This window comes from Streptomyces sp. NPDC048461 (assembly GCF_055587105.1).
In genome coordinates this window covers 57,477-115,147 of sequence record NZ_JBVJGW010000025.1, presented here as the reverse complement: position 1 = coordinate 115,147, position 57,671 = coordinate 57,477, and the positions used below count along the sequence as shown (strand labels likewise).

General features: G+C 75.3%; 45 protein-coding genes and 1 tRNA gene (2 of these 46 cut by a window edge). 32 read left to right on the top strand and 14 right to left on the bottom strand.

Features of this window, described 5'->3' with window-relative positions:
• On the bottom strand, positions 1-328 hold the start of the coding sequence (locus ACZ6S8_RS32000) for a phytase (RefSeq protein WP_469460932.1). It extends 1,013 nt beyond the left edge of the window; 328 of the gene's 1,341 nt are visible here — the first part of the coding sequence; the start codon lies at positions 326-328; its stop codon lies off the left edge, out of view.
• A 666-nt stretch (positions 329-994) separates the two neighbouring features.
• On the opposite strand from ACZ6S8_RS32000, the gene ACZ6S8_RS31995 reads away from it, so the two are divergent.
• From ACZ6S8_RS31995 to ACZ6S8_RS31950, 10 genes are all read left to right on the top strand, one after another.
• Entirely contained in the window at positions 995-2,773 is a 1,779-nt protein-coding gene (locus ACZ6S8_RS31995) for an AfsR/SARP family transcriptional regulator (protein ID WP_469460931.1), read from the top strand.
• A gap of 160 nt (positions 2,774-2,933) precedes the next feature.
• The gene (locus ACZ6S8_RS31990) at positions 2,934-5,213 is read left to right on the top strand and encodes a TOMM precursor leader peptide-binding protein (RefSeq protein WP_469460930.1); all 2,280 of its coding nucleotides are present in this window, start codon (positions 2,934-2,936) and stop codon (positions 5,211-5,213) included.
• The gene (locus tag ACZ6S8_RS31985) at positions 5,203-7,296 is read left to right on the top strand and encodes a TOMM precursor leader peptide-binding protein (RefSeq protein WP_469460929.1); all 2,094 of its coding nucleotides are present in this window, start codon (positions 5,203-5,205) and stop codon (positions 7,294-7,296) included. The genes ACZ6S8_RS31990 and ACZ6S8_RS31985 overlap by 11 nt, the downstream gene beginning before the upstream one ends.
• 46 nt (positions 7,297-7,342) lie before the next feature.
• Positions 7,343-8,980 (top strand): SagB family peptide dehydrogenase, encoded by a 1,638-nt coding sequence (locus ACZ6S8_RS31980; RefSeq protein ID WP_469460928.1) that lies wholly within the window; start codon positions 7,343-7,345, stop codon positions 8,978-8,980.
• A gap of 14 nt (positions 8,981-8,994) precedes the next feature.
• Complete coding sequence (locus tag ACZ6S8_RS31975) at positions 8,995-11,814, top strand: lantibiotic dehydratase (protein ID WP_469460927.1); 2,820 nt, start codon at positions 8,995-8,997, stop codon at positions 11,812-11,814.
• Positions 11,802-12,878 (top strand): lantibiotic dehydratase C-terminal domain-containing protein, encoded by a 1,077-nt coding sequence (locus ACZ6S8_RS31970; protein ID WP_469460926.1) that lies wholly within the window; start codon positions 11,802-11,804, stop codon positions 12,876-12,878. The genes ACZ6S8_RS31975 and ACZ6S8_RS31970 overlap by 13 nt, the downstream gene beginning before the upstream one ends.
• Positions 12,875-14,011, top strand: coding sequence for a peptidase M50 (locus tag ACZ6S8_RS31965; protein WP_469460925.1), 1,137 nt, complete (start codon positions 12,875-12,877; stop codon positions 14,009-14,011). The genes ACZ6S8_RS31970 and ACZ6S8_RS31965 overlap by 4 nt, the downstream gene beginning before the upstream one ends.
• Before the next feature lie 94 nt (positions 14,012-14,105).
• Complete coding sequence (locus ACZ6S8_RS31960) at positions 14,106-15,074, top strand: ABC transporter ATP-binding protein (protein ID WP_469460924.1); 969 nt, start codon at positions 14,106-14,108, stop codon at positions 15,072-15,074.
• Positions 15,071-15,826, top strand: coding sequence for an ABC transporter permease (locus tag ACZ6S8_RS31955; protein WP_469460923.1), 756 nt, complete (start codon positions 15,071-15,073; stop codon positions 15,824-15,826). Before ACZ6S8_RS31960 ends, ACZ6S8_RS31955 begins: the two co-directional genes overlap by 4 nt.
• Positions 15,823-17,829 (top strand): TOMM precursor leader peptide-binding protein, encoded by a 2,007-nt coding sequence (locus ACZ6S8_RS31950; protein WP_469460922.1) that lies wholly within the window; start codon positions 15,823-15,825, stop codon positions 17,827-17,829. The genes ACZ6S8_RS31955 and ACZ6S8_RS31950 overlap by 4 nt, the downstream gene beginning before the upstream one ends.
• A gap of 92 nt (positions 17,830-17,921) precedes the next feature.
• Here ACZ6S8_RS31950 and ACZ6S8_RS31945 read toward each other — a convergent pair whose 3' ends face one another.
• On the bottom strand, positions 17,922-18,095 hold the full coding sequence (locus tag ACZ6S8_RS31945) for a thiazolylpeptide-type bacteriocin (protein WP_007268044.1): 174 nt from the start codon (positions 18,093-18,095) through the stop codon (positions 17,922-17,924).
• Positions 18,096-18,280: 185 nt separating this feature from the next.
• Between ACZ6S8_RS31945 and ACZ6S8_RS31940 the strand changes: the two genes are divergently transcribed.
• From ACZ6S8_RS31940 to ACZ6S8_RS31930, 3 genes are all read left to right on the top strand, one after another.
• Complete coding sequence (locus ACZ6S8_RS31940) at positions 18,281-19,636, top strand: M20/M25/M40 family metallo-hydrolase (protein WP_469460921.1); 1,356 nt, start codon at positions 18,281-18,283, stop codon at positions 19,634-19,636.
• A 161-nt stretch (positions 19,637-19,797) separates the two neighbouring features.
• Positions 19,798-20,931: a sensor histidine kinase gene (locus ACZ6S8_RS31935; protein ID WP_469460920.1), complete on the top strand. Its 1,134-nt coding sequence runs from the start codon at positions 19,798-19,800 to the stop codon at positions 20,929-20,931.
• Positions 20,919-21,563 carry a response regulator gene (locus ACZ6S8_RS31930; protein WP_469460919.1) on the top strand — a complete coding sequence of 215 codons (645 nt, stop codon included), beginning with the start codon at positions 20,919-20,921 and terminating at the stop codon, positions 21,561-21,563. Before ACZ6S8_RS31935 ends, ACZ6S8_RS31930 begins: the two co-directional genes overlap by 13 nt.
• Positions 21,564-21,918: 355 nt before the next feature.
• On the opposite strand, the gene ACZ6S8_RS31925 is transcribed toward ACZ6S8_RS31930, so the two are convergent.
• The gene (locus ACZ6S8_RS31925; RefSeq protein ID WP_469460918.1) at positions 21,919-22,839 is read right to left on the bottom strand and encodes a response regulator transcription factor; all 921 of its coding nucleotides are present in this window, start codon (positions 22,837-22,839) and stop codon (positions 21,919-21,921) included.
• 333 nt (positions 22,840-23,172) lie between these two features.
• Between ACZ6S8_RS31925 and ACZ6S8_RS31920 the strand changes: the two genes are divergently transcribed.
• The 5 genes from ACZ6S8_RS31920 (at position 23,173) to ACZ6S8_RS31900 (ending at position 27,615) form a co-directional block, all read left to right on the top strand.
• Positions 23,173-24,285 (top strand): saccharopine dehydrogenase family protein, encoded by a 1,113-nt coding sequence (locus ACZ6S8_RS31920; RefSeq protein WP_469460917.1) that lies wholly within the window; start codon positions 23,173-23,175, stop codon positions 24,283-24,285.
• Positions 24,282-24,893 carry a TetR family transcriptional regulator C-terminal domain-containing protein gene (locus ACZ6S8_RS31915; RefSeq protein ID WP_469460916.1) on the top strand — a complete coding sequence of 204 codons (612 nt, stop codon included), beginning with the start codon at positions 24,282-24,284 and terminating at the stop codon, positions 24,891-24,893. The genes ACZ6S8_RS31920 and ACZ6S8_RS31915 overlap by 4 nt, the downstream gene beginning before the upstream one ends.
• A 225-nt stretch (positions 24,894-25,118) precedes the next feature.
• On the top strand, positions 25,119-25,745 hold the full coding sequence (locus tag ACZ6S8_RS31910) for a TetR/AcrR family transcriptional regulator (RefSeq protein ID WP_469460915.1): 627 nt from the start codon (positions 25,119-25,121) through the stop codon (positions 25,743-25,745).
• Positions 25,746-25,816: 71 nt separating this feature from the next.
• A complete protein-coding gene (locus ACZ6S8_RS31905; protein ID WP_469460914.1) occupies positions 25,817-26,596 on the top strand; it encodes an LmeA family phospholipid-binding protein in 780 nt (259 codons plus the stop codon).
• Between the two features lie 143 nt (positions 26,597-26,739).
• Complete coding sequence (locus ACZ6S8_RS31900) at positions 26,740-27,615, top strand: DUF4394 domain-containing protein (RefSeq protein ID WP_469460913.1); 876 nt, start codon at positions 26,740-26,742, stop codon at positions 27,613-27,615.
• A gap of 122 nt (positions 27,616-27,737) precedes the next feature.
• Here the strand turns inward: ACZ6S8_RS31900 and ACZ6S8_RS31895 are convergent, their stop codons facing one another.
• Positions 27,738-29,327, bottom strand: a complete 1,590-nt coding sequence (locus ACZ6S8_RS31895; RefSeq protein WP_469460912.1) for a molybdopterin-dependent oxidoreductase — start codon at positions 29,325-29,327, stop codon at positions 27,738-27,740.
• 423 nt (positions 29,328-29,750) lie between these two features.
• Between ACZ6S8_RS31895 and ACZ6S8_RS31890 the strand changes: the two genes are divergently transcribed.
• A complete protein-coding gene (locus ACZ6S8_RS31890) occupies positions 29,751-30,494 on the top strand; it encodes an anti-sigma factor (protein ID WP_469460911.1) in 744 nt (247 codons plus the stop codon).
• Here ACZ6S8_RS31890 and ACZ6S8_RS31885 read toward each other — a convergent pair.
• Positions 30,478-31,212, bottom strand: a complete 735-nt coding sequence (locus ACZ6S8_RS31885) for an adenosylcobinamide amidohydrolase (RefSeq protein WP_469460910.1) — start codon at positions 31,210-31,212, stop codon at positions 30,478-30,480. The genes ACZ6S8_RS31890 and ACZ6S8_RS31885 overlap by 17 nt on opposite strands.
• Positions 31,213-31,312: 100 nt before the next feature.
• Between ACZ6S8_RS31885 and ACZ6S8_RS31880 the strand changes: the two genes are divergently transcribed.
• Positions 31,313-33,421: an MMPL family transporter gene (locus ACZ6S8_RS31880; RefSeq protein WP_469460909.1), complete on the top strand. Its 2,109-nt coding sequence runs from the start codon at positions 31,313-31,315 to the stop codon at positions 33,419-33,421.
• An 81-nt stretch (positions 33,422-33,502) separates the two neighbouring features.
• Here the strand turns inward: ACZ6S8_RS31880 and ACZ6S8_RS31875 are convergent, their stop codons facing one another.
• Positions 33,503-34,015 carry a MarR family winged helix-turn-helix transcriptional regulator gene (locus ACZ6S8_RS31875; protein ID WP_469460908.1) on the bottom strand — a complete coding sequence of 171 codons (513 nt, stop codon included), beginning with the start codon at positions 34,013-34,015 and terminating at the stop codon, positions 33,503-33,505.
• Between the two features lie 179 nt (positions 34,016-34,194).
• On the opposite strand from ACZ6S8_RS31875, the gene ACZ6S8_RS31870 reads away from it, so the two are divergent.
• The 5 genes from ACZ6S8_RS31870 to ACZ6S8_RS31850 all read left to right on the top strand — a co-directional run bounded on the left by ACZ6S8_RS31870 (position 34,195) and on the right by ACZ6S8_RS31850 (position 39,322).
• Positions 34,195-34,695, top strand: a complete 501-nt coding sequence (locus ACZ6S8_RS31870; protein ID WP_469460907.1) for a hypothetical protein — start codon at positions 34,195-34,197, stop codon at positions 34,693-34,695.
• A gap of 462 nt (positions 34,696-35,157) precedes the next feature.
• On the top strand, positions 35,158-35,838 hold the full coding sequence (locus tag ACZ6S8_RS31865) for an AMP-binding protein (RefSeq protein WP_469460906.1): 681 nt from the start codon (positions 35,158-35,160) through the stop codon (positions 35,836-35,838).
• A 25-nt stretch (positions 35,839-35,863) separates the two neighbouring features.
• Positions 35,864-36,559, top strand: a complete 696-nt coding sequence (locus tag ACZ6S8_RS31860; RefSeq protein WP_469460905.1) for an AMP-binding protein — start codon at positions 35,864-35,866, stop codon at positions 36,557-36,559.
• 236 nt (positions 36,560-36,795) lie between these two features.
• Positions 36,796-37,245 carry a DUF7144 family membrane protein gene (locus tag ACZ6S8_RS31855; protein ID WP_469460904.1) on the top strand — a complete coding sequence of 150 codons (450 nt, stop codon included), beginning with the start codon at positions 36,796-36,798 and terminating at the stop codon, positions 37,243-37,245.
• Positions 37,246-37,408: 163 nt separating this feature from the next.
• A complete protein-coding gene (locus ACZ6S8_RS31850) occupies positions 37,409-39,322 on the top strand; it encodes a glycoside hydrolase family 15 protein (protein ID WP_469460903.1) in 1,914 nt (637 codons plus the stop codon).
• 228 nt (positions 39,323-39,550) lie between these two features.
• Here ACZ6S8_RS31850 and ACZ6S8_RS31845 read toward each other — a convergent pair whose 3' ends face one another.
• A complete protein-coding gene (locus tag ACZ6S8_RS31845) occupies positions 39,551-40,606 on the bottom strand; it encodes an AI-2E family transporter (protein ID WP_469460902.1) in 1,056 nt (351 codons plus the stop codon).
• A gap of 115 nt (positions 40,607-40,721) precedes the next feature.
• Between ACZ6S8_RS31845 and ACZ6S8_RS31840 the strand changes: the two genes are divergently transcribed.
• The 3 genes from ACZ6S8_RS31840 to cpt all read left to right on the top strand — a co-directional run bounded on the left by ACZ6S8_RS31840 (position 40,722) and on the right by cpt (position 42,806).
• The gene (locus ACZ6S8_RS31840) at positions 40,722-42,026 is read left to right on the top strand and encodes an MFS transporter (RefSeq protein ID WP_469460901.1); all 1,305 of its coding nucleotides are present in this window, start codon (positions 40,722-40,724) and stop codon (positions 42,024-42,026) included.
• Positions 42,027-42,079: 53 nt separating this feature from the next.
• Positions 42,080-42,153 (top strand) — tRNA-Met (locus tag ACZ6S8_RS31835).
• Between the two features lie 116 nt (positions 42,154-42,269).
• Complete coding sequence (gene cpt, locus ACZ6S8_RS31830) at positions 42,270-42,806, top strand: chloramphenicol phosphotransferase CPT (RefSeq protein WP_469460900.1); 537 nt, start codon at positions 42,270-42,272, stop codon at positions 42,804-42,806.
• Positions 42,807-42,857: 51 nt separating this feature from the next.
• Here cpt and ACZ6S8_RS31825 read toward each other — a convergent pair whose 3' ends face one another.
• Complete coding sequence (locus ACZ6S8_RS31825; protein ID WP_469460899.1) at positions 42,858-43,664, bottom strand: polysaccharide deacetylase family protein; 807 nt, start codon at positions 43,662-43,664, stop codon at positions 42,858-42,860.
• A 359-nt stretch (positions 43,665-44,023) separates the two neighbouring features.
• Between ACZ6S8_RS31825 and ACZ6S8_RS31820 the strand changes: the two genes are divergently transcribed.
• From ACZ6S8_RS31820 to ACZ6S8_RS31810, 3 genes are all read left to right on the top strand, one after another.
• Entirely contained in the window at positions 44,024-44,908 is an 885-nt protein-coding gene (locus ACZ6S8_RS31820; protein ID WP_469460898.1) for a SigB/SigF/SigG family RNA polymerase sigma factor, read from the top strand.
• 92 nt (positions 44,909-45,000) lie between these two features.
• On the top strand, positions 45,001-45,417 hold the full coding sequence (locus ACZ6S8_RS31815) for an ATP-binding protein (RefSeq protein WP_469460897.1): 417 nt from the start codon (positions 45,001-45,003) through the stop codon (positions 45,415-45,417).
• A gap of 326 nt (positions 45,418-45,743) precedes the next feature.
• Positions 45,744-45,980, top strand: a complete 237-nt coding sequence (locus tag ACZ6S8_RS31810; protein ID WP_469460896.1) for a hypothetical protein — start codon at positions 45,744-45,746, stop codon at positions 45,978-45,980.
• An 88-nt stretch (positions 45,981-46,068) separates the two neighbouring features.
• Here the strand turns inward: ACZ6S8_RS31810 and ACZ6S8_RS31805 are convergent, their stop codons facing one another.
• Both ACZ6S8_RS31805 and ACZ6S8_RS31800 read right to left on the bottom strand, forming a co-directional pair.
• Positions 46,069-46,581 (bottom strand): hypothetical protein, encoded by a 513-nt coding sequence (locus tag ACZ6S8_RS31805; RefSeq protein WP_469460895.1) that lies wholly within the window; start codon positions 46,579-46,581, stop codon positions 46,069-46,071.
• A 219-nt stretch (positions 46,582-46,800) separates the two neighbouring features.
• Positions 46,801-47,859 (bottom strand): helix-turn-helix transcriptional regulator, encoded by a 1,059-nt coding sequence (locus ACZ6S8_RS31800; RefSeq protein WP_469460894.1) that lies wholly within the window; start codon positions 47,857-47,859, stop codon positions 46,801-46,803.
• Positions 47,860-48,094: 235 nt separating this feature from the next.
• On the opposite strand from ACZ6S8_RS31800, the gene ACZ6S8_RS31795 reads away from it, so the two are divergent.
• Positions 48,095-48,322 (top strand): response regulator transcription factor, encoded by a 228-nt coding sequence (locus ACZ6S8_RS31795; protein ID WP_469460893.1) that lies wholly within the window; start codon positions 48,095-48,097, stop codon positions 48,320-48,322.
• A 6-nt stretch (positions 48,323-48,328) separates the two neighbouring features.
• On the opposite strand, the gene ACZ6S8_RS31790 is transcribed toward ACZ6S8_RS31795, so the two are convergent.
• From ACZ6S8_RS31790 to ACZ6S8_RS31775, 4 genes are all read right to left on the bottom strand, one after another.
• Positions 48,329-49,648: an MFS transporter gene (locus tag ACZ6S8_RS31790; protein ID WP_469460892.1), complete on the bottom strand. Its 1,320-nt coding sequence runs from the start codon at positions 49,646-49,648 to the stop codon at positions 48,329-48,331.
• 47 nt (positions 49,649-49,695) lie between these two features.
• A complete protein-coding gene (locus ACZ6S8_RS31785; protein WP_469460891.1) occupies positions 49,696-51,255 on the bottom strand; it encodes an amino acid adenylation domain-containing protein in 1,560 nt (519 codons plus the stop codon).
• Positions 51,256-51,322: 67 nt separating this feature from the next.
• Positions 51,323-54,547, bottom strand: coding sequence for a non-ribosomal peptide synthetase (locus ACZ6S8_RS31780; protein WP_469460890.1), 3,225 nt, complete (start codon positions 54,545-54,547; stop codon positions 51,323-51,325).
• Positions 54,548-54,585: 38 nt separating this feature from the next.
• On the bottom strand, positions 54,586-57,671 hold the 3' portion of the coding sequence (locus ACZ6S8_RS31775) for a non-ribosomal peptide synthetase (RefSeq protein WP_469460889.1). 124 nt of this gene lie beyond the right edge of the window; only the last 3,086 of its 3,210 coding nucleotides appear in the window; the start codon falls outside the window, past its right edge; the stop codon is at positions 54,586-54,588.

The following is a 57,671-nucleotide window of genomic DNA, read 5'->3' as shown; positions in this document are numbered from 1 at the left end:
CCTCCCGCGGCGGTGGCGGCGCGGGCAGGGACTGCACCTGGCGGCCGTCGAGGTCGTACACGCGCAGGCCGCCCTCCTTGGCGGTGGCGATCACCAGGCTGCGGTCGGGGTCGTGCGCGTTGCGCCAGATCGCCGGGTCGTCCGCGTTCGCGTTGCCTCCCTCCTCGTCGTCGAAGAGGGAGGGCGTCTCGACGGTGGCGGACACCTCGGGCGTCGACGGTGCGTCGCCGCGGTCCGTACGGGCGTACGCGGGACCGGCGATCGCGGTGAGGGCCGCGGCCACCGCCACGGCGGTGATCGCCGTCTTCCTGCCCGGGGTCACGCTCATGTTGCCTCCTGCTCGTGGAACGGGCTCAGGGGCCGGCCGCGCGCGTCGGGACGGGAACGCGGCCGCACCTCCAAGGATCGCAACCACCCTGGGCTACCTGCGGGTAGCCGCCACGACGCAGACATGACGCGAGCATGACCGCGGGATGAACCGCACCCCGCCGCCCGCGGAGGCGCGACCGCCCGTTCGCACGGCGGAAGGGCAACGGGAAATCCCGGCCATTCCTTCCGGTCGCCTTTAGGACAGAATTCAACTTGCCCCTCCATTCGGGAGATCGATCTCCCGAGTGGGGTTCAATTCGTTTACGCGTGAACATTTTTGACGAACCGGCAGTCACCATGCGGAACGCCCGAGTTACGGAGAAGTGAGAAAGGCGCGGCAGAACCGCAATCTGCGTCCCGCGGCTCGACTTCCGCAAGATCCGTTATGTATGGTTCCTTTCATTCACCGCCCAACGGGGGACGGGGAGCGGTTGCGGGCCGGGCGCGCATTCATGGCGCGTCCACGCCCGCACGACCGGCCGATCGATGCCCCCGCCACCCTCCCCATTGGGGGAAAGACATGCAGCGACTCGGGGGATCCGCCGTCCGGTTCCGTCTTTTGGGGCCGTTAAGCATTGCGCACGGCCCGGAAACAGCAGTTCTCAAACCGTCCAAGCCCACCAGTTTGCTGGCCGCGCTCCTGCTGCACCCCGACGCCGTCGTATCGACTTCCTATCTGATGCGGGCCGTATGGGACGAGGAGCCGCCCGCAACCGCCCGTGCCGCCTTGCAGACCTGCGTGCTGAGACTGCGCCGGCTGTTCGCCGAGTACGGGATATCAGCGACCACCATCGAATCCGTTCCGGGTGGTTACCGGATGCACAACACGACCGGAACGCTCGATCTCCTGCTGTTCCGGAGCCTGGTCTCCGAAGCGGCCTCCTCGCGCGAACCGGGCGAGGAGCTGTACCGGCTGCGCGAGGCGCTGTCCTTGTGGAACGGGCAACCGCTGGCCAACGTCGCCTCGCGGATGCTCCAGCTGCACGCCGTGGCGGCGCTGGAACAGGAGCGGCTGCGGGTCCTGGAGCGGGTCTGCGACCTCGAACTCGCCGCCGGGAACTGCCATCAGGTCCTGGTCGACCTGTACGAGAGCGCACGCCGGCATCCGGTGCGCGAGCGGTTCACCGAGCAGTTCATCGAAGCGCTCTACCGCACCGGACGGCAGACCGAGGCGCTCTCCGAATACCGCACGGTCCGTGACCGGCTCCGCGACGAGCTGGGCATCGACCCGGGTCCCGGCCTGCGCCGGCTGGAGCTCTCGATCCTGCGCGCCGAAGAACTCGGGCCCCCGCAGCAGCCGGCCGCGGGCGACCCGGTCCTCGGGGCGGGACCGGGGTCCTCCCCGGCCGGGCCCGCCCCCGCGGCGGCGGTTCCGGCGGTTCCGGCCGTGGCTCCGGCAGCCCGTGCTGGCACCGCGGCCGTCGCCGTGACCGCGGTCCCCGCCGCCGACCGGCGCGCGCTCGCGCCGGGCCGCGCCGAGGACGCACCCCGGCTGCCGGCCGTACCCGGTTTCGCGGGGCGGGACGCCGACCGTGCGGCGATCACCCGGCAGCTCACCGCGGCCTCCGGGCCGCGCCTGGTGGTCATCTCCGGCGCGCCCGGCATCGGAAAGTCGGCGCTGGCCCGCCAGTGCGCGCACGAGGCACAGGAGGCCTTCCCCGGCGGGGTGTTCGCGCTCCCCCTCACCGCGCCCGACGGCGCGCCCGTGCCCGTGGCGGACGCGGTGGAGCAGTTGCCCGCGGCCGGCCCCGGCCGGCGGCTGCTCGTCCTGGACGACGCGGCCGGCGCCTGGCAGGTGCTGCCGCTGCTTCCCGCCGCGGGGGACGCCCGGGTCGTCGTCACCAGCCGGCGCGGACTGGCCGCGGTGGTCGCCACGCACGGCGGTGCGGTGCACCGTCTCGGCACCCTGCGGGCGGCAGAGGCGTACGCCCTGCTCAGCGGGCTCGTCGGCGCCGAACGGCTCGCGGCGGAGGAAGCAGCGGCGGGGCGACTCGCCGACGTCTGCGGGTACTTCCCGCTGGCGTTGCGGATCGCGGCGGGCCGGCTGCTGACCCGCCCCGGGCTGGCGGTGGCCGACTGCGCGAACTGGCTCGCGGAGGACCCGCCGGGCCGGCTGGCCCTCGCGGAGGACGCCCGGCTGTCGGTGCCCGAGGTGTTCGGCCGGGCGCTGGACACCCTGGCGCCCGACGCCCGCGCCGCCTTCCTCCGGCTCGGCGGGCTCGACGAGGGCGCCGACCTGTCGGCCGCCGCCTGCGAGTCCGTACTCGAACAGCTGGTGGAGGCCGGACTGCTGGAGGACGGCCCACCCGGCCGCCCGTACCGGCTGCACGACTTCCTTCGTGTCTACGCGCGTTGGCACGTGCGGTCCGACGACGTGGCCGGCGCGGTCGCGCCCTCCCACTGACCCCGCATGCCCCCGGGGACCCCAGTCGCCGGCCGGGGGCCGGGGGCCGTCCCCTCCGCCGCAGTGCCCCGGTTTCCGCCGCAGTCCCCCGGTTCCTCCCGTCCGGCTCTCTCCCGCAGTCCCCTCCTCCGTCCGCCCAGACCGCACCCAGGGGTGTCCCATGGCCCACGCCGGCTATCAGGCCGTTTCCGCGACCCGTCCCAGGATCCGCCGGGACGTGCTCTTCACCCGGACGCCGGACGGCGTCCTGTTCCACAACGCCGACGGCGGATTCCGCCTCACGGCGAAGTCCGCGTACAGGTTCGCGACGCTGATCGTCCCCCACCTGACCGGCGAGCACACCGTCGCCGACCTGTGTCAGGGCCTCGGCGAGGCCCAGCAGGCGATGGTCGGCGAGCTCGTCCGGACCCTGTACGAGCGCGACTTCGCCCGGCCCGTCGAGGCTCCCGCCGCACGCCCCGGGCAGGACGGCCGGGAGGGGCGGGCCGCGCCCGACGGCCCGGCCGCCGACGTCGCCCGGCGCTTCGCCCCGCAGATCGCGTACGTCGACCACTACTCCGACGACGCCGAGGCCCGCTTCCTGCGGTTCCGCACCACCCGGGTCGCCGTGCTCGGCGAGGACGAGGTGGCGCGCTGGTGCGCCGCGGCCCTGATACGCAACGGCTGCGCGGCCGTCGGCGTGACACCGGGCCTGGACACCGCCCTGGCCGAAGCCGACGCGGCCGAGGCCGCCGCCGACGGTTGTCCCGTCGACCTGCACACGATTCCCGGGGGCGGCCCGGCGCAACCACCGCTCGACTGGGACGGGTTGGACGGCTACGACGTGGTCGTGGTGACCGGCGGACCGGCCGCGCCGGCCCGGCTGCTGCCGCTGCTGCGCGCCGGGGTACCCCGGGGACGCACCCTGCTGCCCGCCTGGACCTACGGCTCGGACGCCGTCGTCGGGCCGCTGATGACCCACGCCGCGCCGGGCTGCTGGGCCTGCGCGGCCCTGCGCCTGGGATCGGCCGCCGGTCGCGATCCGGGGGTCGCCGCCGACCTCTGGAGCGCGCTGGCCCTGCCGGACGGCGGCCACGGCGCCCGCGCCGACACCGCCGGTACGGGCCGCCCGCTGTCGGCGATGATCGGCAACCTGCTCGGGTACGAGGTCTTCCGCGTCACCTCGGGCGCCCTGCCCCCCGAGACGGCGGACCGGCTGCTCGTCCAGGACACGGCCTCGCTGGACGTCACCGGCGAACCGCTCCTGCCGCACCCCCGCTGCCCGTTCTGCGCCCGGCACACCGCCGAGGAGCCGGCGGGGAGCGCCGGACGTCCCGTGGACCTCACGGCCGCCGGCCGGTCCGGGGCGCCCGCCCTGCCGACGCCGGAGACCGCCCGCGACGCCGACGCGCTCGTCGAGGAGCTGAACCGGCGCTCCGCCCTGGTCCGCCCGTACGCCGGGGTCTTCACCCGGTACGCCGACGAGCCGCTGACGCAGATCCCGCTCAAACTGAGCGTGGTCGAACTGGGCCTCGGGCACGCGGAGCGGCGGGCGATCGCCGCGTTCGACGTCCACCACGTGGCGGGAGCCCGGATGCGGGCGCTGGACAGCGCCGCGATCGAGTACGCCGAGCGCGTCGTCCCTCCCCGTCTGACCGCGGCCGAGGCGGAGGACGCGGTCCCCGTCGCGGCGCTGACCACCGCCTCGGGGCTGCCGGGCGGGAGCGACGCGTACGAGCAGGCCGTCTCGCTGCTCACCGGGGAGCCCGTACCGGTCCCGGCCGGGGCCGTGCGCCCGTTCGGACCGCACAACGCCGGCCGGCTCTTCGAGCGGACCCGGGCCGGTGCGGGCGCCGGACCGTCCCCGGCCGACGCCGCCGCGGCCGGGCTGCTCTCGGCGCTCGCGTACGACGCCCTGCTGCGCGCGGTGCACGGCGCTGCGGCCGCCCCCGTGCCGCTGCCCGATCCGGCGGGGACGGACGGGGACGCCGACGCCGAACTGACCTTCCTCGTGCGCTCCGCGGAGCGCCTGGGCCTCGCCGTCGAGCTGCTGGACCTCGGGGAGGGCGAGCGCTCGGGCGTGTCCGTGCTCCTCGCGCGGGCGGGGCGCCGCTGGGCGATCGGCAGCGACCTCGACCGGCGCGCGGCCGCCGTGGCGGCGCTGCGGGACCTGCTGGGCGCGGCGCAGTACGAAGCCGACGACGCGGTCGGCGGCGCCGCGGCCGACACCGGGGCGCCGCTGCTGCGCGACCTCGACGCCCGCGCCCTGGCGACGGCCCCCGGGACGACGCCCGGCGCCGAAGCGCCGGCCGCCGCCTGGCCGCAGGTGCTGGAGCGGCTGCGCGCGGCGGGCCGTGACGCGTACGCCGTCCCCACCGGCTCGCCGGACCTGGCCTCGGCGGGGATCCACACCGCGCGGGTGCTGCTCGGCGCGGAGCGGGAGCCGGCCGATGCGCTCTGACGCCCGCGGAGCGGTGGAGGCGCAGGCGGGCGCGCAGGCGCGTGCGGGCGGCCGCACCGTCGCGGCCCGGACCGCGGCGCCGGGCGCCCCGGCCGTCCCCCGGCGGCGCCTGGTCTCCGCCGGGGCGGAGGTCGCGGCCGCGCTCGGGGCGGACAACGCGGCGCGCTTCGCGGCGGAACTCGAACGGGCCCTGCACCGGCTGGGCGGACCCCGGGTGGCCCTGTCCGCGCTGGGGCTGCGCGACGCCTTCGCCGCCGACGGGCCGTCCGGCGCGGCCAGCACGGACGGCACGGACGGCACCGGCGGCCCGGCCCGTGCGGCCGGTCCCGGCGGAGTGGCCGTTCACCTGTACGGGCACCAGGCCGCCGTAGGTCCGCCCGGCGGGTGTGCCCGCTGCCTGGAGCGGCGCTGGCAGGCCGTCCGGTCCGTCTCGCTGCGCGACGCCCTGGAGCTGGGCGGCGGGACCCGCCCCGCGGGCGCGTGGCCGTACGCCCACCCCTTCGCGGCCGGGGCGGTCGCCGCACTGGCGGCGCTCGTCGCGGCGGCGCGGCCTGCCGGCGCGGCCGCCGCACCGGGCCCGTTCCCCCACGTACGGCTGCTGGACCTGCGGACCGGTGCCGTGCGCCGTCATCCGCTGGTCCCCGACCCCGAGTGCCCGGCGTGCGCGGCCCCGCGGGAGGACACCGCGGCGGGAGCGGTCCTGGAGCTGCCGCCCGCGCCCAAGTACCGGCCCGGGGTGTTCCGTACCCGGCCGGTGGAGTCGTACGGCATCGACGTGGCGGCGTTCGCGAACCCGCTGTGCGGGGCCCTGGGCCCCTCCGTCGTACAGGACGTCTCCTCGACCTCCACCTCGGCGACCATCGGCTGCTTCTCGATGCGGTCCGGGGAGTACCTGCGCGAGACCTTCTGGGGCGGGCACACCGACTCGTTCCGCCAAAGCGCGCAGGTCGGCGTCCTGGAGGGTCTGGAGCGGTACGCGGGGATGCGGGCGCGCTCGCGCACCACGAGCGTGCGGGGAACGCTGCGGCAGTTCGGCGACGACGCGGTCGACCCGCGCCGGGTCGGCCTGTACGCCGACGCGTTCCACGAGGCCAACCCCCGGGTCCGGCCCTTCGATCCGGACCGGGAGATCCCCTGGGTGTGGGGCTGGTCGCTGCGCGACAGCGTGCCCCGCCTGGTGCCCGAGATCCTGACGTACTACCACGCGCCGGGCCTGGAGAACCGGTTCGTGCAGGAGAGCTCCAACGGCTGCGCGTCCGGCGGCAGCGCCGCCGAGGCCGTGTACTTCGGGCTGATGGAGGTCGTCGAGCGGGACGCGTTCCTGCTCGCCTGGTACGGGCGTCAGCCGCTGCCCGAGATCGACCCGGCGACCAGTTCCCGGCCCGGCACCCGCGCCATGGTGGACCGGCTGGCCCTGTACGGCTACCGGGCCCGCTTCTTCGACACCCGGATCACGTTCCCGGTCCCCGTCGTCACCGCCGTCGCCGAACGGTTCGACGGCGGCCCGGGCCGGATGTGCTTCGGGGCGGGAGCCGGGCTCGACCCGGAGTCGGCGCTGCACTCCGCGCTGTGCGAGATCGCCACCGACGCCGTCAACCTGCCGGGCCGGACCGTACGGGACGAGGCCCGGCTGCGGGCGATGGCCGCCGACTTCGACCTGGTCACCGCCCTGCACGACCATCCCCTGGTGTACGGCGTCCCCGAGATGGGGCGGCACGCCGACTTCCTGCTCCGGGCGCCCGCGGCCGGCCCGCCGCGCGCCGTCGCCGAGCTGCTCTGGCCCACCGCCGCAGGCACCGCCGCGTCCCACGACGTGCGGACCGACCTGGCGCGGTGCGTCGCGGCGGTCGCCGCCGGGGGGTTCGACGTGGTGGTGGTCGACCAGACCCTGCCCGAGCAGCGGTCCCTCGGGCTCCACACGGTGAGCGTGCTGGTGCCCGGACTCCTGCCGATCGACTTCGGCTGGTCCCGGCAACGGGCGCTCGGCATGCCGCGGATGCGCACGGCCCTGCGGGAGGCGGGGCTGCGCCCGCGCGACCTGGAGCCCGCCGACCTGAACCCGGCCCCCCACCCCTTCCCCTGACCCGCACGCCGCCGCTGCCGGCGGCCCACCGAACGTAGGAGGACCCGTGGGCTACGCCCATGACTACGCCGACGAGATCATGCACCGCGGCCGGATACCCATGGAACCCGTCGACTTCGTGCCGGACTGGGCCGACCGGCCGCGCAAGGCGAAGTTCTACCCGGACGCGGAGACCCTGCCGCTCCCCTCCCCCGCGCCGGAGCCCGCGCGACGGCCCACCGGACCGGCGGGGTTCACGCTGCCGCTGCTGTCCGGCATGCTGCGGTACTCGTACGGACTGACCGGGCGGCGGCTCGCCGTCCAGGCCAACACCGACCTGGCGGCCCTGCCGCACCACACGCACGCGAACTGGTCGCGGGGCACCGCGTCCGGGGGCGGTCTCTACCCCGCCGGCATCTACTGGGCGGCGGGCGCGGACGGCCCGCTCACCCCCGGGCTGTACCACTACGGGCCGCACGCGCACGGCCTGAGGCGCATCCTCGCTGGCGACGTGACGGGCGTGGTCCGCGAGGCGCTGGGGCCGGGCGCGGGCCCGGCGGGCGCCGCCACGCAGTACCTGGTCCTCAGCGTCAAGTACTGGCAGAACGCGTTCAAGTACAACAGCTTCTCCTTCCACGCCGTGAGCATGGACGTGGGCGCGCTCGTCCAGACCTGGCGGCTGTGGGCGCGGCCGTACGGGCTCCGGATCGACCCGGTCCTGTGGTTCGACGAGGAGCGGCTGGCCGCCCTGCTCGGGGTGGAGGCACGGCAGGAGGGCGTCTTCGCGGTCGTCCCGCTGACCTGGGAGGACCGGCCCGGCGGCCGCGGCCCGGGAGAAGCGCTCGCCCCCTCCGGCAGCGCCCGCGCCGCCGGTGTCCCGTCCCGGGTCGCGGGCGCCGACGCGGGCCGCGATCCGCGGGTCACCGCGCACCGGGACAGCGAACGCTCCCGCCGGGTCCTGGAGTTCGAGACCCTGCTGCGGATCCACACGGCCACCCTCGGCCGCGCCGCCGACCGTCCCGCGCCGGACGCGCTGGACGCGGCCGCCGCCGTTGCCCCGCGCGGCACCGACCCCCGCCCGCTGCCCGCGCCCGCGCCCGCCCCCTCTCCGCTGTCCCCGGCCGCGGTGCTGCGCGCCCGGCGCAGCAGCTTCGGCCGGTTCGACGGCTCGCGCCCGGTGGCCGCCGAGCAGCTGGCGGCCGTCCTCGCCGACTGCGCGGCCACCGCGTACGGCACGGAGGCCGAGCGCCCGGACGGGCCGCCGCTGACGGCCCTGTACGTCTTCGTCAACCACGTCGAGGGCGTCCCGCCCGGCGGGTACGCCTACGACCCGGCGGCCCGCACGCTGCGCCCGGTCGTGCCCGGCCCGCCCGGCGACTTCCTCCAGCGCACGTACTTCCTGTCCAACTACAACCTGGAGCAGGCCGGGGCGGTGGTCGTCCCCACCCTGCGCACCACCGCCGTCCTCGACGCCGTCGGAGACCGCGGCTACCGCCTGGTGAACGGGACCGTGGGCGCCGTCGCGCAGACCTTCTACACCAGCGCCGCCGCGTTCGGCCTCGGCGCGGGCGTGGCCCTCGGCTTCGACAACATCGCGTACGCCGAACGGCTGGGCCTCACCGGCTCCGGCGAGGCGCCGCTGCTCATCATGCTGCTCGGTCACGAGCGGCCGCGGCCCGCCGACTTCCGCCACGAGATCGCCTGAAGGGGGCCACGACGATGCACACCACCGAATGGCGCGCGGGCGACCGGTTCATGCTGCGGGTGGCCGGGCTGCCCCTGTCCGCGGTCGACGGGCTGCGCTGCCCGCGGACCCACCGCTGGGCGCGGGAGGTACTGGCGGCCGAGGCGGAGCTCTGCGCGGGCGCGGAGCACCTGGGCGAACTCCTGCACCGGGCGGTCGGCGCCACCGATCCGGCCCCCGACGGCGCGGGCGCCGCGCAGCGCCGCGCCCTGCTGGGGCTGCGGCGGCGGATCCACAACAGCCGGCTGCCCACCGGTCCCGACCCGGCGCTCGACGCGGCCGCGGCCCACGCCCTGGAGGCCCTCGCCTCCGGCGCCGGCCCGAAAGCGGCCGACGGGTCCGGCGCCGGGGACGCCGGCGCGCTGCTGCAGGGCTGGCTGCGCCGCCGGCGGCGGCTGGGCGAGCTCGTCGCCGAGGGCGGGCCGCTGCTCGCCGCGGAACTGGCCGGCAACCGCTCCGCGCTGCGGGGCCTGCTGGCCGACGAACGGCTGCGCGCGGGGCTGCTGTTGGCCTCGCCCGTGCTGGAGGGGCAGCTCGACGGGTACCTGCGGACCGTGGGCGTACCGGGCGGGCGGGCCCGCAAGGCCGAGCGGTCGGCCCTGTCGTACCTCTACCGCACCGCGTGCAAGACCAGCCCGTTCAGCACCTTCACCGCGGTGGCCACCGGCCGTTTCGACTCCGCCCGGCCGCCCGGGCCCCTGGCGCTCGCGGACGCCTGGACGGGGCACGTCCGGCTCAACGTCGTCGTCCTCGCCCGGCTCGCCGAACTGATCCTGGCCGACCCGGTCCGGCGCCGCGACCTGCCGCTGCGTCCGGCCTCCGGCTGGGGACGCGACGACGACCGCATCCGCTACGTGCGCCGCTCGGTGACCGCGGGCGACGACTCGGCCGCGGTCACCTTCGACGCGGTCGAGGACCGGCTGTTCTTCCTGCGCCGCAGCGGGACGCTGGAGCGCCTGCTGGCGCTGTTCGCCGAGCGGGGCGAGCTGCGGCACCACGAGCTGGCCGCGTGGCTGGCCGCCGAGCGCGGCGCCGGTCCCGAGGACTGCGAGGCGTACGTGGCCGCCCTGCTCCAGCTCGGCATGGTCCACGTGCCCCTGCTGGACACCGGGGTGCACAGCGGGGACCCGCTGCGGTCCTTCCAGCGCTCCCTCACCGCGCTGGAGCGGCCCTGGGCGGACCGGCTCGCCGCCCTCCTCGACGCGCCCGCCGACGCCCTGGCCCGCTACCCGCACGCGGACCGCACCGGGCGCTCGGAGCTGCTGCGCGGGCTGCGGGCGGGGCTGCGCCGGGCCCAGGAGGAGCTCGGCGCACCGGACGCGGCCCTGCCGAAGACGCTGCTGTACGAGGACGTGAGCGCGGGCCGGGACGTGCGCTGCGCCCCGCCGAAGTGGGACGGGCTGCGCTCGGTCGAACGCATCCTGCCCGCCTTCGACCTCACCCTCGCCCAGCGGATCACCTTCGAGGGCTTCTTCGCCGCCCGGTACGGCTCCGGCGGCCGCTGCGAGGACCTGCTGGGCCTGGTCCACGACTTCCACGAGGACTTCTTCGACCAGTACCTGTCGTTCAGCGCGCGCCGCACCCCCTTCGACGAGCACGGCGCCTACGTGCCGGAGGAGAACTGGCTGGGCCTGCCGGGCATCCGCGCCCTCGACTCGGCCCGGTGTGCCTTCGTGGACCGGATGCGGGCGGCCTGGGCGGCGTACGGGGACGTGCACGGGGACACGCGCGGTGACGTGCGCGCTCCCTCGGCCGTCGGAGGGGAGGCGGCCACGCGGGCGCCCGAACTGCGCCTCGAAGACTCCGACCTGGAGTTGGTGGCCCGTGAACTCGACGGCCTGACAACCGGGTTCACGCCCCGCTGCCACCACGTCCAGTGGGCCCGCGATCCGGACTCCGGCGCCTCGCTGACGGTGCTGAACCGGAGCTACGGCGGCCTGTCCTTCCCGTTCAGCCGCTTCACCCACGTGTACGACGACGGGGAGGCCCGCCTGTCGCGGGAGCTGCGGGCGGCGGCCGCCGCGGTGACCCCGGAGGGCGCCGTCTTCGCGGAGGTCACCGGCGGTCCGGTCACCACCAACCTCAACCTGCACGGGCGGCTCACCACGTACGAGATCGTCTGCCCCGGTGAGACCGGCAGCCTCCCGGAGGACCGCCGGCTGGAGCTGGACGACCTGTACGCGCAACAGGTGCCGGAGACCGGGCGGGTGGAGCTGCGTTCGCGCCGGCTCGGCCGTCGGGTGATCCCCGTCTACCTCGGCTACCTCGTACCGCTGGCCCTGCCGGCGATCTCGCGGACGCTGCTGCTGTTCTCGCCGTCGTCGATGTCGCCGCTCGACGTGTGGGCGGGGGTGCCGCAGGGCCCGTCCCGCTCCGGGGTGACCGCGCGGCCGCGCGTCGTCCACGACGACGTGGTGCTCAGCCGCCGCAGCTGGACCACCACCGCGGGCGTCCTGCCCGTGCGGGGCGCCGGCGAGGCGGGCCACTTCCTCGACTGGCAGCGGTGGCGGCGGGCGCACGGCCTGCCGGACCGGGTGTTCGCGACCGTCACGGCCGGGGCCTCCGCGGCCGGGGCCAAGCCGAGTTACGTCGACTTCACGAGCCTGCTCTCGCTCGCCGCCTTCCAGGCACTGCTGCGCGAGCCGACCCACCTGGTCGTGTTCCGCGAGATGCTCCCGGACCCCGGAATGCTCCACACGTGCACGCCGGCCGGCGCGCACGTCGCCGAACTGGCCGTCGAGACCTTCACCACGACCATCCGACAGCCGGAAGGCGGCACCCGATGTCCGAGCTGAACCCCAACCCCGGCGAAGTGCGCGGCGCCTGGCAGGCCCTGCACGTCTTCTACGCCGCCAACCCGCAGCCGCTGCTGGTGAACTGCGTGCGCCCGCTGATCGCCGAGCTGACCGAGGACGGCCTGCTCGCCGGGCACTTCTTCATCAACTACTGGCTGGAGGGTCCGCACGTCCGGCTGCGGCTGCGCCCCGCGACGCCGGAGGCCGAGCCGGAGGTGCGGCGGCGCGCCGAAGCGGCCGTCGGCGCCTTCCTGAAGGCCCGGCCCGCGCTCTACCAGGTCGATTCCGGGTTCCTCAACGAGTTCTACAACACCCTGTTCGACATCGAGTTCCCGGAGGGGAACCGGGGCGCGTTCATGGGCCCTGACGGGCGGATGAACCTGCGCCCCAACAATTCCGTCGCGCACGAGCCGTACGAGCCGGAATTCGGGAAGTACGGCGGCCCGGCGGGCGTGGAGCTCGCCGAATGGCATTTCGCGCACTCCAGCGATCTGGTGATGGACGCCCTGCACCGGATGAACCTCCACGTCCGCACGGTCCTGCTGGGCACCTCGGCGCAGCTGATGATGGTCATGGCGGGCGTGTTCCTGCCCGGCCGGGAGGAACTCGCCGGCTATTTCGACCGCTACTACGCGTTCTGGCACCAGGCGTTCCCCGGCACCGGGTTCATCGGCTCGCAGGAGTACGACCGGACGTACGGGCAGACCGCTCCGGGGCTGTCCCGGCGCTTCACCGCGGTCCGCGAGGCGCTGGCCTCCGGCGACACCGGGCGGCTGCCGGACTTCCTGGCGGGCTGGGCCGGGCACTGCCGGGAGCTGCGCGACCGGGCCGAGGCCCTCGCGGTCTCCGGGGACCTGGTCTTCCGCTCCTGGGACGGCGCCCGGGACGAGCGGGTGACGGATCCGGCCGAGGCGCTGCCCCTGCTCCTCTCGCCGTACATGCACATGACGAACAACCGGCTGCACGTGACCATCCGCGACGAGGCCTACCTGTCCCACCTGCTGGGCCGGGTGCTGCGCGAGCAGGAGGCCGCGCCCGCGCAGCACCCGGTGGACGCGCCGTGACGGGCCCGGCCCCGGGCGGGGACGGCGGCGGGAGCGGGGCGGCGCTGCTCGCGCAGCGGCCGGCGCTGCGGACGGACGTCCTGCTCTCGGCGCCGCTGCTGAGCGGCCCGGCCACCGTCCACCTGGTCAAGGACCCGGTGTCCGGGGCCTCCTTCGAGGTCGGGACGAAGGAGTTCTTCCTGCTGTCCCGCCTCGACGGCGCGCGCAGCCTGGCCGAGATCGGCGAGGCGTACGGGCAGGTCTTCGGGCGCCGGCTCGGCGAGCGGAACTGGCAGCAGCTCCTCGGCCTCCTGGGGTCCCGGCGGCTGCTGGCCGGCGGTCCGCCGCCGGAGCCCGCGCCGCCGCCGGGCCCGCCGCGCAGCGGGAACCTGGTGCGCGGGAGCCTGCGGCTGGTGGCGGACGCCGACGCGGCCACGGCGCGGCTGCACCGGTTCCTGCGGCCGGTGCTGCACCCGGCGCCGCTGCTCGTACTGCTCGTCGCCTGCCTGGCCATGACCGGCGTGCTCGCCGCGTCCCTGGGCGAACTCGTGCGGGACTTCGGCTGGTTGCTGGCCAGGCCGGCGCCGCTGCTCGCGGTGGCGACCCTGATGTGGCTGAGCACCGCGCTGCACGAGTTCGCCCACGGGGTCGCCGCCCGGCACACCGGCGGTACCGTCGGCGAGATCGGGCTGCGCTGGCGGCTGCCCGTGGCGATCATGTACTGCCGGGTCGACAACTACCGCTACCTGCGGCGCCGTCGCCATCAGCTCGCCGTCGCCGCCGCGGGGGCGTTCGCCAACCTGCTGTTCCTGCTGCCCTTCTTCGGGTGGTGGGCGGCGCTGCCCGGCGGCGACCCCACCCGGCGGGTGCTCGGCGGACTGCTGCTGCTCGGCGGCGCGCAGGCCCTGGTCAACCTGTTGCCGCTGCCGCCGCTCGACGGCTACACGATGCTCGGCCACGGGCTGCGCGTCACCCGGCTGGCGCCCGCCGCCTCGGCGTACCTGCGGCTGCGGACGCGCGACCGAACCGCTGCGGCCGCGTACCCGCCGCGGGCGCGCCGGCTGTACGCGGCGTACGGCGTCGGCTCCGCGGCCCTGGTCCTGCTCCTGACCGCGGCCGCCGCCGGGGCCGTCTGGTACGCCGTGACCGCCTGACCCACGACGACCACCCCCTCCGACCCCCGATTCCCGACCCCCGACCCCCGACCGATCCCGTCCCCCGACCCCACAGCAGAGGAACGCATCTCCGATGAACACCGACAGCACCAGGCCGCCCGGCGCGGCCGCGGTCCAAGCCGCGATCGCGGTCCGCGACGTACGCAAGCGCTACGGCGACCGCCGGGCCGTGGACGGGGTCTCGCTCGACGTCCACCGCGGCGAGTTCTTCGGCCTCCTCGGCCCCAACGGCGCGGGCAAGAGCACCCTCATAGAGATCATGGAGGGCCTGCGGCAGGCGGACTCCGGTTCGGTCGCGGTCCTCGGACAGAGCCCCTGGCCGCGCAACACCGCGCTGCTGCCGCGGATGGGGGTCCAGACCCAGTCCTCGGCGTTCTTCGTGCGGCAGACGGCGCGCGAGCACCTGGCCACCGTCGCCGGGCTCTACCGGACGGACACGGCCGCCGCGGACCGGACGCTGGAGTCCGTCGGGCTGACCGGGCAGCGCGACGTCCAGGTGGAGAACCTGTCCGGCGGGCAGCGGCAGCGGCTCGCGATCGCGTCGGCCCTCGTCCACTCCCCCGAGCTGATCTTCCTGGACGAGCCGACCGCCGCCCTGGACCCGCAGGCCCGGCGCGACCTGTGGGAGGTGCTGCGCGCGCTCAGGAGCGAGGGCCGCACGATCGTCTACACCACCCACCACCTGGACGAGGCCGAGGCGTTGTGCGACCGCGTCGCCATCCTCGTGGCGGGCCGCGTCGCGGCCCTGGACTCGCCGCACCGGCTGGTGACGGCCGCGGGGGCGCCCTCCCGGCTGCTGCTGCCCGCCGGCCGGATCGGCGTCGAGCAGGCCGCGGCGCTGCCCGGCGTCGACCGGGCCGTCGAGCAGGGCGGTTCGCTGGTCCTGGAGACCGCCGCCCCCGGCAAGGTGCTCCAGGCCGTCGACGCGCTGACCGGCCTCGACGGCGTGATGACCCGTACCGCGACGCTGGAAGACGTCTACCTCGAACTGACCGCCGCGGCGCACCCCGGCCACGACTCGCACACGGAGCACCAGGCATGAGCGCGTACACGGCCCTGACCACCGCCGGCTACCGGGCGCAGGTCCGGGACAAGGCCACCCTGTTCTTCACCTTCGCCTTCCCCCTGCTGTTCCTGGTCGTCTTCGGCCTGATCTTCCACGGGCAGGCGGTCGAGGAGACCGGCCGGCCCTACATCTCGTACATCGCGCCCGGCGTGATGTCGTGGGGCGTCGCCAACGCGGCGGTGTTCGGCATCGCGTTCACGCTGATGCAGTGGCGTCGCGACGACCTGCTGCGGCTGATCCGGCTCACCCCGACCCCGCTGACCACCGTGCTGGCCTCCCGGTACGTCCTGGCCCTGGTCGTCGGCGTGGTGCAGGCGGCGGTGTTCGTGGGGGTGGCCATGCTGCCCGGGTTCGGGCTGGAACTGGACGGCCGCTGGCCGCTGGTGCTGCCCGCCCTGGTCCTCGGCATCACGGCGTTCCTGGCGATCGGCGTGATCGTCGGCACCTACGCCGACACGCCCGAGGCGGTCGCGGCGATCGCCAACTGCATGATGGTGCCGATGGCGTTCCTGTCCGGCTCGTTCCTGCCGCTGGACATGATGCCGTCCTGGCTCCGGTCGGTGTCCCGGGTGCTGCCGCTGCGGTACCTCAACGACGCGGCGTCCGGCGCGCTCACCGGCTCCGGGTCGCCGGGCACGATCTGGATCGGCTGCGCGGCGCTGCTCGGATACGCGGTGGTGTTCGGCGCGATCGGGCTGAAGACCTTCCGCTGGAGCAACCGCGCATGACCGCGGCCCCCTCCACGACGAAGCGCCCCGCCGGCTCCGGCGGGGCCCCGGACGGCACCCCGCTGGAGGCCGCGCGGCGGCAGCTGGAACGGGCGCTGTCCGGGCTCCGGGCCGGTGTGGTCACCGTGGGCGTGCACGACGCGCTCGGGCGCCGTGCGGCCGACCCGTTCGGCGCGGTCCGGCCGTCCGCGACCGTCCACCTCACCGCGCGGGCGGTCCTGGTCGGTCCGTGGGGCGGCGACGGCGACGCGCCCGCCTGCGGGCAGTGCCTGGCGATGCGCTGGCAGCGGCTGCGCAGCCGGAGCGAACGGGACGCCCTGGAGACGGGCACCGGGCCGGTCACGGCCGCCGGGCCGCCGTGGCCGGGGCTGTCCCGGTACGCGCTGGACGCGGTGCACGCGCTGCACGACGCGGTCTTCGGCGGTTCCGTACGGGCGCCGGGGGCCGGCGGCGGCGCCGGTACTCCGGGCGGCGCGGACCCGGCAGCCGCGGCGGACCGGGCCCTGCCCCAGGTGTCCCGGCTCGACCTGGAGACGCTACGGGTCCGCACGTACCCGCTGCTCGCCGATCCGCTGTGCCCCGCCTGCGGCCCGCGCGGGGCGGACGCCCCGGTGCCGTTCGCCCCGCAGGCCCGGCCGAAGCCGGACCCGCGGGCGCAGCGGCTGCGCGCGGCCTCCTCGTACCCCATGCCGTACGCGGCGCTCGCCAATCCGGTGACCGGCGCGCTCGGCGGCGGCACCTGGATCGACGTCACCTCGCCGACGACGGCCCCCGTCGCCGGCAGCGTGTTCATGCGCGGGTACGCCGGGCTGACCGACGTCACCTGGAGCGGGCAGGCCAACAGCTACGCCGCCAGCCGCGACCTAGCCCACCTGGAGGGGCTGGAGCGGTACGCGGGCACCCACCGCCGCACCGGCGGCCGGCTGCTGACCGCCTCGTACGCGGAGCTGGGCGACCGGGCCCTGGACCCGGCGGCCTGCGGCCTGTACCCGGAGCGGACCTACCGCGAGGACCCGCTGGTCTCGCCGTTCGACCCGGAGCGGCCGATCCCGTGGGTGTACGGGCATTCGCTGCGCGACGACCGGCCGGTGCTGGTCCCGGCGCGGCTGGTGCACTACAGCGCGGGGCTCGCCGCGGACAACTTCGTCTTCGAGTGCTCCAACGGCTGCGCGATCGGCAGCTGTCCGGAGGAGGCGCTGCTCGGGGCGCTGCTCGAACTGATCGAGCGGGACGCGTTCCTGCTCGGCTGGTACGGCGGACTCCCGCTGACGGAGATCGAGTTGTCCTCGGTGCCGGGGCCGGCGGCCCGCATGATGGCGGACCGCGCGGCCCTCCAGGGCTACGACGTCCACGTCTTCGACAACCGGGTCGACTTCCCGGTCCCGGTCGTGACGGCCCTCGCGGTGCGCCGCGACGGCGGGCCCGGGCTGTTCTCGTTCGGGGCGGGTGCGGCGCTGGATCCGGCCGCGGCGGTCGAGGCGGCCCTGTCGGAGGTGCTCACGTACATACCGCACCTGCCGCGCCAGGTCGCCGAGCGGCGTACGGAACTGGAGGCGATGGTGCGGGACTTCGGAAAGGTGCTGCACTTGAAGGACCACGCCCAGCTGTACGGGCTGCCGGAGATGGCCGAGCACGTACGGCCCTATCTGGAACCGGTGGCCGTGCGCCCGCTGGCGGAGGTCTACGGGCCGTGGCCGGCCGGCGGGACGGGTCGGTGGCCGCCCGGCGGGGACCTGCGGGACGACCTGCTGTCCTGCGTGGACGCGTTGACGGGAGCGGGCCACGACGTGATCGTCGTCGACCAGACGACGCCGGAGCAGCTGCGGATCGGGCTGCGCACGGTGTGCGCGGTGGTGCCGGGCCTGCTGCCGATCGACTTCGGCTGGTCGCGGCAGCGGGCGCCGTTCATGCCCCGGCTGCGGACGGCGGCCCGCCGGGCGGGGCTGCGGGACACGGACCTGGCGCCGGACGAGGTCCGGATGGTGCCGCACCCGTTCCCGTGACCGCTTTCGCCGCGGCACGGCGGATGCCCCGGTCGCCCGCGCCCGGAACGTCGGGCGGGGTCCGGGGCATCCGGCGTCTGCGGGGTCCGGGGTCAGGCGCTGCAGGAGGTGGTGCTGGTCGTCGACGAACAGGTCGAGGTGGAGCTGCAGCTCGTGGAGCCCGCGAGCACGACCTCGCTGGCGTCCGAGTAGTCGGAGATCTCGAACGTCTCGGACTCCAGCTCCAGGATCTCGTCGGCGAGCGAGGCGAGCGGGGACTTCTCCATGGTGACTCCTTCGGTTGCGGAACGGGTGCGGCAGCGGGAGCGCCCGGGGATCCGGCGTCCCGCGGCCTCCTCCATCAGAACCGGCGCCGCCGTCACTTCACCCCGCGGGCCGCTGTCACTCCGCTGACAGGAGGTGTCAGCGCCCCGCCGGCGGCGCGGTCGCCGGGCCCCCCGATCATGGCCGCATGACGACCGCACCCGCCTCCGCGCTCGCCCGGCTGGACTCCCACCTGCGCGACCTGACGATCCTCTACCTGGACCTGCACGGGAATCCGGAGCTGTCGGGTGCGGAGGTGCGCACCGCCGGGGTGTTCGCCGGGTGGCTGGAGGGGGCCGGGTACGCGACCGTCCGCGGGATCGGCGGCCACGGGGTGGCCGGGGTCCTGCGCAACGGGGACGGGCCGACGGTGATGCTGCGGGCGGAGCTGGACGCGCTGCCGTTGCGCGAGACGACGGGCCTGCCGTACGCGGCGCGGGGCGGGGCGGCGCACGCCTGCGGGCACGACCTGCACCTGGCCGCGGCGGCCGGCACCGCCACCCTGCTGGCGGGGGCGCGGGACACCTGGCGGGGCACGCTCGTCGTGGTCGGCCAGCCGGCGGAGGAGACGCTGGAGGGCGCCCGGGCGATGCTCGCGGACGGGCTGTACGAGCGGTGCGGCCGGCCGGACGACGTCCTGGCGCAGCACGCGGCTCCGCTGCCGGCCGGAATGGTGGCCCACGGCCCCGGCCACGCCCCCTCCCCCGCCCCCGCCCCCGCCCACAGCGCAGGAGCGGGGCCGGGGTCGCAGCCGGGGCCGGGGCCGGGGCCGACGGGAACGTCCGCGATGACCTCGGCGAGCGCGACGTACCGCGTCGTGGTGCACGGCCGGGGCGGTCACGCGGGCGCGCCGCAGCTGGCGGTGGACCCGGTCCTGACGGCGGCACACGTGGTGGCGCGGCTCCAGACGGTGGTGGCGCGGGAGACCGCTCCGGCCGACCAGGTGGCGGTGACGGTCGGCGCGTTCCACGCGGGCGAGCGGGCCAACGTGATCCCGGACCGGGCCGAACTGGCCCTCACCGTCCGGGCGGTGAGCACGGCCTCCCTGGAACGGGCGGCGCGCGCGGTGGAGCGGATCGTGCGCGCCGAGTGCGCGGCGTCGGCGTGTCCGCGCGATCCCGACGTCGTACGGGTGTCCTCGTCCCCGGCCGTCCTGCCGGACCCGGCCGTGACGGAGGCCGTGCGCGCGGCCCACCGCGCGGAGTTCGGTGCCGAGCGGGTGGCGGCGTGGCCGCCGTCCCTGGCGACGGAGGACTTCGGGCTGTTCGGGGAGGCGGGGAGGCAGCTCCACGGCGCCTCCGGGGTCCGGCTCGGGTACTGGATGCTGGGGACGGTCGGACCGGCGGCCTGGTCCCGGGCCCGAACCCGGGGGACGCCCCTCCCGTCGAACCACGCACCGGACTTCGCCCCCGACGCCCGGACGGCGCTGCCGGCCGGCGTCCGGGCACTGACGGCGGCCGCGCTGGCCCGGCTCGGCGCCCCGGTGCGGGACGGGCAGGCGTAGACCGCCCGGGCGGCCTGCGGCGGGGAGTCCGTCGCCCAGCACCGCCGCAGACACGAATCCGGTCGTTCACCGCCGCTTTGGCGCCTCATTGTGCCCCGGAGCACGCGTGGGTGCACATCCCGGTGATCTGATGACATCAGGCCGTCGCGGAGGGACATCAGGTGGGGATCGGCTCGGGGCTCCAGCGTGCGCAATCGTTTCTCCTGCTGGCGACGGGGCTGTACCGGATCAGCCACCTCGCGGTGGGGCTGGCCGGTCTGGCGCACGGACGGTCGGGCGGCCGTCCGGTCGGGTGGCTGCTGATGGCGACGGCCGTCGGATGCACGGTGCTCGTCTTCGGCGCGGCGCGCTCGCACGGCTGGCTGAGGCCGCCGCACGTGGTGACCGACGTGGTCCTCGTCGGCTGCGCGCTGCCGTTCGCGTCGTACTTCTGGGCGGGGACGCAGGAGACGCCCGCGATCGGCTGGGCGATGCTGCTGGGCGGTTCCTCCAGCGGGCTCGCCGGCATCGGGCTGACCCGCTGGCCCGCGGCCGCCGCGATCCTGGCGATCGCCACGACCCACGTCGTCGGGTACCGCATGACGGGAGCCGGGATCGCCGTCATCGGCGCGCACACCAACTCCGTCCTGTCCTCGGCGGCGATCACCTGGCTGCTGTGGCGCTACGCCCGACGCCAGGGCACCCTCCTCGACGCGGCGAACGAGCTCGCGGTGACGGCGGAGGCGGGCCGGGCCAGGTACGCCGAGCGGATCGCCCACCACCGGGCCCTGCACGACACCGTACTGGCCACCCTGACCACCATCGCCCGCGGCGGTGTCGACGCGAACTCGGCCCCGGTGCGCAGGCGTTGCGCTCGGGAGGCGGCATACCTGCGCCGGCTCATCCAGCGCAGCGCCGAGGAGGAGGAGCCCGCTCCGGGCCTGGCGGCGGCGCTGGAGGGCGCCGTACGGGCGGCGGAGGACCTGGAGCTGAAGGTGACCGCGCGCTACCACGACCTGCCGTCCGTGCCGCCCGAGGTCGTGTCGGCGCTGGCCGACGCCGTCGCCGAAGCCCTCAACAACGTCCAGCGGCACGCCCGGACCGGCCGGGCCTTCCTCACCGCGGCCCGGCACGGCGACGGGGTCCTGGTGACCGTCGTCGACCGGGGGGCGGGCTTCGCTCCGGGGGCGGCCGCGGCCGGTCACGTGGGCCTGGCCCGGTCCGTGCACGCCCGGATGCGGGAGGCGGGCGGCTTCGCGGAGGTGGACAGCGCGCCGGGCGAGGGCACCGTCGTGGAGCTGCGGTGGCCGAGGTGACGTCGGTCGCGGTCGTGGACGACGACCGGATGCTGCTGGGCGGACTGCGTTCCTGGCTGGCCCCCGCTCCCGGGATCGACCTCGTCGCGACGGCGGCCACCGTCGACGAGCTGGTGGAACTCACCGGCGGGGGACCGCCGGCCGATGTCGTCCTGCTCGACCTGCTGCTGAAGGACGGCTCGGAACCGGCCGCCAACATCCGGCGGCTGCGGGAGACCGGATGCCGCGTGCTGGTCATCAGCACGGTCGCGGACCGGTCCAGGGTCATCGCCGCGGTCGCCGCCGGCGCGGACGGCTACCTGACCAAGGACCACGATCTGGAGACGCTGGTGACGGCGGTCGAGGAGGTGGCCGCCGGTGGTACGGCCCACTCCGCGGAACTCGCGTTCGCCTGGGCGCACGACGCCGCGCCCGACCGGCCCGCGCTGTCCCCCAAGGAGCGCGAGGTGCTGCTCGGCTACGCCTCGGGCCTCACCCTCAAGACCACCGCGCGGCGGGCCGGCATCAGTCCGCACACGGCCAAGTACTACCTGGACCGGGTCAAGGACAAGTACCAGCGGGCGGGGCGCCCCGCGTACACGAAGATCGACCTCGCCTCACGGGTCCGCGAGGACCGGCTCGACGAGGGCTGAGGGGCCCGCGCCGGCCCGTCGGCGCCGTCCGCCGCGCGCGGCCCTCCCCCGGCCTTCCCACCGGTACCGCTCGCCCGTCCGCCCCCGCGGCCCTCCGCGCCGCTGCCCTCAGCGCACCCGGCGAGGCGTCGGGCGGGGCATCCGGCGGGGCGTCCGCCAGCGGTCATGGCCGGTTCAGGACGCGGCCGGAGCGTTGTCCGGACCCCCTGCGGCTCCCTAGGTTCGAGGCGTCCACCGACGCCGGCCCGACCCCGGGCCGGGGCCGCCGAGCCGGAGAGGGGTGTCCCACGTTCCGGGTCATCGACAGGGCCGAGGCGAAGTACCGGTGCGAACCGCCGCTCGCCTGCGCCGATCTCTACGTGGACCCGCTGCCCCACCCCTGAGCCGGGTGCGGCGCGGCGGCCCCCACAGGGGAGGGGCCGCCGGCCGCACCGCCGGGCTCCCCCCGCCCGTCCGGGACCGGCGCCCGTTCCGGGACCCGGCCGAGCAGCAGCCCGAGCTGGAGGCGCGAGGTGGCGCCGTAGCGTTCGGAGACCGCGGCGACGTGGCGGCGCACCGTCCGCGGGGTGACGCCGACCCGGCGGGCGACGCTCTCGTCGGTCAGGCCCTGCGCGAGCCCCTCGATGACCGCGGCCTCCGTACCGGTGAGCGCGCCCTGCGGGATCCGGGGGGCCGGTCCGCACGGCCGCGCCCTGGGCCACCAGTCCTCCAGGAACCTGAAGGCCACGTTCCGGGCGGTCCCGGGCGTCCGCGCGGTGTGCAGGACGGTGAGCCCGTGGCCCAGGTCCAGCGCGACGGCCAGGCTCTCCCGGTCGGCGACGGCGATGTGCAGGGGCAGCAGCCCGGCGGTGCGCACGAGGGCGCCGCGGCCGGTCACGGCGCTGAGCCGCTCGGCGGCGCCCGGGCTCGCGGCCGCCGAGGCGCTGACGATCAGCCGGTGGTGGGCCGAGGTGCCGGACGCACAGCCCTCGGGCAGGGCGGGCCGGACCTCCAGGAGTTCGAACCGCGCGCTCTCGCGCACCTCCGCGAAGACCGCACCCGCTTCTCCGTCGTCACCCGGGCCCCCCGCGGTGGCCGCCCCCCATCCGGGGGCGGGGCGGCCGGGCGCGCCGCGGCCGTCGCAGCAGGGCGCGGCCATCGCGGTCAGTACGTCGGTGAGGCCACCGAGGCCGTCCAGGGCCGTGCGCAGCCGGCCGATCAGCTCGTGCGGGTGGCCGTGCCGGTCGTCACCGGGACACGGACCGTGGTCGTCGAGTGTGCTGCCCCTGCTGTCCATCGGCTTCCCCTCGCTTCGTCCTCCCGGTGACGGGGCGGGGCGTGGCCGGGGCCGCCGTACATCCCGTTCGCCGGATTTCACTCACTTCGGAACCGCTGTCACGAGATGCGGATATAAGGCTCATATGAGCAGGCGCTTGCGAGTATTCGCCAGCGCCGCAGGGGCGTCAAGGAGGTGAGACCCGGCCGGCACCCGTCCGTTCAGGGGGGTTTACACGACCCGCGCCACCTGCACCGCCCGTTCCGGCGGCCCGGAGCGCAGGCCGGCGGGCCTCGCGGTGGACCGCCGGGACCCCTCGACGTTTTCTAGGTCGAGTGACCTATAGTCTTCTTCATGAACAACGATCAGCTGGTGCACGACCCCGCCGGACCGGTGCTCCTCGTCGGCGGGTACGGAACGGTGGGCGCGGAACTGGCCCGCATGGCCGCCGGGCAGTGGCCCCTCCTGCTCACGGGCCGCTCGCCCGCCGGGGCCGAGGACCTGTGCCGCGAGACCGGCGCCGACGCGCGGCGCTGGGACCTCTCCGACCCGGAGCCGTTCCGCGCCGCGGTACGGGCCGTGGTGGGCGTCGTCAACGATCCGGACGACCGGGTCCTGCGGGCCGCCCTCGCCGGCGCGGTCCCGTACGTGGACGTGACGCGCTGGACGTCCCGCGTGCAGCGCGCGGCCGCACTGGCCTCGGTCGGCCGGCCGGAGGCGGGCCCCGCCGCCCCGGTGCTGCTCTCCTCGGGCTGGATGGGCGGCGTGGTGCCGCTGGTGGCCGCCGCGCTCGCGGAGCGCCTCGGCGGGGCCGACAGCGTGGAGACCTCCGTCCGCTACGACCTGGCCGACCGCGCAGGGGCCGATTCGGTGGAGTTCATGGACCGCCTCGGCGTCGACTTCGAGGTGCGCGAGGGCGGACTCTCCCGGAGCGTCGCCCCGCTCAGCGGCGCGCGGACGCTGACCATCGGGGACCACCGCACCAAGGTGGCCAGGATCGACACCCCCGAGCAGTTCACCCTGCCGCTGACCCTCGGCGCCCGTACCGTGACGACCCGCATCGGCTTCAGCAGCGCCGCCGCCACGTCCACCCTGGTCGGCCTGGGCCGCATCGGATTCTTCCGGCGCGCCAGCGGCGAGCGGTGGCGTCCGGTCCGGCGGCGCCTGCTCTACGCCCCCGGGGACGGCGGCACCGCCGCCCTGCGCATCGAGGTCGAGGGGCCGCTGGGAGGCCTGAGCGCCACCGTCACCGACCCGCACGGCCAGGCCCGGCTCACCGCCGTCGGAGCCCTGCTCGGCCTGCGCCGGGTCCTCGGCGCCGACGGCGCCCCGGCCCGGACCGGCCTCGCCTTCCCCGAGTCCCACCCGCTGCCGCACACCGTGCTGCCGGCGCTGGAGGCAGCGGGCGTACGGATCGAGGTCACCGCGCGCGGGAGCGCCGGGGCCGCCGCGGGGGCCGCCGCGTGAGCACGGCGAAGGGAGCCGCCCGGCGCGCCGCCCTCCTCGACGCCGCCGAGCGCACGCTCGTCGGCGGCGGCCACGGCGCGCTGTCCCTGCGCGCCGTGGCCGAGGCCGCCGGGGTGCGCCTCGGCCACCTCCAGTACTACTTCCCCACGCGTGACGTGCTCCTCGACGCGGTCCTCGACCGTCTCCTCGGCCGCTCCCTGGAACGCCTCGCGGACGTCGCCCCCGGCCTGGGCGGAGGCGGCGGGGAGGCGGCGGAGCCGGTCCCGCTGGAGCGGGTGATCTCCCTGCTCCTCGCCGAGCAGGACGACCCCGCCCTGGTACGGGTCTTCGTCGAGCTGTGGGCCCTGGCCGCGCGGGACGAGGCGGTCGCCGCGGCGGTCCGGGGTTTCTACGGGCGCTACGCGGACCTGGTGGCCGAGCAGGTCCGACTGCACCTGCCCGACCTGCCGGAGCCGGAACGGCGCGCACGGGCGGAGGCGTTCATCGCCCTGCTCGAAGGCAGCGCGCTGATGCGCTCGGGCATCGCGGGCAACGCGTCGGCCGCGACGGACTCCCTGATCTCGCGGACGGCGTACACCCTGCTGGCGGGGCCGGGTCCCACACCATGACGTGCGGCAGGACGCGGTCGAGCCGCCGCGTCCCGTCGACGACGACGCCGAGAACCAGACCGCGTGCGAGTCCGTCGACGGGCCGCTGGTGAGGGCGAGCATCGCCATCGGGACGCAGGGCTCGATCGGACCGGCCCGAAAGGGACAGGGCTGCCAACAGACACCAGGTCACATGTGGCAGCGCTGCCAATTGACATGCCTGTCGTCATGGCTGAGGGTGTCGGCATGGCATCCGAGAACGCCCCGCCCGGCCTGCGGAAACGCAAGAAGGAGCAGACCCGCCGCACCCTGCGTGCCTGCGCCGCCGCGCTCTTCGCCGAGCGCGGCTTCGCGGGCACCACGGTCACCGACATCGCGGCGGCGGCGAACGTCTCGGAGCGCACGTTCTTCCGCTACTTCGAGAGCAAGGAGTCCCTCCTGCTGCCGGACAGCGCGGAGCTGTTCGCCTTCGTCGAGGCGGCGCTGACCGCGCGGCCGCTGGACGAGGACCCCCTGGAGGCGGTGTGCCGGGCCCTGACGGAGGCCGCGGTCCCGTTCGCGCAGAGCACCCTGACCGGGCTGACCCACTCGTCGGCGGGCACCGAGAGCCAGGGGCTGATCCGGACCCGGCTGACCCAGGCGTTCGCGGAGTTCGAGGACCGGCTGAGCCTCCTGGTCCTGCGACGGCTCCCCGACGACACGCCCGACGCCGACCTGTACGCCACGGTGGTCGCGTGCTCGGCGCTCTCGGCGGCCCGCGCCGTGCTGCGCACCCAGCGGGCCCGCCGCGAAGCCGGCACCGCCGGGGACGCGGCCCCGCTCCTGCCCAAGGCCTTCGCCATCCTCGCCCGGAACGGAACCCCCGCACCGTGAACCCCCGCACCGTGAATCCCAGCCCTGTGAAGCCCGGCACCACGAAGCCCGGCCCTGTGAAGCCCCGCACCGTGAACCCCAGCCGCAAGACGCTGGTCGTCACCGCCGCCTGCCTCGCCGCAGTGGCGGTGGCCGCCACCGTCACCGACGTCGTGGTCCGCGGCCGGGTCGAGGAGCGCGTCGTGGAGGCGGCGAGCTGCCGCCTCCACGCGACGGGCGCGGTCACCGCGGAACTGGACGGCACCTTCGCCGGGCTGAGGGCCCTGACCGGGAGCGTCGCCGCCGTGCGCGTCACGGCGGAGGGGGTCCGCCGGCAGGGCACCGCCATGGACGTCGAGGCCGTCCTGAAGGACGTCACCCGCGACGGCGCGGGCACGGGCGGCACCGCCCGGGCCACCGTCCCCTACAGCGGACTGCAGGACCGCCTCGGCGGCGAAACCGGTGGGGCGGCCGCCGGGATGACCGTGGGGTCGGACGGTCAGAACCTCGTCCTCTCCGGGACCGCAGGAGACCTGGGCCTGCCCGTCACCGTGAAGACGACCCTGTCGACCACGGCCGACAGCCTGACCGTCACGCCCGCCACCATCGGGGTGTTCGGCCGGGACATACCCGTCGACCGGGTCTCCTCCCTGCCGGCCGCCTCCGCATTCGCCGACCGGCTCGCGCCCCGCACCGTCCGCCTGGACGACCTCCCGGCGGGTGCCGCGCTCACCGGGGCGCGCGCCGGCGGCTCCGGGCTCGTCCTGTCCTTCACGCTGACCGGCGAGGCCGTGGGAGGGTCCGGCACCCCGGGCGGCTCCGGCGGGGGCGGCGGAGCCGCCGACGCCGGCTGCACCACCGGCACCGCATAGGACGTCGGACGGACCGGCGGCGCCCGCTGGGCCGTTGGAGTGGACTCGGGCAGTGGTCCACATCCGGGGGCGCAGCCGCTCCGAAGCAAGCGAGGACCCCGCCCGGCTCCGGGCGGGGGTACGCACGTCTCCGAAAGGTGAACATGCTTACTCGCAGCACTGTCATCGCCGTCTCCGCCGCCCTCGCCGCCCTCTGCGCGGCCCCCGCGTTCGCCACGGCCGACACCGGCGGCACGCGCGAGGCCGCTCCGGCCGCGGCGCACACCGCCCTGCGGGCCGTCGGTCTGACGGCCGACCAGAGGCTGGTGGAGTTCGACGTCGACAGGCCCTCCAAGACCTTCTCGATCGGCAAGGTGTCCGGCCTGCGGGGCGACACCAAGCTCGTGGGCATCGACTTCCGCGTGCAGAACGAGAAGCTGTACGGCGTCGGCGACCGGGGCGGCATCTACACCCTCAGCACCACCAACGCGAAGGCCGTGAAGGTCTCGCAGCTCACCGTCGCCCTCTCGGGCGCGCAGTTCGGCGTCGACTTCAACCCGGCCGCGAACCGGCTGCGGGTCATCTCCGACACCGGGCAGAACCTGCGCCACAACATCGACGACGCCGCGGCCCCGCTCGGCACCACCGTCGACGGCACCCTGACCAACCCGACCATGCCGCCGTCCACCGCGAGGGGCGTCACCGGCGCCGCGTACACGAACAACGACCTGAACGCCGCGACGGCCACGTCCCTGTTCGACCTGGACACCGCGGCCGACCGGATCTCGCTGCAGTCCCCCGCCAACGCGGGCAGCCTGGCCCCCACCGGAAACCTCGGGGTCAACGCCGCGCCGAACGCCGGCTTCGACATCTACTACTCCGTCAAGACCGGTGTGAACAAGGGCTTCGCGGCGATCGGCACCGGCCGCTCGTACGGCCTGTACGAGATCAACGTGCTGAACGGCAAGGCCACCGGGCGCGGTGCGTTCCCGGCCCGGCAGCAGGTCACCGACCTCGCGCTGCCGCTGAACCAGGAGTAGCGGCCGCACGACCGCGGGCCGGGACTCCGTCGGGAGTCCCGGCCCGCGGTCACGTGCCGTACCGGGCGGGAGGTCCGCGGCGTCGGCCTGCCGCCCACGACGCGGCAGGTGAACGCCGGGGGCTATCCGGCGGTGACGAAGACGCTGTGCCAGCCGCTGGCACCGTCGGGGACGGTCCTGGCCCGCTCCTCGGTCTGTAGCAAGCCGGTGCCGTCGGTGGCCCGGACGGTGAGCGTGTGGCCGCCGGCCGCGGCGTTCCAGGGGTAGGACCACTGGCGCCAGGTGTCGACACCGGCCTGGGGCGCCAGGTCCGCGTCCCGCCAGGGCCCGTCGTCCACGCGCACCTCGACGCGCTCGATGCCCCGGTGCTGGGCCCACGCCACCCCGGCGACGACGACGGAGCCGGCGGCCGGGCGGGCGAAGGGCTTGGGGGTGTCGATGCGGGCCTGCGTCTTGATGGGCGCCTTGCGGGCCCACTTGCGCTTGACCCAGTAGGCGTCGTAGGCGTCGAAGGTGGTGAGCTCCAGGTCCTTGAGCCACTTGCAGGCCGACACGTACCCGTAGAGACCGGGCACGAGCATCCGTACGGGGAAGCCGTGGTCGAAGGGGAGCGGTTCGCCGTTCATGCCGACGGCGAGGAGCGCGTCGCGGCCGTCCATGACGTCCTCGACCGGCGAGCCGAGCGCCATGCCGTCGACGGAGCGGGCGACGAGCTGGTCGGCCGGGCCGCCCTTCGAGGGGGGCTTGACCCCGCATTCGCGCAGGAGGTCGGCGAGGCGGACGCCGAGCCAGCGGGCGTGGCCGATGTAGGGGCCGCCGACTTCGTTGGACACGCAGGTCAGGGTGATGTCGCGCTCGATCAGGGGGCGTTCGAGCAGGTCCTGGAGGGTGTAGGTGCGGGGCCGGGCGACTCCCTTGCCGTGGATGCGCAGCCGCCAGGTGTCGGCGTCGACCCGGGGGACGACCAGGGCGGTGTCGACGCGGTAGAAGTCCTTGTTCGGCGTGGTGAAGGCACTGATGCCCTGGGCCTTCAGCTGGACTCCGGCCGGCAGGGCGGGGGCCGGGGAGGCCGGCGCGGGGAGCTTCAGCGCCTCCCTCGACGCCACGGCGCCCTGGCCGGCACGGCCGGAGAGCGTACGGCCCAGAGCCCCCACACCGGCGGCGGCGACGGCGGTGACCGAGGCCGCGGCCAGGAACCCCCGGCGCGACCAGCGCCCGTCGGGTGCTCCGGCGGCTGACTCCGGTCCGGTGTCCGGGACGGCCCGTCCGGCCAGCAGGTAGAGGACCGCGGCGCCCGCGAGGGCGCCGACGAGGGAGGGCAGGGCGTCCACGGGGCCCTGGGTGTCGGGGCGGGTCAGCGCGGCCGCCGCGCCGATGACGCCGAAGAGGAGCACGCCGGCGGCGCCGGTGCGCCGGTGGCGCAGGGAGAACAGGCCGAGCGCGACGGCGAGGAGACCGAGGGTGGCGAGGATGCCGAGCTGGAGGACGAGCTTGTCGTTCTCGCCGAAGGTGCGGATCGCGAAGTCCTTCACCGCTGCCGGGGTGCGGTCGATCGCCGCCCCGCCGACGACGGTCACCGGTCCGGCTTGCGGCCGCGCCAGGGAGGCGACGAGCTCGGCGACCGCCAAGGCGGTGAAACCGGCCAGCAGGCCGGCCGCGGCGCCCCTGAGGCCGCGGGCGCAGGTCGTTCGGAAGTTGCTCACACCCTGCATTCGCGTCGCCACGTCCGTCGGATTGGTCCCACTTCGGACGAGGTGGGGAACGGCCGCTCCCCCGGCGTCCGCCCGCGCGGGGGCGTGCCGGTGCGGCAGGTGCGACCGGCCGGGGCGGGCACCTGCTCCCCCTGCGTTCAGCCGTACGGGCGGAGCCCCGGCCCCGGCCAATCCTCCTCGGCCTCCGTTCCGAAGACCGTGCAGGCGACGGGCGGGTCGACGGCCGGACCCCGGAGCTACGGGGGCAGGTCCCGTCGCCGGGCCGGGTGCCCGTCCCGCGGACCGGCGACGGCGCTGCCGTCCGTGCCGCTCGACGGCGCCGGCCGGTCGCCGGACGGGTGTCGGAGCGGACCCGCTTCCGGCAGGCAGGACCCGACCTGCGCGGCGGACCCGCCCCGCCGCGCGACCGCATGGGGTGACCAGATGAAGCACGAAGACGATCCGCACGCCCTCGCCGGCGCCTACGCCCTCGACGCCCTCGACACCGAGGAGCGCCGCACCTTCGCCGCCCACCTGGAGCGGTGCCCGGCCTGCGTCCAGGAGGTGGCCGGCTTCCGGGCCGCGTCGGCGGCGCTCGGCACGGCGGTGGGCACGCCCCCGCCCCCGGGCGCGAAGGAGGCGGTCCTGCACGGCATCGGCTCCGTCCGCCAGTCGCGCCCGCCCCTCCGCGCCGACCGGCCGGCCGGACCCCTCGTACGCCTGGCGCGCAGGACCGGCCCCCTGGTCCTGGCGGCCTGTGTCGCCGCTGCCGCCTTCGGCTCCGCCGCCGTCTGGCAGCACCAGCGGATCCAGCAGGCGCGGCCCGGGGCGCTGCTCTCGGACGGGCAGGTGCGGGCGCTGTCCGCCGTCATGGCCGCGCCGGACGCACGGAGCGTGCACGGGCGCACCCGCGGCGGCACGACCGCGACCGTGGTCACCTCGGCGCTGCTGAACCGGTCGGTGTTCGTCGCCTCCGGCCTCCCCCCGGCGCCCCCCGGTTCGGTCTACCGGCTGTGGTTCGACGACCACGGCACGATGCGTCCGGCGGGGACGATGCACCGTGACGGCGCGGTCCTGCTGCACGGCGACACGGCTCAGGCTCTGGCCGTCGGCCTGACCCTCGAACCCGAAGCCGGTGCGTCCCGTCCGACGTCCAGCCCCCTGATGCTGCTCAACCTCCACGCCTGACACCCGTGTTCGCGTCGGGTTCGGGCACCGCGGTCCCCCGGTCCCGCAGGTCGCGGACGCAGGCGTCGTAGGTCGCGCGGTGCACGGCCCGGGCGAGGCGGGCGCCCCAGGTCGAGCGGGGGCCGGTGAAGGGCTCGTACGGCTGCCCGGGCCGCGGGTGCGGGGCGGCGATGCAGACCGCGTCGGTGGGCGTGCCGGACGCGTCGACTCCGGCGTCGCGCAGCGCCTGCACCTTCGCCTCGGTGGCGGTCGCGACCGCGTTGACGTACGCGGCGGGCGACAGCGGGACCGGAAGGGCCCCGATGATGTTGATGGTGCCGGCCGGCGGCGGCCCGTCACCGGCCGGCTCGGGCGAGGCGGCCCAGCCGTGCACGCCCACGCCGGCCGTCACCAGCGCCTCGGCCTCCGCGTCGTGCGCGTATCCGTGGGCGCCGACCCGGGCCGCCGTCATGAAGGCGGCTCCGGGGCCGCCGAGCCGGGCGCCCCGGGCCAGGGCCTCCAGGTGCCGGTCGGGGTCGTGGCGCCGGTAGCCCGCCGGGACCTGGGCGTTCATCACCCAGTGGCGCTCGCCCCAGCCGCCGCCGAGGACGGCCGAGGACAGCATCGGCCAGCCCGGGCCCGGGGCCCACACGAGCAGCGGCAGGCGCAGTCCGTCCTCGACGCGGGACAGCTCCGTGGCCGAGGACAGGGGAACGAGCGTGCGGGGGGCGGAGATCACAGGGAAGGGTAACCGCGGCCGGGGAGGGGCTATCCTCACAGCCGTATATCTTGACCATCAAGATATACGGCTATCGAGAGACCCCTGCCCCAGGAGCACCATGTCCCCCTCTCCCCGACTCGCCAGATGGCTCGTCCCCGCCCTCCTCCTCGTGGCGTGGCTCGGCATCGGCGGCACGCTGGGCCCGTACGCCGGCAAGCTCGGCGAGGTCGCCACCAACGACCAGGCGGCCTTCCTCCCCCGGAGCGCCGAGTCCACGAAGGTCGTCCGGGACCAGGCCGCCTTCCGCCGGCAGGAGTCCCTGCCGGCCGTCGTCGTCTGGACCCGCGACGGCTCCGCGTCCGTCACCCCCGAACAGACGGCGGCCGCGACCGCCGCCCTCGCCCGGCTCGACGGCCGCCCCTCCTTCGCGGGTCCGCCCTCCCCCGTCGCCGCGTCCGAGGACGGCCGGGCGCTGCGCGCGGTGCTGCAACTGCGCCCGGACCTGGGCGACGGACTGCCGCCGGCCCTGGAGGAGATCCGCGCCGCCGCCTCCCTCGTCGGCGGAACGACGGCCCGGCTGACGGGGCCCGCCGCGACGCAGGCCGACCTGTCGGACGCCTTCGCCGGCATCGACGGCCTGCTGCTCGGCGTGGCGCTGCTCACCGTCCTCGTGATCCTGCTGCTCGTCTACCGCAGCCTGCTGCTCCCCCTACTGATCATCATCGGGGCCGTGTTCGCGCTGGGCACGGCGTGCGCCGTCGTCTACGCGCTGGCCGACCGGGGGCTGGTGCGCGTGGACGGCCAGGTCCAGGGGATCCTCTCGATCCTCGTGATCGGAGCGGCCACCGACTACGCCCTGCTGCTGACGGCGCGCTTCCGCGAGGAACTCCAGCACGGGGACGACCGTTTCGCGGCCATGCGCGCAGCCCTGCGCCAGTCGGCCGGCCCGGTGGTGGCCAGCGCGGGCACGGTGGCACTGGGCCTGCTCGCCCTCTTCCTCAGCGACCTGACCAACAACCGGGCGCTCGGCCCGGTCGGCGCGATCGGCATCGTGTGCGCGGTCCTGAGCTCGCTCACCTTCCTCCCCGCCGCACTGGTGCTGCTCGGCCGCCGGGCGTACTGGCCCGCGCGCGTCCGGCAGGGGAACGGCGGGCGGGGCGTCTGGGAGCGGACCGCCGCGCTCGTCGACCGCGCCCCCCGCACGGTGTGGTCCGTCGTGCTCGTGGGTCTGCTCGCCTGCTCGGCCTTCGCGCCGACCCTCCGTTCCGGGGGCGTACCGCTCGACGAGATCTTCGTGAACGAGGCGCCGTCCGTCGCCGGTCAGCGGGAGCTGAGCCGGCACTTCCCGGGCGGCTCGGGCAACCCGGCCGTCGTGATCGCCGACGCGGACCGGCTGCCGGAGGTCCGCAGGGCGGTCGAGGAGACGGACGGCGTGGCCTCGGCCGCCGTGGTGACCGAGAAGGCGAATCCGCAGGCGCCGCTGGTCGCGGACGGACGGGTCCGCATCGACGCCACCCTGGAGGACCCGGCGGACACCGCCGCGGCGAAGGCGACCGTGGTGCGGCTGCGGCAGGCCGTGCACGCGGTGCCGGACGCCGGAGCCCTCGTCGGCGGTTACACCGCGCAGGCCTACGACACGCAGCGGACCGCCGAACGGGACCGCACGCTCATCGTCCCGGTGGTCCTGGCCGTCATCCTGCTGATCCTGATCGGACTGCTGCGTTCACTGGTGATGCCGCTGCTGCTGGTCGCCACGGTCGCCCTGAACTTCTTCGCCACCCTGGGCGTCTCGGCGCTGGTGTTCCGGCACGTCCTCGGCTTCACCGGTACCGACTCCTCGGTCCCGCTGTACGGGTTCGTCTTCCTGGTGGCGCTGGGCGTCGACTACAACATCTTCCTGATGTCGAGGGTGCGCGAGGAATCGTTGCGCCACGGGGTCCGCGAGGGCGTGACGCGCGGGCTGACGGCCACGGGCGGTGTGATCACCTCGGCGGGGGTGGTGCTCGCGGCCACCTTCGCCGCCCTCGGGGTGATCCCGCTCGCGTTCCTGGTCCAGATCGCGTTCATCGTCGCGTTCGGGGTGCTGATGGACACCCTGCTGGTCCGCTCGCTCCTGGTGCCCGCGCTGGTCCTGGACATCGGCCCCCGGGCCTGGTGGCCCGGCCGGCTGAGCCGGACCGCCGCCCCGGCCCCGGAGCGCGAGCCCGCGGCGGCGCGTACGGACTGAGCCCGCGGAGCCGGTGCCGCCCGTCCTGCCCGCCCTGCCCGTCCTGCACGTGCGCCGGCGGGCGCGGGCGGGGCAGCGGGCTCAGGCCCCGGTGGCGCCTCCGGCCCCGCCCGCGGAGAACTCCTCGCCGAGCAGCGCGAGGAAGCGGAGCGCGGCGGCGGCGTCGTCCTCACCGGCGCGCTCCAGGGCGCGTTCCGTGGCGCGGGCCAGCACCCGGAAGTGATCGGCCGCGACCTTGCGGGCCGTGGGCTCGTAGTGGAGGTGCACGACGCGGCGGTCGGCCGAGTCCCGGACGCGCCGGACGTGTCCCGCCTTCTCCAGGCGGTCGAGGCAGGCGGTGACGGAGCCCGAGGTGATCCCGAGGTGCTGTCCGAGCTTTCCGGGGGTCAGCGGGGACGGGGCGTCCAGGATCGCGGCCAGCGCCTGGATGTCGGTGGCGTGCAGGCCCTGTTCCCCGGCGAAGCGGTGGATCAGGCCGTTCATCGCGCCGTTGATGTGGCGCAGGTGGCGGGCGACGGCCATCAGCCGCGCGTCGCCCGTACCCGGCCGCCCGGCACGGGGTCCGTCGTCTTCTCGCCGGTCAGCCGCCTCCACCCGCACAGACTATCCCCTGGGCGGGACGCCCCGGGGACGGCCCGGGACGGCCGCCGCGGGCCCCGGGGCGGCCCCGGCGGCGGCCGCGCGGGACGTCACCCGGATGGCGTGCGGGTGGTGCCCCGCGTGCGGGCGGTCACGGCCTTGACTGGACGGAACGAACAACTTCAGGAGGCGTGATGGCGATGGTGTGGATGCGTGGCCTGGCCGGTGCGGCCGTGGCGGTGCTCGCTCTGGGTGCGGCGGGCTGCTCGGGTGACGGCGATCCGGGCGCCGCTGCCTCGAAGGCCGCGTCGGCCGTGGAGTCCGCGGGGGCGGCGGTCTCGTCCGCGGCGTCCCAGGCCTCGGACGCGGCGGCGTCGGCCGCCGCCGTGGCGAAGGACAAGCTCGGTGAGGTCAAGGACGGTGTGGACGCGAAGGCGGAGGTGACCCTGGGGGCGCCCGCGACCGACGGGGAGGGCTTCACGACGGTGCCCGTCTCCGTGAAGAACACCGACGGCTCGGCGAAGTCGTTCGCCGTGCAGGTGAACATGAAGGACGAGAGCGGCAACCTGCTCGACACGGTCGTGGTGACGGTCTCGGACGTGCCCGGCAACGCGACGGGGCAGGGCAGCGCGCGCAGCACGCACAAGCTGTCCGGCACGGTCACGGCGGAGACCGGCACGGCACTGCGGTACTAGGCCGTCTCTTTCGGATCTTGTCGGCCGAGCCCGCGGCGTCTGGTGCCGTGTCTGGGCGTGCTGTCGGGGCGTTCGCGTACTGGGCCGTACGTGGTCGCCTCGGCAGTGCGGCCAGGCGCGGTGCCAGGCGTCGTGGGCCCGGCAAGATCCGAAAGAGACGGCCCAGGCCGTCCCGTTCGGATCTCGCCGGCCGAGTCCGCGCTGTCCGCTTCCGGGCAGCGCGTGCTCGTCCGCCGCGGGGCCGTGAGGACGGGGTCCCGAGACGGGTCTCCCAGCACGGGGTTCCGAGGACGAGGCGCCCGGTGGCCGGGCCCCGAAGGCGGTGAACCTCCTGGTCAGCGGCGCCCCTTGGGCTTTCCGCCGACGGAGTGCGGCGTCCGTGGTTCGTCACGCCCATGGTGGCCCGCCGGGCGGGCGGCTTGGATGGCCGGGACCGGGACGGCGGGGGACGGGGAGACGCGCATGGCTGCGGTGCTGGAGGGCTGTACGCCCTGGCCCGAGGAGTTCGTCGACCACTACTGGGCGGCCGGGCACTGGCGCGGCCACACGCTGGACGACCTGTTGCGCGACTGGGCCGTGCGGTACGGGCCGCGGACCGCGCTGGTGCACGGCGGCGCCCGCCTGACCTACGCGCACCTGAACCGGCGCGCGGACCGCATGGCCGCCGGATTCCGGCTGCGCGGCCTGCGGCCCGGGCAGCGGGTCGTCGTCCAGTTGCCGAACGTCCCCGAGTCGGTCGTCACCGTGTTCGCGCTGATGCGCGCCGGCGTCGTCCCCGTGCTCTGCCCGGTCTCGTACCGCGCGGCCGAGGTGTCCCCCCTGGTGCGGCTCGCCCAGGCGGTCGGCTACGTCGCCCCCACCGCGTACCGGGGCTTCGACCACACGGCGATGGCCGCGGACATCGCCGCCGAAGGCCCGTTCCTGCGGCGGGTGTTCCCCCTCGACGCGCCGGGCGAGGAGTCCCCGTACGGCGGCTTCACGACCGACCCGGCGGGCTGCCACTACTTCCCGCTGGACTCCGTCGACTCCCCGCCCGACCGGGTGCCCGAGCGGAGCGCCGGGCAGGTGGCGCTCCTGCTGCTCTCCGGCGGCGCCGGAGAGGCACCCCGGCTCGTCCCGCGCACCCACGACGACTACGCCTAACCAGGCGCGGGCCGCCGCCGAGCTGGTGTCGCTCACCGGGGACGACGTGTACCTCGCCGCGCTGCCCGCCGCGTCGAACCTCGTCCTCGGCGCCCCCGGCATCGTCGGCACCCTCTCCGTCGGAGGCACCGTCGTCCTGGTCGAGGACCCCGACCCGGCCGCGTGCCTCCCCGTCGTCGCACGGGAGGGGGTCACCGTCGCCTCCCTGGCTCCCTCCGTCGCCCGCCTCTGGCTGGACGCGCCCCCCGCGGTACGGGCCGACGGCGCCTCCCTGCGCCTCGTGCAGGTCGGCGCCGCGTACCCGGACCCGGACCCCGAAGCGGCGACGGCCGAACGGATCGGCGCCGCCTGGGGGTGTCGTACGCAGCAGGTCCTGGGCGGGGCCGAGGGGCCGCTCGTCCTCACCCGGCCCGCCGGTCCCGACGGGGCCGCGTCCCCCGCGCACGGCCGACCGCTCTCGCCCGACGACGAGGTCCTGCTGGTCGGCGCCGACGGCCGCGAGGTGTCCGACGGGGAGCCGGGCGAGCTCCTCGCCCGCGGCCCGTACACCCCGCGGGGCTACTACCGGGCGCCGGAGCACAACGCGCGCGCCTTCACCGCCGCCGGTTACCTCCGCACCGGCGTCCTGGCCCGGCGGACCCCGGACGGCGGCCTGGTCGTGACCGGCCGCCTCGACGGCCTCGCGCTGCCCGCCGCCCCCGGATCCTCCTGGAGCGCGTGACGGCCCGGAGGGGCGCGGCACCGCATTGCGCAGGTCAGGGGCCTGCGCGGAGAACCCGGACGGTACGGGACGTGTTTCCGCGGGCGCGCCCCGCCGGCCGGCGGACGCCACGGATCCGGAGCGGGCCCGCGGAGCGGATTCACCCGAACGGCCGCGCTCCGGTGTCCCTCCCCCGGCCCCGGACGAAGGCTGAAGTCGCGCCTGAAGCGGCGTTCCCTCAGGTCAAGGAGCATCCCGTGGCCCAGCACACGACACCCCAGCCCTCCAACCCCGCCCCGCACCGGTCGTACGACACCGGCAGTGCCTGGGCGGCCGGCGGCACCGTGTTCGCCGCCGTCCTGCTCCTCGTGGACGGCGTACTCGGCGTGATCAAGGGCATCACCGGGATCGCCGAGGACGACGTCTACTCCCGCGTGGGGAACTACACCTTCAAGTTCGACGTGACGGCGTGGGGCTGGATCCACCTGGTCCTCGGCATCATCCTGATCATCGTCGGCGCCGGCCTCTTCAAGGGAGCCCTCTGGGCCCGCGCGATGGGTGTGGCCCTGGCCGGGGTCAGCGTGATCCTGAACTTCATGTGGCTGCCCTACACGCCGATCTGGGCCATCGTGTCGATCGCCATCGGCCTCTTCGTCATCTGGGCCCTGTGCACCGGCAGCATCCGCCAGGACTCCCGCACCGCGTGACGGAGCCAGCCACGGCCCCGCCGTCCCCGTACGCCGCACACGCGGCCCGGTCGTGGACCCGGGGAGACCCGGCGCACGAGAACCCCCGCGTGACCCGCCCCCAGGCCGTGGCCCCCGCCGCGCCCTGGGGGTCTCCGCAGCAGCCGCCAACCCCGGAGGGCCGATGCGCCGCTACCCGCCCATTGCCGAGCACGGCCTGATCGGTGACCTCCAGACCTGTGCGCTGGTCTCGTCCGACGGTGTGCTCGACTGGTTCTGCTCGCCCCGCTTCGACTCGCCGAGCATCTTCGCCGGCCTCCTCGACCACGAGCGCGGCGGCCACTTCGCCATCACGGCCGACGCCCCGGAGACACCCCCCGCCCCGGACGGCGGCCCCGGCGCGGCGTACGGCCCGCCCGCCGTCACCACGCGCCAGCTCTACCTGGCCGACACCGGCATCCTCATCACCCGCTTCCTCACGCCCGAGGGCGTCGGGGAGGTCGTCGACTTCATGCCGGTCCACGATCCGCACACCGTCACCGACCGGCACCGGATCGTGCGGTTCATGCGGGTCGTCCGCGGCACGGTGCGCTTCACCGTGGAGTGCCGCCCCCGCTTCGACTACGGCCGACTCCCCCACGCCCTGACCTCGGACGGCGCCACCGCGCGCTTCGAGGGGCCGGGCATCACCGCGCACCTGCAGGCGGTCGGTCCGCTGTCGCTGGAGACCGACGGCCCGGACGTGCGCGCCGCGGTGGCCCTGGAGGCCGGCGAGCACGCGGCCGTGGTCCTGACGGTCTGTGACGCCCGTGGCGCGGCCCCGCCGCCGGTGACCATGGCCGACATGGTGGACATGTTCGTCGGCGTGCGCCGCTTCTGGCACGGCTGGATCGGACGCTGCACGTACCGCGGGCGGTGGCAGCAGATGGTCAACCGCTCCGCCATCACCCTCAAGCTGATGACGTACGCGCCGACCGGCGCGCCGATCGCCGCCGCCACCATGGGACTTCCCGAGCAGGAGGGCGGCGAACGCAACTGGGACTACCGCTACACCTGGGTCCGCGACGCCTCCCTCTCGGTCCGCGCCATGCGCGACCTCGGCTTCACCGAGGAGGCGAACGCGTTCCGCGACTGGCTCGGGCACCGGCTCGCGGAGGGCCGCGCCCCCAACGGCGAGCCCCTGCAGATCATGTACCGCGTGGACGGCGACCCGTACCTGACCGAGGAGGTCCTCGACCACCTGGAGGGCTGGCGGGGCTCCGCCCCGGTCCGCGCGGGCAACGGCGCGGCCGGCCAGCTCCAGCTCGACATCTACGGCGAGGCCGTCTACGCCCTCGCCCCGACCGGGCAGGTCGCCAACATCATCGGGTACGACGGCTGGGTGCGCTGCGCGGAGGTGCTGGACTGGCTGTGCGACAACTGGGACCGCCCCGACGAGGGCATCTGGGAGACCCGCGGCGGCCAGAAGGACTTCACGTACAGCCGCCTCATGTGCTGGGTGGCCTTCGACCGCGGCATCCGCCAGGCCACGGCCAACGCCCGGCCGGCGGACCTGGTCCGGTGGACGGCCGCCCGCGACGCCGTGCTGGAGCAGGTCATGACCCGCGGCTGGAGCGCGGAGCGGCGGGCCTTCGTCCAGCACTACGGCAGCGACGTCCTGGACGCCTCGCTCCTGCTGATGCCCCTCGTCGGTTTCATCGCACCCCGGGACCCGCGGTGGCTCTCGACCCTCGACGCGATGGAGGACGAGCTCGTCTCCGACAGCCTCGTCTACCGCTACGACCCGGCCGCCTCGCCCGACGGGCTCCAGGGGGCGGAGGGCACGTTCTCCCTGTGCAGCTTCCTGTACGTCTACGCCCTCGCCCGGGCGGGGCGGATCGAGCAGGCCCGCTACGGCTTCGACAAGATGCTCACCTACGCCAACCACGTCGGGCTCTTCGCCGAGGAGATCGGCCCCACGGGCGAGCAGCTCGGCAACTTCCCGCAGGCCTTCACCCACCTCGCCCTGATCACCGCGGCGGTCGCCCTCGACGCCGAACTCGACGGGGCGGCGCGCCACGACGACAGCCGGCTGCCCGGACGGCCGGGGGGCGGCTAGGCCGTGCCTTTCGGATCAGGGCGGATCAGGCCGGGCTGTCCGGTGCCGTGCATCGCAAGGCCGAGGAGGGAGCCGACGTGGTGTGTCGGCGACCGACGAGAACGCCGCGAGGCGCGGTGCCGGGCAGCCCGGGCCCGCCATGATCCGAAAGACACGGCCCAGGCCGGGTCGTGCCCGGACGGCGGTCCGGGGCGACGAGAGCCCGGGGCGCCGTCGGCGCGCAGGCCGTCAGGGGCCCGCGGCCGTTCCGAGGCGGGCGTCGCGCAGGGCCGTGTACACCGACCAGGTCACCGAGACCAGCGGGACCGCGACGACCGCGCCCACCACCCCGGCCGCGATCGCCCCGGCGATGACCGAGACCGCCACCACGAGCGGGTGCAGCCGGACCGCCCAGCTCATCACCAGCGGATGCAGCAGGTGTCCCTCGATCTGGCCGATGACCACGATCAGGGCGACCACCACGGCCGCGGTGACCGGCCCCTTCGCGGCCAGCGCGACGACCGCGGCGACCGCCAGCGCGACGGGCGAGCCGACGAGGGGGACGAACGCCGCGAAGAACTCCAGCAGCGCCAGCGGAACGGCCAGCGGGACGCCCAGGAAGTACAGGGCCACCCCGACGAGGAGCGCGTTCGTCGCCGCGATCAGCACGATGCCGTGGGTGTAGCCGGTGAACGTGCGCCAGGCGGCCCGCCCGGCGACCGCGACGCGCTCGCGCGGGGCGTCGGGCAGCTGCGCGCAGAACCACGACCACTGGCGGTCGCCGCCGTTCAGGAAGAACACGGAGGAGAAGAGCGCGAGGGCGACCACGGTCAGGACCTCGACCAGGTGCCCGGCCCCGCTGAGCGCCGTGCTGACCAGGGTGGACCGGTGGCTGGAGAGGTACTCCCCGAGGCGCGTCTGGAGGTCCGCCAGCGCCCCCGGGTTCAGCCGGAACGGCGGCCGCTCCAGCCACGCCTCGATGCTGTCGAGGCCCGCGCGGAACTCCCGTACCAGGGTGGTGCTCTCCCCCGCCACCGCCTCGCCGACCAGCGCCAGCCCGCCCAGCAGCAGCACCGCGCTGCCGATCAGGCAGACGGCGACGGCCGGGGGCCGGGACATGAAGCGCTCCAGCTGCCGGACGGGGACGGACAGCAGCGCCGTGACGACCAGGCCGAGGAAGAGCGCGACGGCGATCTCGTGGAACCGGCCGAGCACGGCGAAGACCGCGTAGACGGCGGCCCCCACGACCAGGAGGCGCCAGGCGTAGGACGCGGCCGTACGCAGGAAAGCGGACACCGGTGGCATGTCCCATGGCTGCCACCGCGCGGCCGCCTTGGCACGCGCCCGGTGCCGGATTCGCCCGTCCGGGGCGGACAAATGCGTTGCGGGGGGCGTCCGCCGGCGCGGACGATGGACCGTCGTGAGCACTTCCCGCTGGGCAGCCGTACTGCCCGACCTCTCTCCCTGGCGTTCCGGCCGGGACTTCCGGCTGCTGTTCTACCAGGGCACGGTCACCTTCTTCGGCTCGTTCATGGCGATGATCGCGCTGCCGCTGCAGATCAAGCACCTGACGGACTCGCCGCTGGCGGTCGGGGCGATGGGCGCGGTGGAGCTGGTGCCGCTGGTGGTCTGCGGTCTGTACGGGGGCGCGCTCGCCGACGCCGTGGACCGGCGGCGGCTGATCCTGCTGACCGAGGCCGGGCTCGGGGTGCTCGCCCTGGTGCTGCTGGTGAACGCGCTCCTGCCGGACCCGCTGCTGTGGCCGTTGTACGTGGTCGCGGCGGGCGTGTCGGCGCTCACCGGTCTGCAGCGGCCGGCGCTGGACTCGCTGATGGCGCGGATCGTGCCGCACGACCAGCTGGCGGCGGCCGCCGCGCTCAATGGGCTGCGCTACCAGTTCGGGGCGATCGCCGGTCCGGCGCTGGCCGGGCTGGTCGTCGCGTTCGCGGGCTACGCCTCGGCCTACGCCGTGACCGTCGCCGGGTTCCTCGTCTCGGTGCTGCTGTGCCTGCGGCTGGCCCCGGCGCCGCCGGTGAAGGACGCCGAGCGTCCGTCCCTGCGCGGGATCGCGGAGGGCGCGCGCTACGCGTGGAGCCGTCCGGTGCTGCTGGGGACGTACGCCGTCGACCTGGCGGCGATGTTCTTCGCGTTCCCGAACGCGATCCTGCCGTTCCTCGCGGACGAGCTCGACGCCGTGTGGGCGCTGGGCCTGATGTACGCGGCGGGTGCGGTGGGCTCGCTGGTGCTGGGCCTGACGAGCGGCTGGGTGTCGCGGGTACGCCGGCACGGGCTGCTGGTGGTGTGCGGGGCCGCGGCGTGGGGGCTGGCCATCGCGGCGGCGGGCTGGTTCACGACGGTCTGGCCGGTGCTGCTGTGCCTGGCGGTGGCGGGCGCGGGCGACATGCTGAGCGGGCTGGGGCGCAGCACGATCTGGAACCAGACGATCCCGGAGGGACTGCGCGGGCGGCTGGCCGGCATCGAGGTCCTCTCGTACAGCGTCGGCCCGCAGCTCGGGCAGGTCCGGGCGGGTGCCATGGCGGGCTGGACGGGCACCCGTACGGCGTTCTGGAGCGGCGGCCTGGCCTGTGTGGCCTCGGTGGCCGTGCTGGCGGCGCTGCTGCCGAAGCTGATCTCGTACGACGCGCAGGCCGACGAGGACGCGCTGAATCAGCGGGCGGCCCGCGGGGCGGAGGCCGGGGCCGAGCCGAGCGCCACGGCGGCCTGACCCGGGGGGTGGCGCTCGGGCGCCGCGGGGTGCCGTAGGGTGGTGTTCACCGACGCGGGGTGGAGCAGCTCGGTAGCTCGCTGGGCTCATAACCCAGAGGTCGCAGGTTCAAATCCTGTCCCCGCTACTGCCCAGGAGGGCCCGGATCCTTACGGATCCGGGCCCTCCTGTCGTTTCCGGTCCCGTCCGCGCCGTCCGGAGAAATCCGTTTCGTGCCGTGGCGGATTCCCCTACGGTGGCGCGGTGACGACTCGGATGATCATTCTCAACGGCGGTTCCAGCTCGGGGAAGTCCGGGATCGTGCGGTGCCTGCAGGCCGTGCTGCCGGATCCGTGGCTGGCGTTCGGCTGTGACGCGTTCGTCGACGCGCTGCCGGCGGCCATGCGGGAATCGGACGCGGGGATCGAGATCGCGGCGGACGGCCGGGTCAGCGTCGGCGCGGACTTCCGGACGCTGGAGGCGGCCTGGACCGAGGGTATCGCCGCGATGGCCCGTGCCGGCGCCCGGATCGTCGTCGACGACGTGTTCCTCGGCGGGGCGGCGTCCCAGCGGCGGTGGCGGGAGGCCGTCGGCTCGCTGGAGGTGCTGTGGGTCGGCGTCAGGTGCGACGGCGCGGTGGCGGCGGGCCGCGAGCTCGCACGGGGCGACCGGGTCCGGGGGATGGCCTCGTCCCAGGCGGACCTGGTCCACCGGGGCGTCGTCTACGACCTGGAGGTCGACACGACGCACACCGAACCCCTGACGAGCGCGCGCACCATCGCCGCCCACGTCATCCCCTGACTGCCACGGGCCCTCACGCACGCTGCGGGGCGGGGGGTCAGGGGCGGCGGGTCACGGGGTGGTGCGGTCCGGGAAGGTGAAGGTGTAGCCGCGTGCGGCGAGCCAGGGGAGGTACTCCTTCAGCGCCGCGACCGTCTCGCTGCGGTCACCGCCGCCGTCGTGGAAGAGCACCGTCGGCTGCGGGGGCAGGCCGTTCTCCACCGCGGACACGATGGCCGGCAGGCCCGGCCTGCTCCAGTCCTTCGGGTCCACGCTCCATCCCAGGGGCCGCATGCCGCTCGCGGCGGCTATGACGCGGCTGTCCGGCGTGAACGCGCCGCCGGGAGCCCGGTAGTAGTCGACGGCTACGCCCGGGGCCGCCTTCTCGATCATGTCCTTGGCCTCGAGGATCTGCTGCTTCTGGTAGGCGACGGGCTTGTGGTCCATCGTCACGTCGTGGTCGACGGAGTGGTCGCACAGCCGGTGCCCGGCGGCGGCGACCTGGCGGACGAGGTCGGGGTGCGCGCGCGCCTCGGTCCCGATCATGCAGAACGTCGCCTTGACGTGGTTCTCCTTGAGCACCTGGAGGACCTGCGGCGTCCAGCGGGGGTCCGGGCCGTCGTCGATCGTGATCGCGATGCCGCGGCCGGGGCCCTCGGCGAGGCGGGAGATGCCGAGCGGAACCTTCGCGGCGGCGGCTGCGGCTGCGGGGGCGCCTGCGGGGGCGCTGCCGGCGGGCGGCCGGGCGGGGTTCCGGCCGGCGGGGACGTCCGTCGCGGCGAGGGCCGGGGCTCCCGCCGCGGCGAGGAGGCCGAGTACGGCGGCCGCCACGGTGACGCTTGCCCGCCGCCGGGACCCGGAACTGCTGACGATGCCCATGAATGCGCTCTTCCGCTCGTGCTCGGCCCCCCGGTCTCACGTACGCGATCCAGGCTACGGAAGACGCGACGGGCACCTCATCGGCCGATCGGCCGGCATCCCGGTCACCCCGGGCCGCGGATCCCGTGCCACGTCTGCCCTGGACGGGTAAATGTCGACAAAGACGAGGCGTTTTGCGCCATTTGGAGGGATTCATCACACCAAACAGCTTTCACGCAACACGACTCACGAAAAGTTTTTCACGTATTGCTTGACGGGTGTGCTCCCGACAAGCGATGCTCTTGCTGCGCAGCCACACCGGCCGCGGCACCGGGGAATGCCACCGGCCATGAAGTCGAGATCACGCCAGGGAGCGGACAGTGAACATCGTCGCCACGCAGCAGACAGCCGCCGCCACGACCCAGCAGGTTTCGGCGGAAGCCTCGGTGCCGGCGCAGCTGCCCCGCATCGACAACGCCCGCGAGGTCGCTCCGGCCGACGCCCGCGCCCTGTCGAAGGTCTTCTTCCTCCGCCTCAGCACCCTGGAGGAAGGCACCCCGGAGCGTCAGTACGTCCGCAACACGCTGATCGAGATGAACCTGTCGCTGGTCCAGTTCGCGGCGCGCCGCTTCCGCAACCGCACGGACGGCACCGACATCGAGGACCTGATCCAGGTCGGCACGATCGGCCTCATCAAGGCCATCGACCGCTTCGACCCGGCCATGGGCAACGAGTTCACCACCCTGGCGCTCCCCTACATCACCGGGGAGATCAAGCGTCACTTCCGCGACGCGACCTGGGCGGTGCACGTCCCGCGGCGGCTCCAGGAGCTGCGCATCCAGCTGGCCCGCGGCAAGGAGGAGCTCAGCGCGGACCTCGACCGCGCGCCGACGGTCCGGGAGCTGGCGACCCACCTGAACCTCACCGACGACGAGGTCATCGAAGGCCTCGTCGCCGCGAACGGCCACTCCAGCCAGTCCCTCGACAACGACCAGGACGAGTCCTCCGACAGCGCCCCGCGCGCTCTCGCCGACACGCTCGGCGAAGACGACCCGGCCATGGAGCTCTTCGAGGACCTGCACAGCCTCGCGCCCCTGCTGGAGCAGCTCGCGGGACGCGAGAAGCTCATCATCCAGATGCGCTTCGGCCAGGAGATGACGCAGGCCCAGATCGGCGAGCGCCTCGGCATCTCCCAGATGCAGGTCTCCCGCCTCCTGACCCGCACGCTCTCCCGCCTGCGCGAGGGCATGCTCGCCACCAACTGACGACACCCGGGAGCCCGGCTCCCGGACCCGTCCCGCGGGGTCAGCGCGGGAAAGGCCCGTGGACGGGGCCGCCGCAGAACGGGGTGAACGCCATGCAGAACCTGAACCTGGTCGAGGGCCCTCCCACCGACCATCCGCTCGAGTGCACCTGCAGGCCCGAACGCGCCGCGCAGGCGCGCGACGCCGCGTGCGGCTTCCTGGCGGACCTGAATCCGCCCCCGCCGGAGACGACCGTCCAGAACGTGCTGCTGCTGGTGTCCGAACTCGTCACCAACGCCCTGCGTCACGCCGGTTCGGTGACGGCGCTGCACCTGCGCGCCGACCGCCACCTCATCCAGGTCACCGTCGAGGACCCCAGCTCCGCCCACCCCCAGGACCGCAGCCCCGACCTCTCCGGCCGGACCGGCGGGTTCGGCTGGCCCCTGGTCCAGCGCCTCGCCCAGTCGGTGACCGTCGTCCAGCCGCAGTTCGGCCCGGGCAAGGCGATCATCGCCGCCCTCCCCCGCTGACTCCGCGCCCCGCCCCGCCCCGGCCCGTGTTCGCTTCCGGGCCCGGTCGGGGCGGTCTGCATCCTGCAGCCACGCGGTCGAGCCGGCGTGCGACGGGCCTTTGAAAGCGCTCTCATACACATATCGCACACAACTCTGCCTGGATCGCACCGCTTTGCCCGGATGTGCCGCCCCTCACCTTCGGGCCAGGCAGCTTGATGACCGCCCGGATCGCCCACGGGGACCCCGGCACACGGCAAGGTTGTTTCTGCACCGACCGACCGGCGCGGATCGCCCACAAGGCCGGGTCCGCGTCCGCACCACATCACCTGAACCCTGGGGAACCCATGTTGAAGCGCTTCGTCATCGCCCTGTCCGTCACGGCGTCCGCCCTGCTGCTGCCGGCCACCGCCGCACAGGCCGCGGACGGGACCGTCACGGCGGCGACCACGGGCGAGAGCGGCGCCGCCACGACGACCGGGGTACGCCAGATCCGCACGCCCTCCGGCGCCGTGGTCACCGTCGGCACGAGCACCGGCGGCATCCGGCTGAGCGACCCGACCGACAGCTCCTGGGGCGGCTGACCGCGACGGCCCGAGGGCCGTGGCGGACATCAGGAGAGGGAGACCCGCGGTCGCGGGTCTCCCTCCCCCGTTTCCGCGCCGCGCACCGTCAGTCCGACGGCTGCCGCAGGGCGATGACGGCGTACCGGGCGCGCGGCGTGCACTCGGCGCGGTGGGACCACCCCGCCGGTACGTACAGCACCTCGCCGGGCAGCAGCCGGCACCGGAAGGCCCCGGGCCGGCCGTCCTCGCGCGATCCGGCCAGCCGCCAGGTACCGGCGCCCGTCACCTGGCGGATCAGCAGGTGGTCGCGGTCGGACACCGCACCGGCGCGCACGACCGGGCGGCCCGGGTCCCCGGCGCCGCCCGACTCCGCGTGGACGCTCACCGTCCGGACGGCCAGGCCGGTCAGGGTGCCCAGTTCGGCGGTGAACCGGTCCAGCCGCGCCGCATGCGCGGCGGAGCCGCCGGGACCAGAGCAGTCGGCGTCGTCGCCGAACGCCGGATGGTCGTGCTCGGGCCACAGCACGCCCGGAGCCCGGCCCACGTGGACCGAGAGGAACAGGACCACCTCGCGCAGGTGCGGCGCCGCCCGTTCACAGCCTTCGTCCGGCCTGTCCATTCGATGCCCCTCCTGCTTCCGCCCGCGGCCCGCCGCTCCGCGCCGGCCGCCCGGCACCGGGTGCGTTCGCGGCCGTGGCTCCACAGCTGTCGTCGAAGGAGCATGCGTCAGGCCGGCGCCCGGGCAACAGACACGAGAACGCGTGACAGACGGCACCCGGCGCCCCCGCCCCGCCGGCCGTACACCGACGGGGCGGGGCGGGGCACGCGCGCGTACGCGTCAGCCCGCGGCCGGCGAGTCCGGGGACGGAGCCGGGGCCGGGGAGTCCGTGGGCACTGCCTTCACTCCGGCCTCCGCCACGGCGTCCTCGTCCAGGAGTCCGCGCGCCGCGGCGGCGACGCCCGCCTGGAAGCGGCTGCCCGCGCCGAGTTCCTGCATGATGTCGGCGATGTGGCGGCGGGCCGTGCGCAGCGACATGCCCAGGCGGCGGGCGATGGCCTCGTCCTTCAGCCCGGCTGCCAGGAGCCGGATGATGGTCTCGTGGATCTCGCGGGCCACCTCTTCGAGCCCTTGGCCGACGGCGTTCGAGAAGGGGGACGCGAGGTCCCAGGTCTGGTCGAAGATGTCGCACAGGTAGGCCACGGTGGACGGCTCCCGGATCACCACGGCGCCCCAGCTGCCGTCGTTGACCGGTATGAACGCCAGCTCCCGGTCGAAGGCGATCAGCCGGCCGAACAGCTCGTGCGCGGTCCGGTACTGCGCCCCCAGCGCGGAGGCGGCCTCGACGTAGGCCTGGCTCGGGCCGTTGAAGCGCGCGGTGTGGTGGTAGAGGGTGCGGATCGAGATGCCGCGCTCGAGCATCGCCTCGTCGCGCAGCAGCGCCTCCTGCATCGCCTCCGGGACCCGGCTCCCCCCGCCCGGCTGGGAGCTGAGCATCTCGGTGGTGCAGGCGAGCGAGGCCCGGTTGAGGGCTCCCCGTACCTCCTCCAGGCCGCCCAGCACCTCCAGCGAGTCCCCGGCGGAGCGGCGCTGGACGTAGTGCGGTACGAACCGCCCGATGTCCTCGCGGATCCCGCTGATCGCCCGCTGCCGCTCGCGGATCTGCGCCTCCAGGGGCGCCACCAGTTGCGAGGCGGCGGTGTCCGGAGCGACCGCGAAGGCCACCGTCGGCTCGTCGGGGCTCACGTGAAGGAGCCGGGAGCGTCGCAGGCGCTCCACGCTGAGCCGGATCTCGTCCGTGTCGCGCCCGGTCCCGGCGGCGACCGCCTGCACGTCCACCGTGCGGTGTTCGAGCACCCAGCCGTAGACGTCGAGGTCGATGTCGTTCGGATCAGACACCGCATCAGAAATTAGCATTGGCCCCACATTGCCCGTTTCGCCCCCGGTCGCTTTACTGCCAGGCACTTTGGTGAGGTGCCCGCCCCCTGGCGCCAGGATAAGCAAGGCGAAAGTCTGTTCTGGACGAACAACGGCCGGGTACCGGACCCTTCGGTGGCCCCGCTGCGGAATTGGCGCGATCCCGACGACGCACCCGTTCCGCCCCTCCACCCAGACCAGGAAACCGGAGCCCCTCATGCTCGACGCCACGCTCGACTCCCCCGTGCGCGAACTGCCCGCCCTGACCCCCCGCGAGCGGGAGGTCCTCGCGCACCTCGCGCAGGGGGACACGTACCGGATGATCGCCCGGCGGATGGGCCTGAGCCCGCACACGGTCGACACCTACCTGCGGCGGCTGCGCAGCAAGACGGGCGCCGTGAACCGCACGCAGCTCACCCACCTGGCGTTCCGGCTGGGCTACTGACCGCTCCTACTGACCGCTCCGGTACGCGGCGTCCTCCTCGAAGTCGCGCATCCGGCGCAGCGGGGAGCAGAGCAGCACCAGCGGAGCCGCCGAGAGCGCCGCCGTGAAGACCCACAACGCCGCCCGTACGCCCAGCAGTTCGCCCAGGAATCCCGCCATCAGGCCGCTGAAGGGGAGCACGCCCCACACGAGGAAGCGCATGGTGGCGGTCATCCGGCCGAGCAGGTGCGGCGGGCAGACCGTCTGCCGGTAGGTGACCTGGCAGATGTTGTAGACGGTGACGCCGGCCGACTGGGCCAGCGAGCCGAGGACGAACAGGGCGATCCGCCAGTCCTTGTCGGCCAGCGGCAGCAGCAGGCCGAAGGGCATCGTGACCAGCAGGGACAGCCAGGTGAGGCGGGCCGCGCCTACGGCCCGGGTGAGCCGGTCGGTGAGCGTGGCGGCCAGCACCGATCCGATCGTGGCCGTCGTGAGCACCCAGCCGATGGCGGCGGGCGGCAGTCCCACCGTCCGGGTCAGGAAGAGGACCTCGATCGCCACGACCGCGCTCAGGAAGAGGTTGACGGCGGCCGTGTTGAGGGCGATGAGCCGCAGGATGCGGTGGCCCAGGACGTAACCGAGGCCCTCGCGGATGTCGCGCAGCAGGTGCCGGCGCGGCGCGGGGGCGGGCTTCTCCTCCCGCGCCTCGATCCGGCCCAGCAGCGCGACGGAGATCAGCGAGGTGACGGCCTGTCCGGCCAGCGTCCCGGCCGCGCCGAGGAGTTGCACCAGGAAGCCGGCGATGCCGGGCCCCGCGAATTCCGCGCCCGACCGCACCGTCTCCAGCTTGGAGTTGCCGGCGATCAGGGTGTTGCGGCCGATCAGGGTCGGCAGGTAGCTCTGGTCGGCCACGTCGCCGAACAGCCGGGCGCATCCCAGCAGCAGGGCCGCCGCGTACAGCAGCCCCATCGAGTGCAGGTCGAGCAGGTAGGCCACCGGTACGGCGGTGAGCAGTACGGCCCGGGCCAGGTCGGCGGCCATCATGACGCCCCGGCGGCGCATCCGGTCGACCCACGCGCCCGCGGGCAGGCCCAGCAGCAGGAACGCCGCGTGCTCCGCCGCGGCCAGCAGGCCCACCTGCAGGGCCGAGGCGTCCAGGGTGAGGACGGCCATGAGCGGCAGGGCGACGTAGGTGATGCTGCCGCCCAGTTCGTTGCAGATGTGGGACGACATGAACCTGCGGAAGTCCCGGCGCTGCCTGCGCTCCAGGGCGGGACCGCCGCCTTCCTCGACGGCTGCGGGTACGGGTCCGGGTGCGGGGGCGGACTCGTCGGTGGGGACGGACACGGCTTCGTTCCTTGTCTGGGCTCGGGGTGGTCCTGCGGGGACCTGGTTCATCGCGGTGCGAGGGCGGGCAGGGCCCCGGGGTCGAGCTTGCCGCCGGGTGTCCGCGGCAGCCGGTCCACCAGCGTCACACGGGCCGGCACGAGGTATCCGGGCACCCTGGCCAGAAGGTGACCGCGCAGCGCCTCGGCGGTGAGCGGGCTGCCGGGGGCGACGGCGGCCCAGGCGGCCACCTGCGGGGCACCCGGCTCGCCGACGGCGCGGGCGACCACGTCCACCACGTCGGGGTGGCCCGCGAGCGCCGCCTCGACCTCCTTGAGCTCCACCCGGTGGCCCCTGATCTTGACCTGGTCGTCCGCGCGCCCGAGGAAGACGAGCGTGCCGTCCGGGGCGCGGCGGACCCGGTCCCCCGTGCGGTACATGCGCTCGCCGGGTCCTTCGGCGAACGGGTCGGCGACGAACCGTTCCGAGGTCAGCGCGGGACGGTGGTGGTAGCCCCGGGCCAGGCAGGCTCCGGCCAGGTACAGTTCACCGGCGCTGCCGGGGGCCGCCTCCCGCAGGTCCTCGTCCAGGACGTGGGCCCGTACGCCGGACAGCGGCACGCCCAGCGGGATGACCTCGTCGCCGGTGAACCCCGCGAGCGCCTCGGGGTTGGGCTCGTAGGAGGTGGCGGTGATGGTGGACTCGGTGAGGCCGTAGCAGCTGATCACCGGCGGCCCGCCGGCGGCGGACCAGCGCACCAGGTCGGCGGTGCGGCCCGCGTCGCTGCCGATCACGACGCGGCGCAGGGTGGCGGGCAGGGGCCGGGGGCGGTGCTCGACGTCCTTGGCCCACTGTGCCCAGTACGGGGTGGGGAGGTTCACGACGGTGACGCCCGCCTCCGCGAGGAAGGGCTCCAGTTCGGCGGGCGAGACGACGTTGTCCCGGACGAAGACGGCGGCGCCGCCCGTGCACCAGGTGGGCAGGGCCTCCTCCAGGGACACGTCGAAGGCGGGGGCGGCGAACTGCAGGACGCGGTCGTCCCCGGTCAGCCCGTAGCGCTCGGCGAGGGTCCGGACCTGTGCGGCCAGCCCCCCGTGGGCGACCGCGACGGGCTTGGGCAGGCCGGTGGAGCCGGAGGTGAACAGGACGTAGGCCAGGGAGCCGGGGGCGGTGTCCGCCGGCAGCGGCGCGCCGTCCGGAGGGAGGTTCCGGCCGTTCGCGTCCGTGGTCCGGTCGGTGGACGCCCAGAACAGCTCGGCTCCGCAGCGGCGTTGCAGCTCGGCCGCCGCGAGGGCGTCCGGGGTGACCGCGTGGCGGGTGCCCGCGGCCCCCAGCAGTGTGCGCAGCCGCTCGTCGGGGGCGTCCAGGTCGGCGAGGAGGGCGGCCGCGCCCGCGTACCAGATGCCCAGCAGCCCGACGGCCCAGTGGAAGCCGCGGCGGGCCCCGACGAGCACGGTGTCCTCCGGTCCGGCGCCGGCGGCGCGCAGTTCGCGGGCCACCGCCCGGGCCTGCCCGTCGAACTGGCGGTACGTCAGCTCGCCGTCCGGGCCGCGGACCGCGATCGCCTCGGGGGTGAGACCGGCCTGGCGCGCGATGCGCGAGGGCACGGTGGTCTCGGTGCGGATCATGGGGGTGTCTCCTGGGATGTACGGGCGGGCGCTGCGCGGGCGGGCACGTCCCGTGCCCGCGGCGGGGTCAGGCGCGGTCACGGGCGCGCGGGCGCAGGGCCGGGCGGGAGGGCGCGGGCGCGGCGGCGGTCAGGCGGGCGGCGATGCCGGCCGGGGTCGGGGTCTCGAAGAGGTCGCGGATGTTCAGCCGGACCCCCAGTTCGGTGCCGATGCGGCCCGTCAGCCGGGTGGCCAGCAGGGAGTGGCCGCCGTGGGCGAAGAAGTCGTCGTCCATGCCGGCCTCCGGGAGTCCCAGCACGGCGGCGAAGATCGCGCAGACGGTCTGCTCGGCGGGGGTGCCGGGGAGCCGTCCGGCGGGCCGGTAGACGGTGGCCGGGTCGGGCAGCGCCTTGCGGTCAAGCTTGCCGTTGGTGGTGAGCGGGAAGGCCGGCAGGTGCAGGAACAGCGACGGGACCATGTAGTTGGGCAGGCTGCGGCCGAGGGCCGTGCGGACCTCGTCGGCGCCCGGGGTGCCCGTGAAGTAGCAGATGAGCCGCTGCTGGGCGGCGTGGTCGCGGTCCACGGCGACGACGGCCTCACCGACGCCGGGGACGGCGCGCAGCGCGGTCTCCACCTCGCCGAGTTCGATGCGGTTGCCGCGGATCTTGACCTGGTGGTCCTGGCGGCCGAGGAAGTCGAGCTGGCCGTCGGCGCGCATCCGGGCGAGGTCGCCCGTGCGGTACATGCGGCTTCCGGGCTCGGCGGCGAACGGATCGGGTACGTAGCGCTCGCACGTGCGGCGGGGGTCCGCGAGGTAGCCGGGTCCCACGCCGGTGCCGGCGATGAACAGCTCGCCGGGGACGCCGGGCGGGACGGGCGCGAGGGCCGCGTCGAGGAGGTACAGGCGGTTGTTGCGCAGGGGGCGGCCGACGGGGAGCCTGCCGTGCTCCAGCTGGGCGTCGACGTCGTGGCCGATGAAGGCGTGGGTGTTGTCGTCGGAGCACTCGGTGAGGCCGTACGCGTTGACGATCGCGGCGGCCGGGTGGCGCGCGTACCAGCGGGTGCACAGTTCCGGCGGCAGCACCTCGCCGTTGACGATGAACCAGCGCAGCGCGGGGAGCTCCGGGGGGAGCACACCGGTGTCCCAGAGGTCGACGGCGGCCCGGACGAAGGAGGGGACCGTCTCCAGGACGGTGGTCCCGCGGGCCGCGGCGTCGTCGAAGAGCGCGGCGGGGTCGCGGGCCACGTCGCGGGAGACGAGGTGGACCCGTCCGCCGGTGATGAGCGGGGCGAGCATCTGCCAGACCGAGATGTCGAAGGTGAGCGGGGCGTTCATCACCACGCGGTCGTCCTCGGTCAGCCGCAGGTCGTCGAGCTTGGCGAGGAGGTGGTTGTTCATGCCCCGGCGGTGGACCATGGCGCCCTTGGGCTTTCCGGTGGATCCGGAGGTGAAGCAGACGTAGGCGAGGGCGTCGGGTCCGCCGGCCGACGGGGGCCGCTCCCCCGGGGCCGCGGCCGCGTCGTCGAGGACCAGGACGGGCAGGCCGCCGGGGACCGCGGCGGCGATCTCCTCGGCGCGGGCCCGCTGCTCGGGGGCGGCCAGCAGCCGGGCCGCTCCCCCGGTGGCGAGGAGTTCGGCGGTGCGGGCGACGGGTCCCTCGGGGTCGAGGGGGACGTACGCCGCGCCGGCGCCGAGGATGCCGAGGAGGGCGACGGGGACCCGGGCGGTGGGCTCGCTGAGGACGGCGACCAGGTCGCCGGGGCCCACGCCGTCGGCGAGCAGGCCCAGCGCGAGCGCGTCGGCGCGGGCCGTCAGCTCGGCGAAGGTCAGCTCGCGGCCGCCGTCGTCGGTGGTGGCGACGGCGTCCGGACGGCGCTCGGCCTGCCGCCGTACGCGCTCCACGACCTCCGCGTAGTCCTCGTCGCGGGCGGTGTCGTTCCACTCGACCAGGACCCGGTGCCGCTCGGCCGCGGACAGCAGGTCAAGCCGTCCCGCCGGGCGGGTCGGGTCGTCGGCGACGGCCTCCAGCAGCCGCGCGAGGCGCTCCAGCAGGGCCTGGGTCGAGGCCCGGTCGAAGACGTCCGGGCGGTAGTCGATCTGGAGGCGCAGCCGGGTTCCGGGGATCGCGGTCAGCGAGAGCGGATAGTGGGCGGCGTCGTACGGGTCCACTCCGGTGACCCGGAGGGCGCCGGCGCCGAGCGCGGCGAGGCCCGCGGCGTCGACGGGGTAGTTCTGGAAGGCGACGCAGGAGTCGAAGAGCTCGCCCGCGCCCGCGAGCCGCTGGATCTCGACGAGTCCGAGGTGGTGGTGGTCGATCAGCCGTGCCTGCTCGTCCTGGAGCCGCTCGAACAGGGCGATCAGCGGCTCCTCCGGGTCGATCCGGACCCGGACCGGCACCGTGTTGATGCACAGGCCCACGATGTCGGCGACGCCGGGAAGCTCCGGGTCGCGGCCGCTGACGACGGCGCCGAAGACGACGTCGTCGGAGCGGATCTGCTGCCCGAGCAGGAGCGCCCAGGCGCCCTGGAGCAGGGTGCCGGCGGTGATGCGGTGCTCCCGCGCCAGGGCGGTGAGGCGTTCGGTGAGCGGCTGCGTCAGATACGTCTCGACGCGGTCGGGCAGGACCGAGCCGGGCGGCGGGGAGACGGGCGCGGTCCGGGTTCCGCCCGCGAGGCCGTCCAGGGCCCGGGTCCAGGTGTCCCGCGCGGCGGCCGTGTCGCGGCTCGCGAGGCGGTTCAGGAAGGCGGCGTACGGCGTGACCGGCCCGAGCCCCGCGTCCGGGCCGTCCGCGTCGTGCAGGGCGAGCAGTTCGCGCACCAGGACGGGCCAGGACCAGCCGTCCATCAGGATGTGGTGGTAGGTCAGCAGCAGCCGGTGGCTGAGGGGGCCGGTGCGGATCAGGGTGAAGCGCAGCAGCGGCGGGCGGCCGAGGTCGAAGCGGCGGGCCCGGTCCTCGTCGAGCAGGGCGGCGACGGCGGCCGCCCGGCCGGTGTCGGAGAGGGCGGACAGGTCGGTCTCCTCCCAGGGGGCCCGTACGCCGCGCTGGACGACCTGGGCGGGCTCGCCCGAGGCGCGGCGCAGGAAGCCCGCGCGGAGGTTGGCGTGCCGTTCCAGCACGGTGTCGGCGGCGGCGCGCAGCCGGGCCGGGTCGAGGGGGCCGTCGAGGTCGAGGAGCAACTGGGCGACGTACACGTCGCGTTCCTCCTCGTCGAACAGGGCGTGGAAGAGGATGCCGTCCTGGAGCGGGGAGAGCGGCAGGACGTCCTCGACCAGGGAACGGGCGGCGGCGGGAGCGGACGGGGGGTGGTTCACGGTGGTGTTCCTTCGTCGGAGGGGTGGGCGTCGGGGCGTCAGGCCGGGTGACCGCGCCGCGCCCTGCGGATGATCGGCGGCTCGTCCGCGGCGGCGCTCGCGGGGAGGACGGCGGCCAGGTCGGCGACGGTCGGGCCGGTGAAGAACTGGCGCACGCCGACCACCGCGCCGAGCTGCGACCTGATCTCCGCGAGGAGCCGGGTGGCGAGCAGGGAGTGCCCGCCGAGATCGAAGAAGCTGTCGTGGACGCCGATCCGCTCGTGGCCGAGGACCCGTTCCCAGATGGCGCACAGGGCCCGCTCGTCGTCGGTGCGCGGCGCCGCGTAGGACCGGCCGGCGGCGGCCGGCCCCGGGGCGGGCAGCGCGGCCAGGTCGGTCTTCCCGTTGGACGTCACGGGGAACGCGTCGAGCAGCGTGATCGTGACGGGGACCATGTAGTCGGGCAGTTCGCGGCGCAGGTGCTCGCGCAGCTCCTGCGGGCCGGGCGCGGTGGCGCCCTCCGCGGGGACCGCGTAGCCGGCGAGTGCGGGGCCGCCCGCACCGTCCACGACGGTGACGGCGGCCTGTCCCACCGCCGGGTGGCCGGCCAGGGCGTGCTCGATCTCGGCGGGCTCGATGCGCAGGCCGCGGATCTTCACCTGGCGGTCGGCGCGGCCGAGGTACTCCACCTGGCCCGAGGTGTTCCAGCGGGCCAGGTCGCCGGTGCGGTACATCCGGCTGCCCGGCGGCCCGTACGGGCAGGCCGTGAAGCGTTCGGCGGTCAGTCCGGGGCGGCCCAGGTAGCCCTGGGCGAGGCCGGTCCCGGCGATGTAGAGCTCGCCGGTGACGCCGGGCGGTACGAGGCCGAGCCGCTCGTCCAGGACGTGGAGGCGGGTGCCGTCCAGCGGCCGCCCGATGGGCACGGGGCCCTCCGGGGCGTCCTGTCCGGGCGCGAGGGCGTGGGTGGCGGCGAAGGTGGTGGTCTCCGTCGGGCCGTACGCGTTGGTGACGGTGGTGCGGGGGCAGGCCTCGCGCACCCGGCGGACCATGGACGGGGAGGCGGCCTCTCCCCCGGTCATCACCTCGTGCAGCGAGCCGAGCTGCTCCGGGCAGCGGTCGGCCAGCACGTTGAACAGGGTGGCGGTCAGGAAGGTTCCGGTGACCCGCTGTTCGGTCATGAGGCGGGCCAGTTCCGCGACGTCGAGGTCGCCGGGGGGTGCCACGACGACCAGGCCGCCGTTCAGCAGCGGCACCCACAGCTCGTAGGTGGAGGCGTCGAAGGCGTGCGGGGAGCGGAACAGGACGCGTTCGTGCGCGCCGCCGCGCCAGCGCCGGTCGCCGGCCAGGGCCACGACCTCCCGGTGGGAGACGGCGACGCCCTTGGGGGTTCCGGTCGAGCCGGAGGTGTACATCAGGTACGCCAGGGCGTCGGGGTGGGCGCCGTCGGCGGGGCCGGCGGGCGCGGCCCCGGCGGCGTGCGGGCCGTCGGCGGCGCCGTCGGCCGGGTCGAGGCGCAGCACGTGCCGGGTGCCCGCCGCGGCGGCGGCGTCCTGCGGGGCGTCGGTGATCAGGACGGCCGCCCCGGCGGCGGCGGTCACCGCCGTCGTGCGCGCCCGGGGGGCGCGGGCGTCGAGCGGCAGGTAGGCCGCGCCCGCCTTGAGCACGCCCAGGCAGGCGGCGACCAGGCCGGCGGAGCGGTCCATCAGCACGGCGACGGCCTCGCCCGGACGGACGCCCAGCCCGCGCAGCCGCTCGGCGATCAGGCCGGAGCGGGCGTCCAGTTCGGCGTACGTCGTCTCCCGGTCCCCGCAGAGCACCGCGGGCCGGCCGGGGTGCTCGGCGGCCCGCGCGGCGAACGCCCCGTGGACCGTGCGGGCGTCGGGGGCGGCGGGGGCTCCCTGCCAGTGCTCCAGGAGGTCGTCCCGCTCCTGGGGCAGCAGGACGTCGAGCGCCGCGATCGGTGCGGCGGGATCGCGCACGACGGCGTCGATCACGTGGACGAGCCGGTCCAGGAGGCGCTGGGCGGTCGCCTCGTCGAACAGGTCGGCCGCGTACTCCAGGGCCAGGCCGAGGCCCCGGGGGGCGCCGCTCTGCGCGTCGTGGAGCTCCTCGACCTCCAGGGTCAGGTCGAACTTGGCGGTGTCGGTGCGCACCGCCTCCTCCTCCACCCGCAGGTCCCCGAAGCGCGGGGGCCCGCCCTCGGTGCGCTGGGCCGCGACCGCCACCTGGAAGAGGGGGTGGCGGGAGGCCGACCGGGCCGGGTTGAGCCGCTCGACCAGCGATTCGAAGGGGAGTTCCTGATGGGCGTACGTCTCCAGCGCGGCGGCCCGCACCCGGTCGAGCACCTCCTCGAAGGAGGGGTCGCCGGAGGTGTCGGCGCGCACGACCAGGGTGTTGACGAAGAGGCCGACGAGGTCCGCGAGCGCTTCGTCCTCGCGGCCGTCCACGGGGCAGCCCAGGGGCAGGTCGGTCCCCGCCCCGAGGCGGGTGAGGAGGGTGGCGAAGGCGGCCTGGACGGCCATGAACGGCGTCGCGCGGCGGGCCCGCGCCAGGTCCGCCAGTCCGGCGTGCGCGGCGGCCGCGGTCCGGACGGACACCAGGGCGCCCCGGTGGGTGGCGACGGCCGGGCGCGGCCGGTCGGTGGGCAGGGCCAGCTCCTCGGGCAGGCCGGCGAGGGCGCCGGTCCAGTGGCCGAGCAGCCGGGCGTGCAGGGACGCGGGGTCCTCCGCCGCACCGAGGACCTCGCGCTGCCACAGCGCGTAGTCCGGGTACTGGACGGGGAGTTCGGGCCACTCGGGCGACTGCCGGGCGAGCCGGGCGGTGTAGGCGGCGGCCAGGTCCCGGACCAGGATGGTCAGGGAGAGGCCGTCTCCCGCGATGTGGTGCAGGACCAGCAGCAGGTAGTGGTCGTCGTCCGCGTGGGCGAACAGCTCCGCGCGCAGGGGCGGTTCGGCGGAGATGTCGAAGGGCCGGTTCGCCGCCTGCGCGACCTGCGCTGCGTGTGCTTCGGGCGCGCAGGCCGTGACGGTGAGGGCGGGGGCCCCGGCGGCCGGTTCGAGGACGTGCTGGCGGGGATGGCCGGCGTCGTCGGGGAACACCGTGCGCAGGGCCTCGTGCCGGCCGGTCACGTCCGCGAGGGCGGCCT

What these genes read in the sequence shown, in the direction of transcription:
- ACZ6S8_RS31815 (WP_469460897.1), top strand. Translation starts at nt 45,001, where the DNA reads ATGCAGAACCTGAACCTGGTCGAGGGCCCTCCCACCGACCATCCGCTC.
- ACZ6S8_RS31890 (WP_469460911.1), top strand. Translation starts at nt 29,751, where the DNA reads ATGAAGCACGAAGACGATCCGCACGCCCTCGCCGGCGCCTACGCCCTC.
- ACZ6S8_RS31795 (WP_469460893.1), top strand. Translation starts at nt 48,095, where the DNA reads ATGCTCGACGCCACGCTCGACTCCCCCGTGCGCGAACTGCCCGCCCTG.
- ACZ6S8_RS31945 (WP_007268044.1), bottom strand. Translation starts at nt 18,095, where the DNA reads ATGGAGAAGTCCCCGCTCGCCTCGCTCGCCGACGAGATCCTGGAGCTG.
- ACZ6S8_RS31865 (WP_469460906.1), top strand. Translation starts at nt 35,158, where the DNA reads ATGGCTGCGGTGCTGGAGGGCTGTACGCCCTGGCCCGAGGAGTTCGTC.
- ACZ6S8_RS31825 (WP_469460899.1), bottom strand. Translation starts at nt 43,664, where the DNA reads ATGGGCATCGTCAGCAGTTCCGGGTCCCGGCGGCGGGCAAGCGTCACC.
- ACZ6S8_RS31895 (WP_469460912.1), bottom strand. Translation starts at nt 29,327, where the DNA reads ATGCAGGGTGTGAGCAACTTCCGAACGACCTGCGCCCGCGGCCTCAGG.
- ACZ6S8_RS31975 (WP_469460927.1), top strand. Translation starts at nt 8,995, where the DNA reads ATGCACACCACCGAATGGCGCGCGGGCGACCGGTTCATGCTGCGGGTG.
- ACZ6S8_RS31845 (WP_469460902.1), bottom strand. Translation starts at nt 40,606, where the DNA reads ATGCCACCGGTGTCCGCTTTCCTGCGTACGGCCGCGTCCTACGCCTGG.
- ACZ6S8_RS31950 (WP_469460922.1), top strand. Translation starts at nt 15,823, where the DNA reads ATGACCGCGGCCCCCTCCACGACGAAGCGCCCCGCCGGCTCCGGCGGG.
- ACZ6S8_RS31785 (WP_469460891.1), bottom strand. Translation starts at nt 51,255, where the DNA reads ATGATCCGCACCGAGACCACCGTGCCCTCGCGCATCGCGCGCCAGGCC.
- ACZ6S8_RS31870 (WP_469460907.1), top strand. Translation starts at nt 34,195, where the DNA reads ATGGCGATGGTGTGGATGCGTGGCCTGGCCGGTGCGGCCGTGGCGGTG.
- ACZ6S8_RS31940 (WP_469460921.1), top strand. Translation starts at nt 18,281, where the DNA reads ATGACGACCGCACCCGCCTCCGCGCTCGCCCGGCTGGACTCCCACCTG.
- ACZ6S8_RS31900 (WP_469460913.1), top strand. Translation starts at nt 26,740, where the DNA reads ATGCTTACTCGCAGCACTGTCATCGCCGTCTCCGCCGCCCTCGCCGCC.
- ACZ6S8_RS31925 (WP_469460918.1), bottom strand. Translation starts at nt 22,839, where the DNA reads ATGGACAGCAGGGGCAGCACACTCGACGACCACGGTCCGTGTCCCGGT.
- ACZ6S8_RS31920 (WP_469460917.1), top strand. Translation starts at nt 23,173, where the DNA reads ATGAACAACGATCAGCTGGTGCACGACCCCGCCGGACCGGTGCTCCTC.
- ACZ6S8_RS31990 (WP_469460930.1), top strand. Translation starts at nt 2,934, where the DNA reads ATGGCCCACGCCGGCTATCAGGCCGTTTCCGCGACCCGTCCCAGGATC.
- ACZ6S8_RS31810 (WP_469460896.1), top strand. Translation starts at nt 45,744, where the DNA reads ATGTTGAAGCGCTTCGTCATCGCCCTGTCCGTCACGGCGTCCGCCCTG.
- ACZ6S8_RS31960 (WP_469460924.1), top strand. Translation starts at nt 14,106, where the DNA reads ATGAACACCGACAGCACCAGGCCGCCCGGCGCGGCCGCGGTCCAAGCC.
- ACZ6S8_RS31955 (WP_469460923.1), top strand. Translation starts at nt 15,071, where the DNA reads ATGAGCGCGTACACGGCCCTGACCACCGCCGGCTACCGGGCGCAGGTC.
- ACZ6S8_RS31910 (WP_469460915.1), top strand. Translation starts at nt 25,119, where the DNA reads ATGGCATCCGAGAACGCCCCGCCCGGCCTGCGGAAACGCAAGAAGGAG.
- ACZ6S8_RS31985 (WP_469460929.1), top strand. Translation starts at nt 5,203, where the DNA reads ATGCGCTCTGACGCCCGCGGAGCGGTGGAGGCGCAGGCGGGCGCGCAG.
- ACZ6S8_RS31805 (WP_469460895.1), bottom strand. Translation starts at nt 46,581, where the DNA reads ATGGACAGGCCGGACGAAGGCTGTGAACGGGCGGCGCCGCACCTGCGC.
- ACZ6S8_RS31970 (WP_469460926.1), top strand. Translation starts at nt 11,802, where the DNA reads ATGTCCGAGCTGAACCCCAACCCCGGCGAAGTGCGCGGCGCCTGGCAG.
- ACZ6S8_RS31880 (WP_469460909.1), top strand. Translation starts at nt 31,313, where the DNA reads ATGTCCCCCTCTCCCCGACTCGCCAGATGGCTCGTCCCCGCCCTCCTC.
- ACZ6S8_RS31850 (WP_469460903.1), top strand. Translation starts at nt 37,409, where the DNA reads ATGCGCCGCTACCCGCCCATTGCCGAGCACGGCCTGATCGGTGACCTC.